The organism is Corynebacterium sp. HMSC074C04 (assembly GCF_001838295.1).
Classification (GTDB): domain Bacteria; phylum Actinomycetota; class Actinomycetes; order Mycobacteriales; family Mycobacteriaceae; genus Corynebacterium; species Corynebacterium amycolatum.
The window spans coordinates 1-48,971 of record NZ_KV836270.1 but is presented as its reverse complement, the minus strand read 5'-3'; the positions used below and the strand labels follow the sequence as shown (position 1 = coordinate 48,971).

The following is a 48,971-nucleotide window of genomic DNA, read 5'->3' as shown; positions in this document are numbered from 1 at the left end:
AGCTGGTGCATGACTGTAAATCGGCCATGCATGCGCTCTGGAACTATGGCTTCGAGCTGGCGGGGGTTATCCACGACACTTTCTTGGCCGCGTACCTGCTGCGCCCAAGTCAGCGCAGTTACAGCTTGGACAACGTCGTCCAGCGGCACCTGGGGCAGACTCTTTCGCAGGCCGACGGTCAGATGACCCTGCTCGATGGCCCGGCCGAAGACGCTTCCCATGTCGCCGCCGTTATCGACCTGGCTGAACGACTGGCGGTCGAACTCGACGAGGCCGGGCTCTACAGTGTGTACGCCGACCTGGAAGTTCCGCTTGCTCCAGTGCTTGGCCGGATGGAACGCGTCGGTATCGCTGTGGATGTCGATGCGCTCGAGGAGCTTCACAAGCAGGCGCAGGCGGCTACCGATGAGGCGGAGAGTGAGGCTCGCAACCTCGTCGATAAGCCTGAGCTGAATCTCGGATCGCCGAAGCAGTTGCAAGAAGTCCTGTTTGACCAGCTGGGAATGCCCAAGACGAAGAAGACGAAGACTGGCTATTCCACGGCGGCGAAGGAAATTGAGGGGCTGGCGAAGGTCAACCCGCATCCGTTCCTGGATTACCTGCTGAAGTTCCGCGAGTCGCAGAAGATGAAGTCGACCGTGGAAGGATTGATTAAGGCCGTCGCTGATGATGGCCGTATTCATACGACCTTTAATCAAACGGTCGCGGCGACGGGGCGCCTGTCGTCGACGGAGCCGAATCTGCAGAATATTCCGGTGCGCACGGAGTTCGGGCGACGGATTCGTGAGGCGTTCGTGGTGGGCGATGGCTATGCGCAGCTGATTACCGCGGACTACTCGCAGATTGAGATGCGTGTGATGGCGCACCTGTCGCAGGATCCGGGGCTGATTGAGGCCTACCGACAGGGCGAGGATCTGCATAACTACGTCGGCTCGAAGGTCTTCGGGGTCGGCATTGATGAGGTCACGCCCGAGCTGCGTCGTCGTGTGAAGGCGATGAGCTACGGTCTGGCTTACGGTCTGAGCGCTTTTGGTCTGGCTCAGCAGCTGGATATCCCGCAGCGCGAGGCGAAGAAGCTCATGGAGGACTACTTCGAGCGCTTCGGCGGCGTGCGCGATTACCTGCACAAGGTTGTTGAGCAGGCGCGCAAGGACGGCTTTACGGCCACGATGTTCGATCGGCGCCGCTACCTGCCGGAGCTCAACGCCGACAACCGCATCGCTCGCGATAACGCGGAACGCGCGGCATTGAACTCGCCGATTCAGGGGTCCGCTGCAGACATTATTAAGATTGCGATGCTCCGGGTCGACGATGCTTTACGACGCGGCGGGTTGCGCTCGCGTGTCCTCCTGCAGGTTCATGACGAACTGGTTGTGGAAGTTGCAGATGGGGAAGAGGCGGCAATCAAGGAGCTGTTGCATCGGGAGATGGACTCGGCGGCTGAATTGCTGGTACCGCTGGATGTTTCCATCGGTGCTGGTGTGAACTGGGATGCTGCTGCGCATTAGTGGTGCGAAGGCGGGGCGGAGGTCGCGGCCGGCGGACCTTTTGCGGACTCACCGAGGGCGTGTTGCGGACTTGAATGTCGCAGCTCAAATCGGTATTGTTCGCTAGGTATGCATTAGCATGCCGACTTTGCAGCCTCGAGTTCCGGGGGACATCGGGTTAACTAATTGCCAATGGCGAGATTCGCCGAAAGCGGATTTGGCCCGGTTGTCCAGGAGTTTCTTTGAGGGGCAAGGCCGAAATTGTCCGTTTTTCGATTTCTATCCGCTTCGGAGCACATCTTATATGTCCACTTCTAACGTCCCTCAGGTTGCCATCAACGACATTGGCACCGCTGAGGATTTCCTGGCCGCTGTCGACTCGACGATGAAGTACTTCAACGATGGTGACATCGTTGAGGGCACCGTCGTTAAGGTTGACCGCGACGAGGTTCTTCTCGACATCGGCTACAAGACTGAAGGTGTCATTCCTTCCCGCGAACTGTCCATCAAGCACGATGTCGACCCTGACGAAGTGGTCGAAGTTGGCGATGAGATCGACGCGCTGGTCCTGACCAAGGAAGACAAGGAAGGCCGCCTCATCCTGTCCAAGAAGCGCGCTCAGTACGAGCGTGCTTGGGGCACCATCGAGCAGCTCAAGGAGAACGACGAGCCGGTTACCGGTACCGTCATTGAGGTCGTCAAGGGCGGCCTGATCCTCGACATCGGCCTGCGCGGCTTCTTGCCGGCTTCCCTCGTCGAGATGCGTCGTGTCCGCGACCTCCAGCCGTACATCGGCCAGGAGATTGAGGCCAAGATCATCGAGCTCGACAAGAACCGCAACAACGTCGTTCTGTCCCGCCGTGCATGGCTCGAGCAGACCCAGTCTGAGGTCCGCTCCGAGTTCCTGCACCAGCTGCAGAAGGGCCAGGTCCGCAAGGGTGTCGTTTCCTCCATCGTCAACTTCGGCGCATTCGTCGATCTCGGCGGTGTTGACGGCCTGGTTCACGTTTCCGAGCTGTCCTGGAAGCACATCGACCACCCGTCCGAGGTTGTCCAGGTTGGCGACGAGGTCACCGTCGAGGTTCTCGAGGTCGACCTGAACCGCGAGCGCGTTTCCCTGTCCCTGAAGGCTGCTCAGGAAGATCCGTGGCGCGTCTTTGCCCGCACTCACGCAATCGGCCAGATTGTACCGGGCAAGGTCACCAAGCTGGTTCCGTTCGGTGCGTTCGTCCGCGTCGAGGAAGGCATCGAGGGTCTGGTTCACATCTCCGAGCTGGCTTCCCGCCACATCGATGTTCCGGACCAGATCGTCTCCGTCGACGAGCAGGTCATGGTCAAGGTCATCGATATCGACCTCGAGCGTCGTCGTATCTCCCTGTCCCTCAAGCAGGCTGACGAGGACTTCACCGAAGAGTTCGACCCGACCAAGTACGGCATGGGCGACTCCTACGACGAGCAGGGCAACTACATCTTCCCGGAGGGCTTCGACCCGGAGACCAACGAGTGGATGGAGGGCTTCGAGACCCAGCGCGCAGAGTGGGAGGCTCGCTACGCAGAGGCGGAGCGTCACCACCAGCTGCACGCTGCCCAGATCGAGCGTCACCGCGCTGCAGCTGCCGAGGCTGCAGAGACTGCTTCGAACTACTCCTCCGAGTCCGGCGAGGCAGCTCCGGCTGCTCCGGCCGCACCGGCTGCAGACAACGCAGGCGGCACCCTGGCTTCCGACGAGCAGCTCGCTGCTCTGCGTGAGAAGCTGGCTGGCAACTAAGCTAGACCGCTAAGGGCTTATACGTCCCTTTGAGAAATCGCCCCGGCGAGGTTTTCCTCGCTGGGGCTTTTTCGTGCCTTCTTTGCTTTACGACGGGCACCCGCTCGGCCTTTTTTCTAGTGGCGGCTTGGGGGCTTGCTGCATTTTTGGTCCTGGTGTTGGGACTTTGGGCCATGAAGGTGGCACCGCTGTTGCCTAAGGCGGGCTTGCGCTTCACCAGAAGTGGCTTGCTGCACAGTAACCGGCTGCTGGCGAAGCTCAAGCCGTCCTAATGGCCTTGGTGGCCCTTATGGCCGTGGTTGCCCTGTCGATTTGGTGGCTCTGTCTGTTCTGGCCGCCGTTGACAGCCTGTCTGCCTACCCATATGGTTGATGATATGACAACAAAGTATGAAGCTAACCAGATAGAGGACTCCTCCCATTCCACCGGCGGTGTGTACTCCCAGGAGGGCAAAGACTTTAACCGCGATACTCGCTATATCAATGACCGCATTGTTAAGAACGGTCGCGAGGTAGGCGAGGGGATTAAGACGTGGCCCGTTGAAGCCGGGCGCTACCGTCTTGTTGCGGCTCGTGCGTGCCCGTGGGCACACCGCACGCTTATCGTTCGCAGGCTGCTCGGCTTGGAAGATGCAATTTCGGTCGGAATTCCAGGGCCGGTTCACGATGCCCGCTCCTGGACATTCGACAAGGGGTCAGGTGGCCGCGACGAAATACTCGGCTACGAGCGCCTGCAGGAGGCATTCCTAAAGCGCTTCCCGGACTACCAGCGGGGCATTACCGTCCCGGCCATCGTCGAGATTGAATCGGGCGAGGTTGTGACCAACGACTTCCCCTGGATCACCTTGGATTTCATTACCGAGTGGACCGAGTTTCATCGCCACGGCGCCCCGGATCTCTACCCGGTGGAGATGCGCGAGGAAATGGATGAGCTCATGCAGTTCATCTACACCGAAATCAATAACGGTGTCTACCGCTGCGGCTTCGCGGGTTCGCAAGACTCCTACGACAAAGCTTACGACCGACTGTTCAGTGCCCTAGACAAGGTATCTGAGCGCTTAGAGACCCGCCGCTACCTCATGGGCGACCACATCACTGAGGCCGACATTCGCCTTTACACGACCCTCATCCGCTTCGATGCGGTCTACCACGGCCACTTCAAGTGCAACCGGAACAAGATCTCCGAGATGCCGGTTCTATACAACTACCTGCGTGATCTCTTCCAGACTCCGGGCTTCGGCGACACCACTGACTTTGTCGATATCAAGCGCCACTACTACGAGGTCCACCGCGACCTCAATCCTTTAGGTATTGTCCCGAAGGGCCCGGAGCTCTTCGACCTGCTCCAGCCGCACGGTCGTGAAGACCTTGGTGGCAGCCCATTTGGTAACGGTACCGCTCCGGATTCAGTCAACCCGGATCCCGTTGAAGAGGGCTACCGCATCGAGGATCTCGTCGTAAAGCACTAACGTGCCGGGGCGTGTCGACGTACCCTTAGAGACATGCTCAAAGTAGGACTAACCGGTGGCATGGGCAGTGGAAAATCTACGGTCGCCCGTAGGTTTGCCGAGCTCGGTGCCGCCATCATCGACGCTGATCAGATTGCTCGTGACGTCGTCGAACCCGGCGAACCGGCGCTGGCCGAACTCGCCGAAGCTTTCGGCGAGGGCATTTTGCTTGACGACGGCTCCCTCAACCGCGGCGAGCTTGCGAAGCGGGCCTTCGTATCCGCGGAGAAGACGGAGCTGCTGAACTCCATCACTCACCCGCGTATTGAGCAGCGCACCGAAGAGCAGTTCAACGCGGCAGGTGACGCCATCATCGTGTTCGACTCGCCGCTGCTAATTGAAATGGGGCAGTCGGAAGTGCAGGACCTCGTCGTGGTTGTGCATACCCCGGTGGAGGTCCGTCTCGACCGTCTGGTGGAAAGCCGCGGTGTAGACCGAGAGGATGCGAAGCAGCGCATCGCTAAGCAAATCAGCGACGATAAGCGTTTGCAGTTCGCCGATGTGGTGCTGGAAAACTCAGGTACCGAGGAGGATCTCGTGCGCCAGGTCGACCGGATTTGGGAGCGGATTATTCAGCCGCTGAACCAGATTCGTCAGCTACAGGCCGGGCAATAGCAGTCCGACCAGTAAACAGTTCCGCAAGCAGACTGACCAGCGGAAGCCCATCTAGGAGGAAGACCGACCGGCAAGATAATCCCGCAGCCGCGCGATCGCCTCCTCAATCACCTCGGCGCGCTTGCAGAAAGCGAATCGCACCAGGTAGCGGTATTTTTCTGACTCCGGGTCATCCACAAAGGCGGTGACGGGGATAGCTGCGACTCGGCATTCCTTGACTAGGCGGGTGCAGGTCTCCAGTGCGTCTCCATGCCCCCAGCTCGAGACATCGGCGACGACAAAATACCCTGCCTGCGGCGTGAAGACGTCGGCGCCAAGGCCCTCCAGCCCATCGGCGAGGAGCCGCATGTTGCCTTCGAGTTGGCTCGCTAGCTCATCCACCCATGGAGCACATTCTTTCAGGCCACGGGCGACCGCCGGCTGGAGGGGAGTAGCACCGACGTAGCTCAAGAACTGCTTGGCCTTGACCACGCCATCGAGCAACTCGGCCGGAGCGAGCGTCCAGCCAATCTTCCAGCCGGTGACGTTGAAGGTCTTTGCGGCGCTGGACACGACAATGGTGCGCTCACGCATGCCCGGCAGAGTGCTGATGGAAGAGTGTGACAATCCGTTGAAGTACAGGCGTTCGTAGACTTCGTCGGCAAGCACAAGCAGATTGTTTGCGATGGCGACATCGGCGATAGCCTGCAAGTCCTCGTTTGTGAGGATGGTGCCGGTGGGATTGTGCGGCGAATTGATGATGATCATGGCCGTTTCGGCGGTGACGGCATCGGCAAGTGCACTGCGGTCGAGCGACCAGAAGCGTTCGGTGTCTGAGGCCGTGGGAATGAGCGGCACCGCGGTATATGTGCAGTTAGCCAGTGCGATGGCGGCTTTGTACGAGTCGTAGTACGGCTCGATGACGATGACGTGGCTGCCGGGTTCGAGATGCCCCAAGGCGGTGGCGGCAATCGCTTCCGTGGCGCCGACGGTGACCAGGCATTCAGTGTCGGCATCGTAGACCTGTCCCGTGCGGCGGGCGCGATCGGCGACGATGGCCTCGCGGAGCACCTTCATACCGCGGCCGGGTCCGTACTGGTTATTTCCGCCAGCTATCTGATGCTGCGCCTCAGCGAGTACCTCCGCCGGCCCGTCCCAATCGGGGAAGCCCTGCCCAAGATTGATTGCATCGTACTCAGTGGCGAGGCGGGACATGGTGGCGAAAATGGTCTCGCCGAAAGGGCGCAAGCGGGAAACGGTCATGGTATTTACTGTAGGTGGAATCTCATGAGTTCGAAGCATGAAGCTGCAGGATGTGATGGTCGTCAGTCCGCGAAGCTGTGTACACCAGCTTTGGCGTGCCATCTCTGAGCGCTACAAATCGAAGCGACAATTCTAGACAAGAGCTTCAGATATTCTGTGCATTCTCTTCCTTTTAAAAAATAGTCTTTACCGCATGCAAGATTGGTCGTGGTACGCCCTTGAGGCTGCCAAATTGGTACAGCTGCGTGGCAGAGTTCCAGAAATTATCGCAGTTATACTAATGCTGCTGACTCTCGGGTTTCTCCTTTGGCTGGTTGCAAAGGGGAACAGCTCTAGAAAATCGGGACTAATTCAAGTTTGCGCGATTGTAGTGGCTGTCTCTGTGGTGAGCACCATCGGCTGGTATGTGCTTAATAAGGTGTGGCGACCGATCCCGGACTACATCGGTATTGAAGTTTTCGGACCATTCGCATCTGGCTTGTCCGGCATCGTTGCTCTAGTTGTAATTGCGTCTTCCAAGAAGCCTAGGCGCATCATTGCGGGTCTTCTCGTCTGCTCACTATCAGTACTCGGCGCCTATGCCGTTCCCAATATTCACTATGGCACGTATGCAAACTTGGCCCAGGTGCTACGCGGACCAGGCAAAGTGCAGGCTTTTGGCGAGGTAGATGGGCTCGCGCCGGTCGCGGATGTTTATCGTCCCGGTGACAGTGAGTCGGCAAAACAAACATCCTTGGAACAACGGTGGCGGCCACGCCAAGCCGAAAATATAGGTACTGATAGTAGCGTTCTCGTTCAAGCCGATATCCCTGCTACTAACTTCTCTCCGCGCCCCTCCATCGTCTACCTTCCTCCGGCATATTTTACTCGACCGCGTCCGCTGCTGCCTGTGCTTGTGCTAATGCCAGGACAGCCGGGTACGCCTAAGGATTGGTTGGTAAACGGTGACCTAAAAAACACTATGGACCGCTTTGCTGAGCAACACAATGGATTGGCGCCGATTGTGGCGATTGCTGATCAGCTTTCTTCGAGCTTCAAGAACCCGCTCTGCTCCGATACTGAAAATGGGGCGGTCGCAACCTATCTGGAACATGACGTACCGGCGTGGCTAGAGGAACACTTCCAAGTAGACACTCGACCGCAATCGTGGGCTGTTGGCGGATTGTCCAATGGAGGTACCTGCGCAATGCAGGTTCTCAGCCGTAAAGGTGGGCCGTACCGCACCGTTTTGGACATGTCGGGTGAGGAGTTTCCAAATCTGCACAACCTTGAGACGACTATCGACAAGGGATTTGGCGGTGACAAGGCCGCATTTGAGGAAAACAATCCACTTTCGATTTTTTCCTCGGGGGAGGATTTCACCGGGTATTCCGCATTTTGTTCCATTGGCGATAAGGAACCTAGAGACGTCATCGAAGGGCTCTGGAAGGTCTGCCGAGCCGGGCATAGCCAGGGAATGGACGTACAGGAGCGCACCTATTCTGGAACGCACGAATGGAAGGTGTGGGAGAAGTCGCTTGACGACGAGCTTCCCTGGCTCGCGGCGAAAATGAATCTTATTCGGACGCCGAGCCACTAAGTCGCAAGACTACTAAATATGTTTCCCAATACGCCATTAAAAGTGGGCTGTCTGTTTAGATCAACTTCGAGATAAAAGATTGGATTTCAAGGATATGACGCTACAATCGTTATTTCAGTGGCTTAAGGCGCACGGAAAAATCTTAAAGATTGTTTTCTATATTGTGATAATCTCCATTATCGTGCTTGTCGCTCGTGACCAGTTTGCCGCTATTTCAGGAAGCCAACTTCGAGAAATATTTGTTGATACGTCGATGCACGTAAATGCAATCATCATGGCATTGGGACTGATTGCGTTCAGCGCGACGGGGCTCTACGATTTGGTCGCTTCCAAATACGCCGGTGTGGAGGTGTCACCGCGCGAAGCGTTGAAAATCGGTTGGATTGCGCAGGCCTTTAATAATTTTGCCGGATTTGGCGGTCTCACCGGAGGCACAATTCGCGCAAAATACTATACCTGGGCGGGTGCGGACCGAGATAAGTCCATTGGAGTTTCGGCCAGTGTGTGGGCTGCCAACCTACTTGGATTATTCGTACTGTTGGCAATAACTTTGCCGTACGCAGTGCATTTCGATGGCTGGTTAATTATCGTCGCGATAATCTCATGTATGTATCTACCGCTGTTTTTCTTGGCGGACAGATTGAAACTTGGGGTGATCGATTTAAGAAAAACGAGGTTTGCGCAGATAGGAATGCGCGAAAAGTGGAATCTTCTCGGCGCCTCTGTTATCGATTGGGCCGCAGCTGGGCTATTTTTCTGGGCATGTGTTCGTGTCTTCACACTGTATTTCTCATTCCCAATTGCTATCTTTATTTTTGCAACCGCGACTTTGGCCGGATTGCTATCTTTCCTGCCCGCGGGTGCCGGTAGCTTCGACCTCACGGTGATTGCACTGTGCGCCAAACTTGGCCTCGACACTAATCAAGTTTTGCTTGGGCTGGTACTGTATCGCGTTTTCTATTACATCGTTCCGTGGCTGTTGGCCACGGTCGTGTGGGTCGCCGACAGCGTGAAAGAACTCGAGTCCGATTTTCCGCACCGTGTCATGGCGCGGGTGCTGGCTTTAGTAACCGTTTTTTCTAGCCTCCTGCTCTTTATCTCAGCGCTAACACCTGAAATCGCCTCTCGTATTCAAATCATCCAAGAGGTTTTGCCAAGTACTGTGCGGAAGGCATCGCACTTGACAGTGTTATTTACCGCAGTCATGTTACTTATCTTGGCGCGCGGGATTAACCAGCGAGTTAGGCGTTGTTACCAGCTGGTCTTGGTCTTGCTCGGTGTGGCAGCTGTTGCTTGTTTAGCCCGCGGAATCGACTATGAAGAGGCTATTTATCTCGCGGTCTTTGCACTAGCACTATTTGCATCGCGCAGTGCCTTTGACCGAGATCCACTCCCATTAAAGTGGAGTAGTTTCGTGCCGACGGCAGCTCTGGCGATTGCTATTCCAATCGTGCTTTCGAGTTGGCATGCGCTTCGGGTAAACAAGGTGGTCAATGTACCCGCACCATCCCATCATGCCAATACCCACTGGCCAATGATTCTTTTCTACGTAATGCTCGCCTGCGCAGTGGCAATTGCGGTATTGTTTTCTCGTTGCCGCGCTCCAGAGTTTGAGGAGCCATGCGAAGAGCAGACACGTCGTTTCGAGAAGCTGATTGCAAAATGGGGTGGAAATGCTTTCTCGCACCTATATTACCTAGGCGACAAGCAGGTCTTCTTTACCGTCGATAAGCGAAATGGTGCGGATAGAGCAGCACTGTTGTATCGCCCGCAGGGTACGACATTGATTGCACTCGGTGACCCATTTGGCGACCCGGATTCTTTCAATCAATTATTCGCGGACTTTATTGATTATGCAGACACCTTTCAGTGTTCCGTCGCATTCTATGAAGTGGGCGAAGAGCATTTGGCGCGGTGCGTCAATGAGGGGATGAGCCTGGTCAAATTAGGTGAAGATGCGACGGTTGATATTTCTGGCTTCACGAGAGTCGGTAGTAAGGGCAAGACCTTCCGGCGCATGCACAACAAGTTGGAAAGCTCCGCTTGTACTTTTGAAATTGTCGAAGCACCGTACAGTCCAGACCTCATTACGGAATTGCGAGATGCATCGCAGGCGTGGCTCGGAAAGCGCACAGAAATGAGTTTTTCTCTCGGCTTCTTCGACGAGAATTATCTATCTCGTGCACCGATTGCCATAGTCCGATCGGCAGACTCAGATCGTATTGAAGGGTTCGCATCGCTAATGCCGCAGGGGTTAAGCGTTGCGTCGGTGGATTTGATGCGCATTCGCCCCGATGCGCCAGATGGCGTGATGGATGGCATTTTCGTGAATCTGATGGAGTGGGCAAAGAACCATGGATATACCGAGTTCAATTTTGGCATGGCACCAATGTCAAACACAGGTGCCCGACCGCATTCTAGGCTCAGCGAAAAAACGATCTATTTGGTGTACAACTACGGCGGACGGATTTATAACTTCCGCGGGCTGCGCAATTACAAGGAGAAGTTCAAGCCTGTATGGAAGTCTCGGTACTTGACCTACACCGATGTGAAATCGTTGCCTGCCATTACCGCAAGTCTGTCGAAACTGATCAATCGGCCAGGGCAGTATTCAGCAATTGCGCTGTCAACGAGTGAAGACGAAATGCCTGCTCCCGAAATGGCAATCAACGCTAATTGATATAAATCCGTGCGTCGTTTCCGCCGCTGCACGCCACGACACCATCGCCCTGCGTGCCGCAGCTGACATCGTAGGTCTGGCCGGTCGCAGGGCTCGTTGCCTGAATATTCGGCTTCAAATTATCGCGAATGTTATCAGTGGTGGCGTTGAGACCGTCGGTCTGCTGATGGAAGACCTCGGTGGCAAACTCACAGCTGGTATTCGGCCCGGCAACGACCAGATTCGTGCGGTAACCATCGCCATACACGCAAACAGTCATCTCCTCGCCCCCGGTAAACGTGGTCCCCGGCGACGAGTTGCTGTAGATGATGTCCCTCATCGCCTGGCCGATGTCTGCATTTTCGCTTGACGACGAAGACGTGGTTTCCGTATCCCCATTGGTTTGTCCACCATTTTGTGATGGGGCCGGCTCGGAAGAATTTGCATCGTCGGAGGTGTCGTCGGAGTTTCCGGCAGCGCCACCGTTATTGCTGCCGCCAGCATCAGAGTTTGAGCCGGTTGGGTTCGGCCTATTCTCTGAGTTTGCGTTTGATGCGTTGCCGTCAGTCTGAGTCATGGTGGCGGTGTCAGCTGCCGATTGGCTAGTTACTGCGCCGTCGTTTTGAGAGCAGGCGGTGAAGGTCAATGCGGTTGTGGCGAGGATACCGGCGATGAGTGCACGTCGTGAAGCAAAGGTGTGGTGGGTGTTCGTAGGCGTCACGCAGTGGGCAGTAGGGAGTTTTCGCACTATGAAAGTAATAACGATTCGATGAAAATCAGGGCGGTATTTCGACCTGTTTTCTAGAGCCAACCATTGTCGCGAGCAGTTTTCGCGGCCTCGACGCGGTTTGAGGTATTCGTCTTCGTGATAATTGACGACACCTGATTGCGCACCGTGCCCTTGGCAATGAAGAGCTGGCCGGCGATTGTGCCCGTATCAGCGCCTTGGAGAATCAGTCGAGCGATCTCGACTTCGCGGTCGGTCAGGGGAGAGTCGGCCGTGAAAAGTGAGGCCTCGGCCAAGGCCGGATCGATGACTCGGAGGTCGGAGTGGACGCGTCGAATAGCTTCTGCGAGCTGCTCAGGAGGCGTGTCCTTTGCCAGGAATCCGCTGGCACCGGCCTGAAGTGCGCGTTTGAGGTAGCCGGGGCGAGCAAAAGTAGTGACGACGAGGCAGCGGCAGTGGTCAGAAATTTTCGCGATGGTGTCAATGCCGTTGAGGCGCGGCATTTCGATGTCAATAAGCGCGACATCGACGTCCTGCTCGATGACTTTTTGCGTTGTTTCAATGCCGTCGGCGGCTTCAGCCACGATGTCCAAGTCCGGTTCGGTTTCCAGTAGAGCCTTTAAAGCCCCTCGAACTAGGTGCTGATCATCAGCTATGAGAACGCGAATCATCTATTCTCCCGCGCATATTCGGTGACGGTTGTGTCAGTGAGGTGGTTTTTGGAGCTTGTGGTGGATGAACGGCCCGCGTGGTGGGAGCGGTGCGAGCGCTGCAAGCGTGACTGCGTCATCGTGGCCACAAGGCGAGTGCCGCGACCTGGTGCGGACTCGATAATGAGGTCACCGCCAGCATCCTGGACACGCTGCTTCAGCCCAGCCAATCCACCAGCGGCGACAGTTTGGCCTTCGCCCGTGGTAGCCGCGGAGGAATCGCAGCCTAGGTCGGAAATGTCGAAGCCGATGCCATCGTCGATGATTTCCACGCTGGATGGTGTGAGTTCGATTGAGACATTCTCCGCCTCAGAATGCCGAATGATATTGGTGGTGGCCTCGCGAATCACCCAGGAGAAGAGTTTCGCATTGGTGGTTACACCGCTGGAATCGTCGGGAAGCGAAGCCTCAATGTGTGCGGTGTGGAATGCCCGCGCGGCGGCGGCGAGCTCGCCTGCGAGATCCGGCTGGCGCATGCGTGTGACTGTTGAGCGGACTTCGGCAAGCGATGTGCGCGACAGAGCGGTGATGGCCTCGAGTTCGGCAGCGGCGGCATCGGGGTTGGTGTGGACCAAACGCCGCGCGACTTCAGATTTGAGCGAGATGACCGTCAGCGAATGGCCCAGCACGTCGTGGACATCGCGGGCGATGGAGTCGCGCTGCTGGCTGAGCTCAATTTCCTGGTTGAGCTGGGCTCGTTCCTGGGAGAACCTGCTGAGTTGAACAACGCAGCAGACAACGACGGCCCAAAACAGGGCATCGATGGGTAAGATGAGACCGCTTTCCGGAGCCAAGAAATGACTAATGGTAACGATTGTTGCGCCGAGCACGCCAATGCTGAGGATGGCGGGGATGATGGGCAGCATCCAACTGAGCAATGCTGCGACAAATGGCAGGAATGCGCTGGCGCCGTTTCCCACAAGCGGGATGGAGAGCAGGCCGAACGCTGCGACTATGCACAGGGCAAGTATGTTGCGAGCTCGTTGCAACCAGCCGCGAGGATAGTAGTGAAGTGAGCCCCAGATGAAGATGTACACCAGCGCAAAGCTGACAATCAGCGCAGTTATCTGAGCGACCTTTTCGGCGCCGAAACCGAAGAAGACGAAGGGTAAAACCACAATCCAGATGCCAGCCGACAGTGCGGAGTAGACATGGAATCCCTGGAAGGGATGGCTGAAGCTGCGTCGCAAAGTGGTTGTCATAGATGCCTAGGCGGTCTCGGTCGGTGGCAGAGGGAAGTTGGTCTAGTTAGTCACAGGTTAGATGGAGGCGATGGCTATCGCTTGGGTTTGCTATCTAGCCGTGTTTCGCCGCGCTATTTACAGCCGCGACTTCTCGCGCTTGTTCAGATATATGCAGAAGCCGATTAGCAGGATGCTCCACACTGCAACATTGACAATGGGCACCCACAGTGGCTCGGTGTAGAGTCCTGCACCAGTATCCGTGCTGGGAGTAAGACCTGCGGTCAGCGGATACCTCGACAGAGTCACAGAACCGAACAGTGGCGTGAAGCGGCTGATTGCCAGCAACGTGCCCTGCATCGGGATAAAGAGGTTACCGAGGTAAGACAGCACGACAATCGAGCCCGACGCGATACTGAGCGCTGACGGCTTCGGCAGCAGCAGTGCCCAGGCATAGCCGTAGAAACCAAACGGCAGACAGGTTACAACACAGAGAATGAAGCTGACAATCCAGGCCCGTGGCTCCATCTCGGCGCCGATGACGAGGCCGAGAAGATACATTGCCGCAATCGGCAACACTGCGGCGAAGAGCACCAGAATTGCCTGGCTTAGTACAATACGCGACGTCGACATTGGTGTCAGCGCAAGCTGGCGACCCCATCCCGTGGTTTGCTCCATAATCGTTTGTCCGGCGCTGGCCACCGCTGCTGTGACGCCGCCGTAAATAGCCATGCCAATCATCACGTAGGCGGTGACATTGCCGTGAGGGAAGGCATCGCCGCCGCGGTCGAGCGAGGCACCGAACACCAGAAAGAACAAGATGGGCAGGCCGATGGAGAAGAACAGGTTCGACCAGTCGGACAGATAGCGTTTGATCTGAATGGCGATGTATGTCGACAGGCCGTGGGATTCAGTTAGCTTTGTTGCGCTGGTACCAGCAGTCGCGCCGGGTATGTCGGACGAAGTTTCAGTCGCGGTGTACGTCATGGCAATCCTTTCCAGTTATTTCCTTTAGTTCCCAGCAGCCACGGCGACATCGGGCGTGGCATCAGCTGCAACATCTGCGTCACGCTGCATAGAAATGAAAATGTCATCAAGCTTCGCGCGCTGGACCGTGAAGTCGGTCGCATCCGTCTCCGTTACCAAGTGACGAAGCAGTGAGTCCGAATCCCGTGTCCGCAGCCGCACGCGCCTACTGGTCCCGGCCGGTTCCCCAGCAGCGCTACTCAACCAGGTGACCTCATCGACCTCAGTGCGCTCTGAAAGCTCCGGTGCCGCACCCGGAAAATTAGCCTCAACCAGCACTGATTTACTCAGCGCAAGCATGCTCGGCGTATCCAAGTCCGCCATGATACGCCCCTTGTGCAGCATGATGATTCGTTTCGAAAAATCCTCCGCCTCATCCATGTAATGCGTGGTGAACAACACCGTCGTGCCACGCTCCGCCCGGGCATGAATATCCGCCCAAAAATTGCGCCGCGCACTCGGATCCATCCCCGCTGTCGGCTCATCCAACACAATCAACTCCGGATCACCGAGCAGGGCCAACGCAAACTTCAATCGCTGCTGCTCACCGCCCGAGCACTTACCGACTTTCCGCTTCAGCAAGGGTTCCAGCCGCGCTTGCTTTACGACGTCCGCCAACGCCACATGCTCCGAATAGCCACTGGCAATCATCTTGAGTGTGTCCTCGACCGTTACGTCGGGAAGCAAACCGCCCGTCTGCAAGATAGCGCCGACCTGCTGAGCATTGACCGCGTTCCTGGATGATTGGCCGTTGACTTCGATGCGGCCGGCGGTGGGTGTGGTCAGGCCGAGGATGAGATCGATAAGTGTGGTTTTGCCTGCGCCGTTTTCACCGAGGATGGCGACGACCTCACCGCGGCGGACGGTGGCGCTGACATCATCGAGTGCGGTTACCTGGCCTTTGCTGAATTGCTTGGTGATATTGGAGAACTCGAGAATTACGTCCGGATTCATAGTTCCAAGTTCAGCGCGGATTAGAGGTATGGACGTATAGGTGGTGTCACGAATTGCCCATGACAGGTGTCATTGCTTGTTGGCGTAGCCAACCGTTGGATTCCACTCCCAGACTTTCTGGCAGGCAGGCCATCCTGGTTTATAGTCCACGCGGGGACGGCGCTTTTGTACCCATCGGATTGCCTGCTCGATTTCGTCGAGGACGCTGTCGAGATTCCAATTGATGCATGAGTCTGTGAACCGCAGGACTATCCAGCCGTGCAGCGTGCCGGAGTTGGTCTTCCAACGATCTGAGATGAATGAGTCCTCGTTCGCGTGGTACTTCTCGGAGTCGACTTCGATGGCTATTTTCCACTGGTCAAGTAGGATATCGAAGCAGTAGGGGCCGATGAAGTGGTTCATTCGGATCCGGTACCCGCGCTTAATCAATGGGCGAGCCAGCTTGCGCTCGAGTTCGCTGCATGCGCCGATCGGCGTGGTGGCGATGGTTTCACGCAGCCATGCGGGGACTTTCCGCATCCGGCTGAGGTCGTGGTTGAGTCGCTTCTCGCCGTCCCGGCCGGCGTAGTGTGTTTCCAGGATTCTGCGTGCATAGTCTTTTGAAGCTCGTGCTGCCCAGAGTGCTTCGACAACTGGAAGGCCATTGATGCTGGTGCAGGCCGGCAGGCGGCTATGCCTAATAGAGAAGGTTTCGGCCTGAACTGATCCCGCGCCTTCCGTCTGGATAGGAAATGTCAGGGGAAGTCTCAAGTGGATTTGAGCTGCGCTTTTACCGCTTAGAGCAATCTTTTTGTAATGCCCTGTGATTGCTCGGGCGACTGAGGCGGGAGAGTGGTCGTCAATGTAGAGGCCACGTACTAATTTAGTTAGTCTGCCTTGTTGTAGGAGGGCTCTGGTCTTTTTCTCTCCGATGCCGAGTGCACGTAACTCGGCCGTGGTGAAACTTCCCATGGTCGGGACTCTAAGCCTTTTTGATTCAGGGGCTTTTCTTTGAGAGAGGCTCCGCGTCCAATCTGTGGACAACTTTCAAGGTGTGGATAATCCAGGCCGCCCGCAGCCGCGCAGCCGCAGCCTCAACCTCAACCTCGTACCCGCGGACCATCGATAAGACGGCTTGCGCTTCACCAGGAGCCAGTCGCTGCGTACCAAGGGCCAGCTGGTGAAGCGGAACCCCGCCTGCGGTGCCTGCGGTGCCTGTGCTGGCCCCAAATCCCCACAGCCACCCCAAAGCCCAGGGAAGCGAGCATAACCAGCCCATGTAAAGCAGCCTTCGCTACGCTGGGAACTATGGCATTTGCAGCAGAGCAACCCGTCCTCGCGCACTCGGAGTTCCGTCCCGTCGGTGAAGTCGAGCGCGCGGAGGGAACCTTCGAGGTCATCAGCGAGTTCGAGCCCTCGGGCGACCAGCCGCAGGCAATCGCGGAACTGTCGGAACGCCTGGACAGAGGCGAGCGCGAGGTCGTCCTGATGGGTGCCACGGGTACCGGTAAATCAGCCACTGCGGCGTGGCTGATCGAAAAGGTGCAACGGCCAACCCTCGTCATGGCGCCGAACAAGACTCTGGCGGCTCAGCTGGCCAATGAGCTCCGCAGCCTGCTGCCAAACAACGCGGTCGAGTACTTCGTTTCCTACTACGACTACTACCAACCAGAGGCCTACATCGCGCAGACCGATACCTATATTGAAAAGGATTCCTCCATCAACGAGGATGTGGAGCGCCTGCGCCACTCGGCTACTTCAGCGCTGTTGTCGCGTCGCGACGTAGTCGTCGTCAGCTCTGTTTCTTGCATCTATGGCCTGGGTACCCCGCAGTCTTACCTCGACCGTTCGGTGTGGCTGAAGGAGGGCGAGGAAGTCGATCGCGACCAGTTCCTGCGCCTTTTGGTGGACATTCAGTATGCCCGCAATGATATCGCCTTTACCCGCGGCACCTTCCGAGTAAAAGGCGACGTGGTCGACATCATCCCGGCCTACGAAGAAAAGGCCGTGCGAGTGGAGTTCTTCGGCGACGAGATTGATTCGCTGTACTACCTCAATCCAGTCACAGGCGACGTCATCGACCAAGCCCCTGAGCTGCGCATTTTCCCTGCTACGCACTACGTCGCCGGCCCGGAGCGCATGGAACGTGCCGTCGCGGACATCAAGGCCGAGCTCGCCGAACGCCTGGCAGACCTAGAAAACCGCGGCAAGCTGCTGGAAGCACAGCGTCTGCGCATGCGCACGGAGTACGACCTCGAAATGATCGAGCAAGTCGGCTTCTGCTCCGGTATTGAGAACTACTCGCGCCACATCGATGGTCGCGCGCCGGGCTCGGCCCCCGCGACGCTCATCGACTATTTCCCGGAGGACTTCCTCACTATCATCGATGAGTCGCACGTCACTGTGCCGCAGATTGGCGGCATGTTCGAGGGCGATGCCTCCCGTAAGCGCAACCTCGTCGACTTTGGTTTCCGCCTCCCGTCGGCGCTGGATAACCGGCCGCTGACGTTCGATGAATTCGATGCCCGAGTGGGCCAGGTCGTGTTCATGTCCGCAACGCCGGGTGACTATGAGCTCGAGAAGGCCGGTGGTGAGTATGTGGAGCAGGTCATTCGTCCGACTGGGCTGGTGGATCCCAAGATCGTCGTTAAGCCGACTGAGGGACAGATTGATGATCTGATTGGCGAGATCCGAAAGCGCACCGAGCGTGACGAACGCGTCCTCGTGACCACCCTGACGAAGAAGATGGCGGAGGACCTGACCGACTACCTGCTCGAAACTGGCGTGCAAGTGCGGTATATGCACTCGGATGTGGATACGCTCAAGCGCGTTGAGCTGCTGCGACAGTTGCGTCTCGGTGAGTACGACGTGCTGGTCGGCATTAACCTGCTGCGCGAGGGCCTCGACTTGCCCGAGGTTTCGCTGGTGGCAATCCTCGACGCTGACAAGGAGGGGTTCTTGCGTTCGGAGCGTTCGTTGATTCAGACGATTGGTCGTGCCGCGCGAAACGTTTCCGGCGAGGTGCACATGTACGCCGACAAGATTACCGATTCCATGCAGTTCGCCATCGATGAGACGGAGCGGCGCCGCGAAAAGCAGATCGCGTACAACACCGAGCATGGTATCGATCCGCAGCCGCTGCGCAAGAAGATTGCGGACATTCTGGATCAGGTTTACGACAACGCTGACACTGATTACGAAGGCAAGACCGGTGCGCCCGCCGATGCGCTGCTCTCGCGTGCCGACGGCTCGGGCGCGGCCGATGGTGCCAGCGGTAAGCAGATGCCGCGGGCTGAGCTCGAGGCTCTTATTGCAGATTTGTCGGAGCAGATGGCCGCGGCTGCGCGTGAGTTGAAGTTCGAGCTCGCGGGGCGCTTGCGCGATGAGATTTTCGACCTCAAGAAGGAACTTAAGGGGATGATTGAGGCCGGTGTCGAGTAGTTTTTTGCTACTGTTGTGGGAAGTAAAACAGTGTATTCGCGAAAGTGCCTCTGGCCAGTGGGTTCGGGGCAACGACGGCGTTACGCACGATGAACTGTTTTAATGCAACTTCCACAGTGAGGGATAGTTTTCATGAGTGATTACAAGACCATTGTTGTCGGCACGGATGGTTCTAAGTCGTCGCTGCTCGCAGTAGAGCGCGCTGCCTCGATTGCTGCCGCTTTCGATGCCACCCTGGTTATCGGCTGCGCTTACTACGAGACTGCAGAGGATGCGTCCAAGACCCTGCGCCAGGATTCGGTCCAGGTCCTCGGTGATGACCCGGCTCAGAAGAACCTGGCTGCTGCTAAGGAGGCCGCAGAGGCCGTCGGCGCGACCAAGGTTGAGACTGAAGTTCGCTCGGGCTCCCCGGTTGAGGCTCTGATGTCGCTGGTCACTGACCGTCGCGCGGACCTGCTGGTGGTTGGTAACCGTGGTATTAACTCGCTGACTGGTCGTCTGCTGGGCTCCGTGCCGGCGGATGTTGCTCGTCAGTCGGACTGTGATGTCATGATTGTTCACACTGTGAGCTAATAAAACCGTGAGCTTACAAAACGGTGAGCTAACAATTTAGCTTTCGTTTTAAACCGGCGCCTCTGAGTTGAGGTGCCGGTTTTTCTATTGCCGTCCGGTGATAACTCCTTCTTCAACTACAAAAGGCCAGCTAATTCCATTTCTAGTTAAGACCTGGTTGCGAAGGGATTCAGGAAGAACTTCGGTACGGCTGCCATAGCCCATGAGGTACTCGTCAAAAGCGGGCAGTCGAAGCGTCAGTGAAAGCGCGGCTTCAAGCTCGGCCTCAGTTACGTTCTGCTGCCATGCCGGCATGAAGTACTCATTTTGCGTGAGGGGTTCGCCGGTGAATTCTGTGTCAGTTGGCGCGTGCGAAGAGGCGGAGGAATCGAGGGAGAAAGGAACTATTAAGTGGTCGATAAGCTTAAGGGCCTTTTTCGCTTGAGTTTTCGTCAGTCCCAGCCACCACGCGAAGTCAGCTACACAGATAGGTCCGCGGGAATCAACATAGCGCCAGGCAATGTCGGCCAGCGTGGATTCAGCTGAGTGTCCTGTGCTGGAGCCCTCTGTGGTTTTTTCTGAGAGGCCGCCTTTGAAAGTTACGTCGGTAAGCAGGACGAAGGTATCTTGGGCTCCTTTTCGTGGCCCTTGGATGACAGCGCCTTCGCCGCCGAATGTGCGCAGTAGGTGAGGGCCTCTTTGTTCCGTGGGGTCTATTCCATGATCTGCGAAAACCTCATAGGCTTCGGTCCGAGTCAGCGGGTCGGACAGACCACGTGAGCGCAATTCGGAATGAAATGCTGCCCGTGCGGTCTGCACATCATCTTGAGAAAGTCCGAGTGTCGTACGGCGTCTTGCTGCCGCCTTTTCGATGCGCGGATTCGTCAACCTCATAATTGCTTCCGCGTCTTGTGCTGAAACAAAGTGCAGGGTGCCTCGTTGAGACCAACAGCGAACGATGTCGAAAGAAGAAATGGCTGCTAAAACATCGTCGGAGGTGCTGCCACTGCGTAGGGCGATGGCATTAACACCGTTCGAATAATTCTGCCCTTGTAGAGCAACCATGCCATGCGTTGCTGATAATGCAGGCGACTTGAGATTTGTATTCCAATCGCTGCGTGCTTGACTTGCAGCTAACCTCTGGGCAATGAGACGGCGTGCGCGAAGTTCAGCTAACTGAGGTAGATAGTTTTGGGACATTATGTCTCACTCATTCTGTACGGCACTATCCTCGTCATTCTAACCATTGCAGCTCCGGCAAAACGCTCGACTGCTGAGGCGCCACAACAATTAGTCCCTGGGTCGCACGAGTCAGTGCAACATACAGGTCCTGTAGCCCCTGCGGAGATTGCGCCACAATCTGGTCAGGCGCGACGACGATGACCTCGTCGAATTCCAGGCCCTTTGAGGTCGTGATGTCGTAGACCGCGCAGTTGGTGAGTTTGTTGGGGCGAGTAGCAGGTGCGTCATTGGCGCTAGTCGCGTCGGCAGCATTAGAGCCACCAGCCCCGCCATCTTCACCATCTCCACCAGTTCGGCCAGCGAGAAAATCCCGCACCTCCGCGCGCGTGGCGTCGAGCAACTCTGCCGGGGCGATGACCGCGACCAGGCGATCCGGTTGTGCAACCCGCTCCACATGTGCCAACGCCTCCGTCACGGTGCGAGCCTGAACAGGCTTGCGGCCGGTCGCGCGAATCGACTGCGGCGCCTCCAGCTCCGAATCAATCTCAGCCAGGACGCTGGCGGCAACCTCCATCACCTCAGCAGGGGGGCGGTAGTTGACGGTCAGCTCGTGGAGATGCCACCTCGAGCCGATGATCGGTTCCAGCACATCGTCCCAGGTCGCGGCACCTGCGGGTGAGCCCGTCTGGGCCACGTCGCCGACGAGGGTCATCCAACCATTGGGGCTGCGGCGGCGCAGCATGCGCCAGGCCATCGCGGAGAGTTCCTGAGCCTCGTCGACGATGACATGGCCGTAGGCCCACAGGCGATCCGCCGCCGCCCGCTCGGCGGTGGATCGCAGGTCGCGCTCACGGTGGCGTTCGGCCAGTGCCTCGGCATCGATGACGTCGTACGCAGATAGAATCTCGGCCTCGAAGCCGTCGTCAAGGTCCTGGGACGCAGAGCTGGACAGGGTATCCAACGCGCCCTGCGCCTCCTCGACGCGGGCCTGCCAATTCTCGTCATCGGTCTCCGCTTCACCAACCGGACCGAGGAGCTCCGCCAGCTCGTCGAGAAGCGGGGCGTCGGAAGGCATCCAGTCGGTGCCTTCCGGCCGGTAGAGAGCCTCGCGCGTCAGCTCGTCGTAATCGCTGGCGGCGTAGTCGATGGCCTCGCGGGAACTCAGCAGTTCCGACAGCACCTGCTCGGGTGTGAGTGCGGGCCACAGCTCGTCGAGGATGTCAGCGACTGCTCCGGATTCGTCAATTTCGTCGCGCAGGTCGGCAACGTCGGTCACGGACAGCAGGTTTTCGCCGCCCAGCGGGTCGGCGCCAATGACCTCGGCCATCTGTGCGGCCAGGAGTTCCACCACGTGATCCCGGAAAATCGGACGTGCCAGATTGTGTGGTTTACGAGTCCGCCGCGCACGCGTTCGCGCGGCTTTCACCATCTCTGGCGTGATGGTCAGGATGATGTTGTCGTTATGGACTTCAAGCGACTCCGCGGGGAGCTCCTGGTAGGCCCGCACGGCTTCGCGCAGGATAGTGAGCATCTCAATCGAGCCCTTAACTTCCTGCGCAACCAAGGGTTCGGGGTTGTGCCCGTCGATAAGCGCGTCGGAAGCGCGCACGCCGGGGTAGAGATCGGCGATGGTGGTCAGCACCACGCCTGTTTCGCCGAGGCTCGGCAGCACGCGCGAGATATAGTCGAGGAAGGTCGTGTTCGGGCCGATGATGAGGACACCGGTTTTCGCCAGCTGATCGCGGTAGGTGTAGAGAAGCCACGCGACACGATGCAGCGCCACCGCCGTCTTGCCCGTGCCGGGACCGCCCTGGACGACCAGGGTGCCGCGGGTGGAGTCGCGGATGATGAGGTCCTGCTCGCGCTGAATGGTCTCCACAATGCCGCGCATATGGCCGGTGCGCGCTTGATTCATGCCCTCGCGCAGCACCGATTCGCCACCGACCCCAGCCTCGACTTCGGTCTCGTGTGCGCTGTCGGCTTCCTCGCCGGAGAGCCATTCGTCGTCAATGCTACGGACCTTCCGGCCGTGCGTGCGCAGGTGTCGACGCAGGCTGACTCCCTCGGAATGCGCGGTCGTGGCCAGGTAAAACGGGCGCGCACCATCGGCACGCCAATCCATGATGACCGTGCGGTAGTCGTCGTTTTCATCGGACAGGCCGATTCGCCCGATGTATCGCTTATCGACGGTCGCCCCCGGCCCTTCCTCTGCCAAAGGATTGTCGGGGTCTGGGTCATCGATATCGATTCGACCAAAGACCAGGCCAATCTCGGCTGAGCGGTAGCGGTCCAGGTTAGCCTGTAGTCGGTGGTATTCCACCTCGCGTTCAACGCGGGCTTGCGGGTCTGGGTCGTCGATGAGCATGACCTGTCGCAGGTACTCCTGGTCGCGCTCGCGTGCCCGGTCGAGGAAGCTGAACGCACGATCGACGTAGGCCTGTTCTGCAGCGAGGGTGCTCTCTTCTTCTCGCTGTGGTGCTGAACTTGCCTGGTCCGGCAGACCTGCCTGGCCAGTGCGGCCAATGCGGCCTGTCTGGTCCTGCCCGGGCTCGGATGCGAGCGACGCCAACCTGGTCTCCTCAACAGTTCGTTAAAACTAGTGCTAATTGATGTGCTGAATGAATATAAAAATATGAAAACGCCCCCGCACGCGTAGTGGCGTGGGGAGCGTTTAAGTATACCGCCTGAACTACTGCAGCAAACTTACTGCAGGCGCTTCTGCGCCTTCTTTGCAGACTTCTTGGCCTCCTTGGAAGCCTTGGCTGCGCGCTTGCGCAGTTCCTTGCGCTGCTTGCGAGTGTCCTTCTTGAGATCCTTGCCCAGGTCCTCGGCGTAGTCGCGAGCGTCCTCAGCGAGCTCGCTAGCCTTGGCAATCCAGTCGTCCTTGTTGTCCTCGACGTAGCTCTTAGCGGTGTCGAAGGCGCCGGTGAGCTGCTCGCGCCAGCTGTCCTTGTTGTCCTCGACGTATTCACGAGCCCCATCGGTGGCCTCAGAAGCGCGGTCGCGGAGCAGGCCGGCCTTTTCGCGGACGTTCTCGCCGGCGGAAGCGAAAGCTGCGCTGACTTCCTCAGTGCGCTGCTCGGTTTCAGACTTGGTCGGCAGGGCAGCCTGAACCTTCTTGTTCAGCTGCTTGCCAGCCTTCTCAGCGCGCCAAGCGACACCCGGCTTGCCGTCGGTGTCAGCGGTAGCCAGGAAGAGGCCACCCAGCAGACCGATGTCGGTCAGGAATCCAGTGCGGCGAGCCGCCTTCTCCTTCGAGTCCTGGGTCTCCCAGAATGCGTGGCGAGCCAGCATCGTCGGAATTTGTGCAGCGACCAGAGCCGTGGCGGACAGGCGTGGGGCCTTACCCAGAGCGTAGAGGGAACCGGCGGCAACCTTGGTACCAGCGACGGCCTGAACAACCAGCTTCTCGCTATTTGGCACGTACTTGTTGTACTGGTTCGGGGTTACGGAGCGGACGCGGGCAATCAGGTCGCGTGCGCCCTCTTCATGATCCTTCTGGTTCATCAGCGTGTCGACACCGTCGGCAACGAAAACCGAGGCCAGCATTGGTCGGGCAAACTTGCGAATCATCTAAATTCCATCTCCTTTGTCGTCCAGGTGAAACCGTGTTTTTGGCCATCTGGTCGCTGTAATTCACTATTAATCCTACGCAGCCTGGCCTATTTATGTCGTGGGAATGACAAGTTTTTCAGACGCTGCGACTGCATCCAGCAGTACCAACCACGCTCATCCAGTGCTACCAACCACGCTCGCGCCAGTTATCCACCTCGGGGCTCTCGACGCCAACTGTGGTGTCCTTACCGTGGCCGGGGTGAATCACCGAGTCGGCAGGGTAGACGTGGAAGACACGGCTCTCGACATCGTCGATAAGCTGCGAAAAATCCTCGGACGAGTACGTTTTGCCGACGCCGCCGGGGAAGATACTGTCACCGACGAAGAGGTGGTGTGACGGGGTGTCGTCGGAAAGCGCGCCGGTTACCTTGGCGGACAGGTCGAGACAGAGGCCGCCTTTGGTGTGCCCGCGCAAGATGAACGTGGGAAGCGTGATGCCCTCGCCGAAAGTAATGGTCTCGCCGCCGTCGAGTTGCTGGTCGGCGGGTTCGGGAATGGCTGCAGCGTCGAGGCATGACGTGATGTGGCGGGCCGGGAATGCCTGCAGGAGCTCGCCGAGCGCCTGGACGTGATCGCCGTGGGAGTGCGTGGTGACAATCGTGCGGACCCGCGCGCCGACGTGCTCAACCAGGCGGACTAAGTGGTCGGCGTCGGTGGCGGCATCGATGAGTAGGGAATTGTCGGGCTCGCGGGAGTCGACCAAAAGGTAGACGTTGTTTTCCATCGGTCCGACGGAGGTTTTATAAATAGTGACATTGCCGTAGTCAATGCGCTCAACGCCGCGCGTGCTCGGCGCGTTGGAGTAGGGGCTAATTGTAATGACGTCGTTCATGCGCCCCAGGGTAATGAGGTGTCTGTCGGTGCGCTAGGAACGCGACTTAACTGCGAGTCTCTGAACACATGTGCGAAAAATTGGTTATGGACTGTAGACTGGTCGGCAGTGAATCGTCGACGAATTGAGGTTTCCCACTGTGGCTGAACGTCTAGTGGTCAGAGGCGCCCGCGAGCATAACCTGCAGGGTGTTGACATCGATTTGCCCAGAGACAAGATGGTGGTTTTCACCGGTCTGTCGGGGTCGGGTAAATCGTCACTGGCATTTGACACAATTTTCGCCGAGGGCCAGCGCCGTTACGTGGAGTCGCTGAGCTCCTATGCGCGCATGTTCCTGGGGCAGATGGAAAAACCCGATGTAGAGATGATTGAGGGGCTCTCGCCGGCGGTGTCAATCGACCAGAAGTCGACGAACCGCAACCCGCGCTCGACCGTCGGAACCATCACAGAAGTGTATGACTACCTGCGTCTGCTCTACGCACGCACCGGTACTCCGCACTGTCCGACCTGTGGGGAAGTAATCTCCTCACAGACTCCACAGCAGATTGTCGATCAGGTCATGGAGATGCCGGAGGGCACCAAATTCCAGGTCCTCGCACCCGTCGTGCGTACGCGCAAGGGTGAGTTCGTCGACCTGTTTGAACGCCTCGCATCCGAGGGCTACGCGCGTGTCATCGTCGACGGCGAAATGCATCGCCTGACGGATCCGCCGAAGCTGAAGAAGCAGGTCAAGCATGACATTGACGTGGTTATTGACCGCCTCCAGGTGAAGGAGTCACAGCAGCGCAGGCTCACCGATTCCGTCGAAACGGCGCTTCTGCTTGCCGACGGCGTCGTGGTCATCGACGCAGTCGGGCTAGAGGCAGATGACCCGCGTCGAACCCAGCGTTTCTCGGAGAAAATGGCCTGCCCGAATGGGCACCGCATCGCTATCGATGAGCTGGAACCACGGTCGTTTTCGTTTAACTCGCCGTATGGTGCCTGCCCGGAGTGCGACGGCATCGGCACCAAGCTGGAGGTGGACACGGACCTGGTCATTCCAGATCCGTCGCTGCCGACGATTGAGGCGATTGCGCCGTGGCGGCAGACGCTGAACAAGAAGTACTTTGAAAAGCTGGTCGAGGGGCTCGCCACCGAGATGAGCTTCGACCCGACCACGCCTTTCGAGGATCTCACAGCGCCGCAGCGTAAGGCCCTGCTGCATGGTTCCAGCCACAAGGTCACGGTGCGTTACCGCAATAGGTACGGCCGTACTCGCCAGTACACCGCGCCGTTTGAAGGCGTGATGCCGTACCTGCACCGCAAGCTGTCGCAGGCAGAGAGTGACTCTCAGAAGGATCGCTTCCAGGGGTACATGCGTGAAGTGCCGTGTCCTGCGTGTAATGGCACGCGTCTGCGGCCAGAAATTCTTTCGGTGACGCTGGATTCGGCGGAGTTCGGGCAGAAGAATATTGCCGAGCTCACAGAGCTGTCGGTCCACGATGGCTCGGCATTCCTGAATTCGCTGACTTTGGGCAAGCGCGAGGAAATGATTGCCGGTCGCGTTCTGCGTGAGGTGCAGGCTCGTCTGAAGTTCCTGCTGGATGTGGGGCTGGACTATCTGTCCCTGTCGCGTTCGGCGGGCACGCTGTCCGGTGGCGAAGCGCAGCGAATTCGTCTGGCCACCCAGATTGGTTCGGGGCTCGCCGGCGTGCTTTATGTCTTGGATGAGCCGTCGATTGGTCTTCACCAGCGCGATAACAATCGTCTAATCAAGACTCTGAAGAACCTGCGCGACCTGGGCAATACCCTGATTGTGGTCGAGCATGATGAGGACACGATTCGCGAGGCCGATTGGCTGGTCGACATTGGGCCAAAGGCCGGTGAATACGGCGGCCAGATCGTCTACCAGGGTGACCCGTCGGGCATTGTTGACTGCGAGGAATCACTGACAGGTGCGTATCTCTCGGGTCGTCGGGTATTGGCAGTGCCGGAGAGCCGGCGTGCGATTGATAAGTCGCGCATGGTGACGGTCAAGGGCGCTCGCGAGAACAACCTGAAGAAGATTGACGTGAAGTTTCCCCTCGGTGTGCTGACCTGTGTGACGGGGGTTTCCGGATCAGGCAAGTCGACCTTGGTCAACGAAATTCTGGCCAAGGTGATGAGCAACGAGCTCAACGGAGCTCGTCAGGTGCCGGGTCGACACAGCCGCGTGGAGGGGCTGGATCACCTGGACAAGCTGGTGCAGGTTGATCAGTCGCCGATTGGCCGCACCCCGCGCTCCAACCCCGCGACGTACACCGGCGTGTTCGACAAGATTCGTAACCTCTTCGCCGAGACGCAAGAGGCCAAGGTCCGCGGCTACAAGCCCGGTCGCTTCAGCTTCAACGTCAAGGGCGGTCGCTGTGAGGCGTGTAAGGGCGACGGCACCATCAAAATCGAAATGAACTTCCTGCCGGATGTCTACGTGCCCTGCGAGGTCTGCCATGGCGCGCGCTACAATCGCGAAACGCTGGAAGTTCGCTACAAGGGCAAGACCATCGCCGAGGTGCTCGACATGCCCATCTCCGAGGCAGCGGAGTTCTTTGAGCCGATTCAGTCGATTGCGCGTTATCTCAATACGCTTGTCGACGTCGGCCTGGGCTATGTCCGTCTCGGACAGGCGGCAACCACGCTCTCGGGTGGTGAGGCTCAGCGCGTGAAGCTGGCCAGTGAGCTGCAGAAACGCTCTAATGGTCGCACCGTTTACATCTTGGATGAGCCGACCACGGGTCTGCATTTTGAGGACATCCGCAAGCTCATGCTGGTATTGCAGGGTCTGGTGGACAAGGGCAATACCGTCATTGTCATTGAGCACAATTTGGATGTCATCAAGTCTGCGGATTGGATCATTGACATGGGACCGGAGGGCGGATCCGGCGGTGGCACCGTGGTTGTAGAAGGCACGCCGGAGGACGTCGCGAACTGTTCCAGCTCCCACACCGGGCAGTACCTGAAGCCGCTGCTTAAGTAGCTTAGGTAGTCGGCTCGTTTCCGTCGGAAATTCCTGGACCGTCGGTGCGGGTGACGCCTTCCAGTCTGTCAGCAACGGGGTCGGCATCGGCAGCATTGGCATCGGCGGCAGCGGCAGCGCCGACAGCGGTGGCAGCGTCAGAATCGCTGGCGGTGCCGTCACGGTCCGATGCCGCTGGTTCCTCGGCATTCTTCTGCTTTGCTCCGGAGACCGCCATGGCTAGCAGAATTAGACCACAGCCGAGGAACGCCAAGGCGCGGATAACGCCATCGAGTGTTGCCATGTCGTAGAAGATCAGCTTGACGATAGACAGCGCCGCAATGGTCAAACCCGCTGCCAGTCGCGCCGGAATGTGGTGGAACCTCTTCGATAGCACCAGCATGCCAGCTATCGTGGCCCAGAAAATACTCAGCAACATGTGTGCAGCGTTGAAGCTCACGCCAATAGTTGTGAGCAGCACGATAAATGGCATACCCAGCGCAGCCAGGCCAATCAGTGCAAAAGCTGGCGGCAGCTGCGACCTTGCCGCCGTCACGGCCAGGCCGACGTCGGCGCACAGCAGGAACAACAGCGAAAGCATTTCTGCCCACGTTGCCGAGTAGTCAGCCGCAGCACCGGCATTCAACGCTGCGGGCAGGATGTAGAGGTGTACTACCGTTGCGCCGAGCAGCCAGGTCAGCGCCGCAATCTTTGTATAGGGTGCGACGGCATCCCGCGTTGGCTCAGGAGCTTGTAGTCGGGTGCCAAGCGCGCTGTGCTTCGGTGCTGTGGCCAGCGCCCAGACAAAGAGCGCGGCACCGATGGAGATTGGGATGAGACCCCAGGCGTGGGTTCCAGTACCGGCTCCTGCGTCCCCTTCTGGGCCCGCTACCGCGAGTGCAAGCCAGGGCAGAATTGCCGTGGCCAAGGCCATTGGGGCGAGATAGCTGAAGATGGCACGGTTCCAAAGGAATATCGCAGCAATTGCGATGAACAGCACGAATCCGCCGTAGAACAGCAACCAGAGGCTGGAGGTGTACTGTGCGGCGTTGACCGTTGGGACTGCAGCTATAACCGGAGTCGAGAAGGCAACTACTGACGTGATGGTGACCAGATCGTCTTCCCAAGTGCTGGTCTCCGAAGGCTCGTCGTCAAGCTCGGGAGTGAGTTGGCGAGCCAACGCCAGCGGGCCGAACTGGGCAAACACGAAAAGGGCAATGGTGAGTGCGGCGATTGCAGGCATCACCAGTGCATTGTTGGTCGTAATCGCGCCGATGAGAACGTTTGCGCCGAGCAGGAATGCGACTACGTACTTCCGGAAAGGGATGTTCAAGAAGCAGACGATAGCGGCGATAACCATCAGTTGAAGGGTGATTTGCGCGAGCGAAGAGCTCAGCGGGCGGGCGTGGAAGTTGAGGCCGATCGTCGCCCACAGCATTAATCCGGTGTTGATTGTGATGGCCCACGCGGCGGTTGCGCTCGACTTTGTCCACCGCGCGCCGTATAGGCCGACGGCGGCGAAAGGCAGCATGATGACCAGCGTCGCCGCCACCGGAATCCAGTCGAGGAGGTAGGACATCGACATCGTTGTCAGGTGTGCAGCGGCTAGCGATGTCGCAATCAATGCCGTTACGCCAGCAGGCGGTGCTTGACGACGGTGCGCTCGCACAGCCGCGACCGCGAGCACGGCGGCCAACAAGTAAGCCAGGACCACACGCCCGGCCGGTCCAATCAGGCCGGATTGGATTGCGACCGCGACGAAGAACGCGATACCGGCAGCGGTGATGAGACCGCCAAAGATTGCAATGATTCTGATGATTGCCTTCTCGTTGCGCCACCAGGGTTCGCGGGGCTCGCGAGGTTCACGCGGTGCCTCTGGCAGTTTCGGCGGCGGGGCGGAGCCGGTTGGGGAAGACTGCGGTGAGGGAGAAGACTGCGGCGACTTCGAATCCCGCCGCCACTGGTGGGCAGAGGGGAAGCCGAACATCGGCTGCGCACCTGCGTCGCTCTGTGGCAGGGGAGCTGGTTGATTCCGCCAGTCCGCTTGTGTTGGCGGTGGCTGCGGATTGTGTTGATGTGCCCCTTGGGGCGCAGCATGGGGCGGCGCTTGAGGTGTCCGCTCAGGCGCCGATTTAGGTACCGCTTGAGGTACCGGCGCAAATTCCGTTCCCGTAGTTTGAGGCGCGCTCGGTACAGTCGGCGCTTGCCCGCTTGCCTGCGAAAGGCGCACCTGCCAAGTTCGGGTGAGTTGAGCCAGCCGAAGCGAGCTGGCCTCCAAATCTGCCAGAGCATGGGAAAGCTCTGAGACGGAGTCGCCGGTCAGGACAAAATCTCTGGTCGGGGGCTTGTCGTATCGGGCGGAATGCTGATTAGGGTTGGTGTTCTCGGTTTTAGGGCCAAAGCCGTTGGAGCCAGTATTCATGGTGACGACTTTAATCGTGTTTGACCTAAAAACTATGGAGAGAATCTACCAATCTGATTACAATTCCGATTGCACTTTTTAACGCTCGGTAGTGCGCCGGGGGAGCTGATGGCGAATAACCTGGCGTAAGAGTCGGTTTTGGTATGCGAGAACGCTTGTGTTAGCATCTCGTGTACGACCGCCAGAATGTGATGCTTCTTGCTGCCTTCGGGGAGCATTTAGTTGCATTCGGCAGCGAAGAGGATTTAAGTCCCACCCTAGGTGCGCCAAAGAATTACGGTAGCGCCGGGGTCCACCCTAATCGGTGATGTCACATCGCACGATTGGAAGGCGTCCTTATACAGTGTGTAGTAATCCGCTGTAGACGCGTGGCTTTTCTTCCTTTCCCGCTTGCTATCGCGGTTTGAAACGAAGATTGTTCAGGTTCAACCTAGGAGGCCACATCAGCGCTGAAGCTCGTATTAACGAGGATATTCGAGTACCGGAAGTCCGCCTTGTAGGACCGAATGGTGAGCAGGTGGGCGTTGTCCGCACCGGTGACGCACTCAAGCTCGCTTACGAAGCAGACCTTGACCTGGTTGAGGTTGCTCCGCGAGCAAAGCCGCCGGTCGCCAAGATTATGGACTACGGCAAGTTCAAGTACGAACAAGCCCAGAAGGCACGCGAGGCTCGAAAGAACCAGCAGCAGACTGTGGTCAAGGAGCAGAAGTTCCGTCCGAAGATTGATGACCACGACTACGAAACCAAGAAGAACAACGTTGTTCGTTTCTTGGAGAAGGGTTCGAAGGTCAAGGTCACGATTATGTTCCGTGGCCGTGAACAGTCTCGTCCAGAACTGGGATTCCGCCTGTTGGAGCGTCTGGCCGCCGATGTCGAAGAGTACGGCACCGTCGAGTCTCGCCCGAAGCAGGACGGTCGCAACATGACTATGGTCCTGGGGCCGGTTCGGAATAAGGGTAAGAAGTAACCGACCTGACCAGAAATGGTTGTAAACGAGATCTTTGCGCCATGAGCGTCAAAGATCGGTAGGGGAGAGTTTTAACATGAAGCAGAAGACCCACAAGGGCACCGCAAAGCGCATCAAGGTTACCGGTTCCGGCAAGCTGCGCCGCGAGCAGGCTAACCGCCGCCACCTCCTGGAGGGCAAGCCGTCCACTCGTACCCGTCGCCTGAAGGGCACCACGGACGTTGCTAAGTCGGACGTCAAGCGCGTCAAGCGTCTGCTGGGCAAGGCTTAATTTTTCAAGTCTCGTCCCAGGGCAATCGCCCTCTTAATTTCACTAGTTCTTAAAGACAACGAAAAGGAAGTATCACCGTGGCACGTGTGAAGCGGTCTGTTAACGCTAAGAAGAAGCGTCGCGAAGTTCTCGATTCCGCAAAGGGCTACCGTGGTCAGCGCTCTCGCCTGTACCGCAAGGCCAAGGAGCAGATGCTCCACTCCAAGACTTACGAGTTCCGCGATCGCCGCCACCGTAAGGGTCAGTTCCGTCGTCTGTGGATTCAGCGCATCAACGCTGCTGCCCGCGCTAACGATATCACCTACAACCGCTTCGTCCAGGGCCTGAACCTGGCTGGCGTTGAGGTTGACCGTAAGAACCTGGCTGAGCTGGCTGTCAACGACCCGCAGGCATTCGCTGCTCTGGTCAAGGTCGCTAAGGACGCTCTGCCGGAGGATGTCAACGCTCCTGTTGCTAAGTAAAGCAGCTACGAGGTAACTCGTACGTAGCGTCGGCAAGCGCCTGCGACTGGCAGTGCGGTCTCGCCAACATCTTTGAAAAACCACCGTCGATTGGGTTAACGAATAACCTTGGCGGTGGTTTTTCGTATCCGTACTGGCAGTTATGAATCCCGAGCCGCATCACTAGGATTAATCACTATGAACTCTGCGCTGTACTTCAACGACGAGCCGTTTACTCCTCGCACTCCGCGCGTCTCGGCGGCTATTCAGCTCCACCGTGCGGCCAAGCGGAAGAAGGCTGGGCGCTTCCTCGTCGAGGGCTTCAATTCCGTCGATGCGGCTATCCGCGCAGAGGCTGTCGTGGAAATCTTCGTCACGGCAGCCGCCACCGAGCAGTTCTGCGAGCTGCTCACGGGGTATCTCGAACCTGGGACGCAGCGCAAGTCTGTTTCGCTTATCGACGACTCCGCCGCCCGCTCATTAAGCGAAACCGTCACCACTACCGGGCTTTTCGCCGTCTGCGACACAGGTGCGGTGTCCACTTCGTTGGAGGAGGCCATTGAGGTTGGAAAGCAGTCCGGTTGTCTGGTGATTCCGGTGGAGTGCAATGACCCGGGCAATGTTGGCACGATTGTGCGCATGACTGATGCCCTCGGTGCTGGTGCGGTGATCCTTGCTGGCGATTCGGTTGACCCTTTGAACTCGAAGGCCGTGCGTTCCTCTGCGGGGTCTGTTTTCCATACACCGGTCGCACGCGAGCGCGATATCGATGTCGTTGTGGAGAGAGTCAGGGAAGCGGGTTTTACCACCCTCGCTACGGCGATGGATGGCGCTCTCACGCTCGGTGTTGATGCGCTTCCCGACGGTCCCGTCGCCTGGCTTTTCGGCAACGAAGCACATGGCCTGTCGGAGGAGATTACGGCCTCGGCGGGGGCGAGTGTGGCCATCCCGATTAAGGGCGAGGCAGAGTCGTTGAACCTCGCCACCGCAGCGGCTATGTGCCTGTGGGAGACAGTTCGGGGTAACTAGGAAACCTCGATGGTGAGGTGCGTGCACGTGTGCAGTTATCCTCGACTATGATTGTTCCATCACAAGAACTGATAGTCCTATATAGAAGTGGTTGACACGTGAGCGATTCGCCAAATCCTATCGATCTTTCCGAGGACGCCCTCCAGGCGGCTGCGCAGAAGGCCACGGATGCCTTTGACGCTGCCGGCAACCTGGATGAGCTTTCTGCCGCCCGTCGTGAGCACTTGGGGGATGAAGGTTACATTCCGCAGGCTCGCCGCGCGCTGGGCTCCATTCCGAAGGCTGAGCGCAAGGATGCTGGTCGTCGCGTGAATGTTGTTCGCGGAGCCGTCGAGAAGCACTATGCAGAGCGTCTTGCGGTGCTGGAGGAAGAGGAAAACGCGCGCCGTCTGGTCGCGGAGCGCATCGACGTGTCGGTGGACACCACGCGAGGCCAGCGTGGCGGTATGCACCCAATTACTATCCTGTCCGAGCAGATCGGTGACATCTTCGTGGGCATGGGTTGGGAAGTTGCCGAGGGCCCGGAGGTCGAAGCCGAGTACTTCAACTTTGACGCGCTGAACTTCCTGCCGGATCACCCGGCTCGTACCCTGCAGGATACTTTCCACATTGCGCCGGAAGGATCCAAGCAGGTGCTGCGTACGCACACCTCTCCGGTTCAGGTTCGTACTCTGCAGTCGCGTGACCTGCCAATTTACGTTATCTGCCCGGGGCGTACCTTCCGTACCGATGAGCTCGACGCCACCCACACCCCGGTCTTCCACCAGGTCGAGGGGCTCGCTGTGGACAAGGGTCTGACCATGGGCCACTTGCGCGGAACGCTGGACCATATGGCAAAGGCGCTGTTCGGACCGGAGACCAAGACCCGTATGCGCACCAACTACTTCCCGTTCACCGAGCCGTCGGCTGAGGTTGATGTCTGGTTCCCGAACAAGAAGGGCGGCGCCGGCTGGATTGAGTGGGGCGGCTGCGGCATGGTGAACCCGAACGTGCTGCGGGCCTCCGGCATTGACCCGGAGGTGTACTCGGGCTTCGCGTTCGGCATGGGTCTGGAGCGCACCCTGCAGTTCCGCAACGGTCTGACCGATATGCGCGACATGGTCGAAGGCGATGTTCGCTTCACGCAGCCGTTCGGTATCCGCGGCTAATTCACTGACCTACAGATAGGAGTTTTACTTACATGTTCATTCCACAGTCGTGGGTCACTGAAATCGTTCGCGGCCCAGAGAACACCATCAACCCGGACTGGTCCGTCACCCCGGACGAGCTGGATGAGGGCTTTGTCCGCGTTGGTTTTGAAACCGAGGGGCACGAGCCGCTGGAGAAGATCGAGGGTCCGCTGGTTTTCGGTCGTGTCGACCACATTGAGGAGCTCGAGGGCTTCAAGAAGCCAATTCGCTTCTGTCAGGTCAACGTCGGCGATGCCAATGGCACCGGCGAACTGCAGGAGATTATCTGTGGTGCCCGCAACTTCGAAGAGGGCTCGATTGTCGTCGTCGCACTGCCGGGCTGCGTGCTGCCGGGCGGTTTCGAGATTTCCGCAAGGAAGACCTACGGCAAGGTTTCCAACGGCATGCTCTGCTCCGAAGCTGAGCTGGGCATGACCGATTCCTCCGCCGGTATTCTCACGCTCCCGTCGGCCCCGGCTGAGCTGGGTTCGTGCGCCAAGGAGTTCATTGGGCTCGATGATGAAAAGTTCGAGGTCAACATCACTCCGGACCGCGGTTATGCGCTGTCGGCCCGCGGTCTTGGCCGCGAGATCTGCTCCGCATTCAACCTCGACTTCGCCGATCCAGCCAAGGTCAAGGAGCTACCGGTCGATGGTGAGATCCTGAACGTCACCATCGACGAGGACACCGACACCCGCCGCTTTGGTCTGCGCCGCGTCACCGGCATCAATCCGAACGCCGAGACCCCATGGTGGATGCGCCGCCGTCTGCTGCTGGCTGGTCAGCGTCCGGTCAACGTGGCCACGGACGTCACCAACTACGTGATGCTGCTGCTCGGTCAGCCGATGCACGCCTTCGATGGCTCCAAGATCGCTGGTGGCCTGCACATCCGCAACGCTAAGGCCGGCGAGACTCTGACGACTCTCGACCACGTGGACCGCAAGCTCGACCCGGCGGACGTCGTCATCTGCGACGACAACGGTATTCAGTCACTGGCCGGCATCATGGGCGGACTTACCTCCGAGATTGCCGACGACACCACCGATGTGGTCTTCGAGGCCGCCAACTGGTCGCCGCTGCACGTCTTCCGCAGCGGTCGCCGCCACAAGCTGAGCTCCGAGGCTTCACGACGTTTCGAGCGCGGCGTGGACACCGCCCTTGTCGAGCCGGCTCTGGACTTGGCCTGCCAGCTGCTCGCTGACATCGCCGGCGGCACTATCGACACTGGTCGCACCCTGCTCGGCGAGGTTGCCACCATTCCGACTATTGACTTTGCCGTCAACCGCGCCAGCGAAGTTGCGGGCGTTGATTACCCGCGTGAAACCGTCATTGGTCGCCTGCGCGAGGTCGGTTGCGAGGTCGTTGACAACGGTGACCGCCTGGCTGTCACTCCGCCAACCTGGCGCTCGGACCTGACCATGTCCGCTGACCTGGTTGAGGAAATCTTGCGACTGGAGGGTCTGGAAGACATTCCGGTTATCCTTCCAATCGCTCCGGCCGGCCGCGGTCTGACCGAGCGTCAGCTGCGCCGCCGCTTCGTCGGTCACGCGTTGGCCCACAATGGCTACCTGGAGATTCTGCCGACACCGTTCATTGCCAACGATGTATTCGACGTCTGGGGCCTGGACGCTGATGACCCGCGTCGTAATACCGTCAAGGTCATCAACCCGTTGGAGTCCGACCACGCTCAGCTGGGCACGACTCTGCTGCCGTCCATGCTGGAGTCGCTGAAGCGCAATGTTGCTCGCGGCCAAGTCGACCTGTCGCTCTATGGTGTGGAGCAGGTATCCATCGAGCGCGGTAACGGTGTCTCGCCGATGCCGTCGACTGCTGGCTTGCCGAGCGAGGCCGAGCGCGCTGAGCTTCTGGACTCGCTGCCGGAGCAGCCGCTGCACGTCGCCACTGTCGCCTGTGGGCGTATCCGCCTGGATAGCCCTTGGGGTGACGAGGACGCGTACACCGTCGCCGATGCCATCGAAGCCGCGCGCATTGTTGCCCGCGCTGCCAACGTCGAGCTGGAGATCCGTAACGCCGAGGTGCTGCCGTGGCACCCGGGCCGCTGCGCTGAGCTGCTTGTCGACGGTCACGTCGTCGGCCACGCCGGTGAGCTGCACCCGAAGGTGTGCAAGGATGCTGGTCTGCCGGAGCGCACCTGCGCTATGGAGATCAATCTCGATGCACTGCCAGTGACGGAGCACCTGCCGGCGCCGGTACTCAGCCCGTTCCCAGCCGTCCACCAGGACGTCGCGCTTGTTGTCAGCGATGAGGTCTCTGCCGCAGAGGTGGAGAAGACTCTGGTGGAAGGCGCCGGTGAGCTCCTCGAATCCATCCGTGTCTTCGATGTTTACCGTTCCGAGCAGATGGGCGAAGGCGTTCGCTCACTGGCGTACTCCCTGCGTTTCCGCGCACCGGACCGTACGCTGAAGGAAGAGGAAGCTTCCGCAGCTCGCGAGGCGGCCATTGAGCTGGCCACTACCCGTCACGGCGCTCAGCTGCGCGGCTAAAAGGGGAAGCCCCAGGCAGAGATACCCATGATTGGCATCTTGCGTCACCGCGACAACAGGCTGAATAGCGCAGAGGCACGAGAGCAGCGTGTCGGAGTGCGCGCTGTGAGCAGTGCGAAGCCTGCGGCGACTGTGGCAGCAGCTGCTGTCACGGCAGGTCTATTGCTCACCGGCGCGCCGAGTGCGGCTGCGCTGGTCGGCGGGGAGGCTGCTGCGCCTAGTGTGGCGGCGGACTCCGTGGTGTCGGTCATGGTCCGGACCAGTCCCCATACCGGAAACTTTTGCACGGGAACTGCAATCGCCCCGCAGTGGGTAATGACCGCAGCTCACTGCGTCCGTGATGTCCAGGTACAGGTTGGGGAAGTCGAGGTCGGTTTCGGCCCGGATGCCCGGCGTGTACCGATTGATCGCTGGGAGATTGCGCCCACCGGTGACGTAGCGCTTATTCACCTAGCGGGCGATGCAGCTCTTCCGGAGTATCCCGCAATGGAACGTCGTCAAGCGTTTTCAGAGCAAGAAACGGCAGGCACGGTCTATGGGCGATCGCTGCTCGGTGATGTTGCGGATGGCTCGCTGCCGATGGCGACCGTCACCGCGTCGATGTGCCCGGTGAAGTATCAACAGTGCGTGCGGGAAGACTCAGTGTTGGCGCACATGGAGCGCCCCGCGGCGTTGCAGGTGGGCGATTCGGGCGGACCGCTCTTTATCGACGGCCAGCTGGCTGCGGTGTTCTCGGGTGCAGTGGCTTTTGATGGCAGCGTCGCCCCGGAGGAGTCGGGTTACTATCTCTACACCACGACGTCATCGGTGGCGCAGTGGGCAGATGGTGTGATGAGCCAGGAGTCAAACGGCGTAGTTGAATAGTCCGGCGTTGAGTAGTCCGGTGTTGAATAGTCCGGCGTGCTGGTTGAACGAAGTGTATGTACCGACGACGGCGTTATATTCATAAATCACTCACGTCACATTGGTAGAATTCCAGCACTTTGACAACGAATTCTATGAATATCTTGCAATACAGTGAATAAAAGTGTTGAATGTTTGACATGAGTATTTCCGTTGCCATTGCCGGTGCGACCGGTTACGCAGGAGGAGAGATTCTCCGCATCCTGTTGTCGCACCCGGCGTATCTTTCCGGCGAACTAACCATCGGCGCACTGACGGGAGCATCCAACGCGGGTGCTCGTGTGGGCGACATTATGCCTCATGTGGCACATTTGGCTGACCGCCGTATTGAGCCGACTAATGGTGACACACTCGCTGGACATGACGTGGTGTTCCTCGGGCTGCCCCACGGTCATTCGGCTGCGATTGCAGAGCAGTTGGGGGATGACACGGTAATTATTGACTGCGGCGCGGATTTCCGCCTGCAGGATGCCGCTGAGTGGGAGCACTACTACGGCTCGGAGCACGCCGGTACCTGGGCTTACGGTATTCCAGAGCTGCCGGGCAACAGGGAAGTAGTGGCTGCTTCGAAGCGCATTGCTGTGCCGGGTTGTTTCCCCACTGGGGGTACAATTACGGCGCTGCCGGCAGTTGCAAAGAACCTGGTTGAGCCGGACCTGTCCGTTGTTTCCATCACCGGTACCTCCGGTGCGGGCAAGAAGGCGGCTGTGCCCCTGCTCGGGTCCGAGGTTATGGGCAATCTCCGCGCCTACAACACTGCGGGCAAGCACCGCCACACCGCAGAGTTCCTGCAGAACCTCAAGCCGTACGCAGAGGATCTCACCGTCAGCTTCACGCCCGTACTCGCCCCGACGTCGCGCGGCATTCTCACCACTATTACCGCCCCGTTTGTCGACGGGGTTACGGAGGCAGCCGCACGGGAAGCCTACCTCGAGTTCTACAAGGATGAGCCGTTTGTGCAGGTGTTGGCCGAAGGGCTACTGCCGCAGACACAGTCGGTAATTGGCTCTAACTTGGTTCAGATTCAGGTCGAGGTAGATGAACGCGCCAAGCGCCTGGTGCTGACCTCGGCGATTGACAATCTGACAAAGGGCACCGGTGGTGCCGCAGTTCAGTGCATGAATTTGGTTACTGGACAGAATGAAACTGCAGGACTTCCACTGGTAGGAGTTGCCCCATGATGAAGGAAGAAAAAGAAGGTCTCGTCAACGTCGCTGGTGACGAAGGCGGCGTATGTGCACCTCAGGGGTTCGCGGCCAGCGGTGTCATTGCAGGCATCAAGGTCAGCGGAAACCCGGACATGGCGCTCATCGTAAACCAGGGGCCGGAGAAGACCGCGGCGGCTGTCTTTACCACCAACCGTGTCCAGGCTGCGCCGGTGACGGTATCCAAGAAGCACATCGCTGACGGCAAGCTGTCGGCAGTGGTGCTGAACTCCGGCAATGCCAACGCCTGCAATGGTCAGCCGGGTATTGCCGACGCCCTCGAAGTCTGCCAAAAGGTCGCAGATGGGCTCGGCGTCGACGTTACCGAGATTGGCGCCTGTTCCACCGGCTTGATTGGTGACCGGTTGCCGATGGACATTGTGCTGGCAGGTGTGCCGAAGCTGATTGAGAAACTGGGCGGCGATACCGCCGCAGGTACGGCTGCAGCAGAGGCCATCTTGACCACTGACTTGGTGGCAAAGCAGGCCGTTGCGCATGGTGACGGATTCACTGTCGGTGCTATGGGCAAGGGCGTTGGCATGATTAGCCCGTCGATGGCCACGATGCTCGGTGTGATTACAACGGATGCGTCGGTAAGCGCAGAAATGGCGCACGAGGCTATTGCCAAGGCGAGCGAGGTTACGTTTAACCGCCTAGATATTGATGGCTCCACCTCCACCAATGACACCGTCATCATTTTGGCCAACGGTGCCTCTGGCGTGAAGCCCTCGCAGGAGGAGCTCGATCAGGCAGTGCTCAGCGTGTGTGATTCCATCGCACGCCAGATGCAGTCGGACGCCGAAGGCGTGACCAAACGTGTGTCCGTGACCGTGCGTGGCACCGGTGGCGCTGAAGATGCCCTGGTAGCTGCTCGCATTATCGGCCGCGACAACCTCTTCAAGTGTGCGATGTTCGGTTCGGACCCGAACTGGGGTCGTGTGTTGGCGGCTGTCGGTACCGCGCCGGTGGATATGGATCCCGAGCACATCACGGTTTCCTTCAATGGTCACGTAGTCTGTCGCGATACCGGTGGCACGCCTGATGCTCGTGAAGTGGATCTCTCCGGCAAGGACATCGCCGTTGAGGTTGACCTCGGTACTGGTAATCCGGAAGAGGCCACGATTCGTACGACGGACCTTTCCCACGATTACGTTCACATCAACTCGGCATATTCGTCGTAACGGTTTTGAGGAGACTCTGCAATGGTTCACCAGTTGACCGAAGGGCTGTCCTTCGAACAGCGGGCACATGTGCTGGCGGAAGCCCTGCCGTGGCTGCAGCACCACCGTGACAAGATTGTGGTGGTCAAGTACGGCGGTAACGCGATGACCGACCTGAAACTGAAGAAGGCCTTCGCGCAGGACATGGTTTTCCTGCGCACCGTGGGGGTGAAGCCGGTGGTTGTCCATGGCGGTGGCCCCCAGATTTCGTCGATGCTCAAGCGCCTGGGGCTGGAGGGAGAGTTCCGAGGCGGTTTCCGTGTCACGACTCCGGAGGTCATGGAAATTGTCCGCATGGTTCTCTTCGGGCAGGTCGGCCGCGAACTAGTGAACCTCATTAACGCCTACGGGCCGTATGCGGTAGGTACCTCTGGTGAGGACGGTGGCCTGTTCACCGGTACTCGACGCACGGTAAACGTCGGTGGCAAGGAGACAGATATCGGGCTGGTTGGCAATATCACCGAGGTGCACTCGGAAACGCTATTGGACCTGATTGATGCCGGCCGTATTCCGGTGGTCTCCACGATTGCGCCGTCCGCTGACGGCAAAGAGGTCTACAACATCAACGCCGACACGGCAGCAGGTGCACTGGCATCGGCAATTAACGCGAACCGTCTGGTGATTCTGACTAATGTCGAGGGTCTCTACACGGATTGGCCGAACCGCGATTCGCTGGTGTCCAAGATTTCCACTTCGCACCTGCGAGAAATCCTTCCGACGCTGGACTCGGGCATGATTCCGAAGATGGAGTCCTGCCTGAATGCAGTGGATCAGGGAGTGCCAGCGGCTCACGTTATCGATGGCCGCCAGCCACACTCGGTGCTGCTGGAGCTGATGACTTCCGGCGGTATCGGCACAATGGTAGAGCCCGGATAAGGCAGAAAAGACGGACAAGAATTTACCTACACACACGTTAGGCAGGTCGAAAGACGACATGAGCGACTTCAAGCAGCAGTGGCAACACACGATGATGAACAATTACGGCACGCCGCGCATTGAGCTTGTGCAGGGTAAGGGCGCTATTGTCACGGATTCCGAGGGCAAGGAATACCTGGACCTGCTCGCCGGTATTGCAGTCAACGCGTTGGGTCACGCGCATCCGGCGATCGTGGAAGCCGTGTCCAAGCAGATTTCCACGATGGGGCACGTGTCCAACATCTTCGCCTCTGAGCCACCACTGGCACTGGGCGAGAAGCTCATTGAGCTCACTGGTTGGGACACTGATGACACCCGGGTTATGTTCTGCAATTCCGGTACCGAGGCCAATGAGGCTGCATTCAAGCTGGCGCGTTTGACGGGGCGCAACCGTATTATCGCGACCCATCACGGATTCCACGGCCGCACCATGGGAGCACTTGCCATGACCGGTCAGCCGGACAAGCGCACGCCGTTTGAGCCGATGCCGGGTGGAGTCGAGTTCGTGCCCTACGGTGACATCGATTTCCTCACCAAGACCATCGAATCCGATCCGTTGGGTGTCGCAGCGGTGATTCTGGAACCAATTCAGGGTGAGACCGGTGTGGTCGCACCGCCAGAGGGATACCTCGCCGAGGTCCGCGAACTGACCAAGCGCTTCGACGTCCTCATGATCGTCGACGAAGTGCAGACCGGCATTGGCCGTACCGGACAGTGGTTTGCCCACCAGCATGACGGCATCGTCCCGGATGTCATGACCCTGGCCAAGGGCCTCGGCGGCGGCCTGCCGCTGGGTGCTGTCATCGCCAACGGTCGCGCAGCGGAACTGTTCACTCCCGGTGCACACGGCACCACTTTTGGTGGCAACCCGGTCTGTGCCGCTGCCGGCCTGGCCGTCATCGAGACGCTGGAAGAAGAAAAGCTGCTCGATCGAGTCACCGAGAAGGGCAAAGTCCTGGCTCGCAAGCTTGCGTCGTTAAACCATGTTGATCACGTGCGCGGTCGCGGCTTCATGCTTGGGCTGGTGCTGTGCGAGAACCTGGCGAAGGAAGCAGTTAACGCCGGTTATGAGCGCGGTGTCATTCTGAACGCGCCGCAGGCGAATGTGCTGCGAATTGTGCCGCCGCTGAACCTCAGTGATGAGGAAATCAACCGCGCCGTCGAGTTGATTGATGCCTGCCTGAACGACGCCGCCGAGGCTGTCGCCAACAATGGAAGGAATTAGGAACTGATGCTCCGTCATTTTCTCGCCGATGATGACCTGACTCCACAGGAGCAGGCTGAGGTGCTGCAGTTGGCTGCAGAGCTGAAGGCAGCGCCGTACTCCCGCCGGCCGTTTGAGGGGCCGCAGTCGGTTGCGGTGCTGTTCGACAAGACCTCGACTCGTACTCGTTTCTCCTTCGACGCCGGTATTGCGGCTCTGGGTGGCAACGCAATTGTGGTTGAAACCGGAAACTCGCAGATGGGCAAGGGCGAGACCTACCAGGACACTGCTGCTGTGCTCAGCCGTTTCGTCTCGGCAATCGTCTGGCGTACCTACGCACAGTCAGGGCTGGAGGCCATGTCTGAAACCGCGACGGTGCCGATTGTCAACGCACTTTCCGACGAGTTCCACCCGTGCCAGATTCTCGCTGACCTGCAGACCATCATCGAGCACAAGTGCCCGGAAGAAAGCCAGGCGGGACTGCGTGGCAAGAAGGCTGTCTACTTCGGCGATGGTGCCAACAACATGGCCAACTCCTACCTAGTAGGCTTCGCCACCGCAGGGCTGGACGTCACCATCTGTGCGCCGGAGAACTTCCAGCCGGAGCAGGTCTACGTCGACCGCGCCAAGAAGGTCGCGGAGCAGACCGGTGCGGCCGTGGCCGTGACCGCAGACGTCGATGAGGCCATTGCCGGTGCCGACGTTGTCATCACCGATACCTGGGTCAGCATGGGGCAGGAGAACGACGGCCTGGATCGTCGCACTCCGTTTCTGCCGTACCAGGTCAACGCTGAGCTGATGGCGAAGGCAAATGAGGATGCCATCTTCCTGCACTGCCTGCCGGCATACCGCGGCAACGAAGTTACTGCCGAGGTCATCGATGGCCCGCAGTCGGTAGTCTTTGACGAGGCGGAAAACCGCATGCACGCTCAGAAGGCGTTGCTGACCTGGCTGGTGGAGAGGCAGTAAGGTCATGACCGCAGCACAACCAGGTTCTCGCACAGCTCGGCAGACGCGCATCGCTGACCTGTTGGCGCAGCATCACGTGTCCAGTCAGGTTCAGCTCGTCGAGCTGCTTGCCGACGAAGGCATTGAGATTGCGCAGGCGACGTTGTCTAGAGACCTCGATGAGCTGGGCGCCCGAAAGATTCGCGATGGAGTCAACGGTTCGCGTTATTCCATCGTCGAAGATGCACTCGCTGTCTCCAGCGGGGCGGTGGCCAGGATGCGGCGCGTTTTAGACGAGCTGCTGGTCTCCATTGATCATTCGGGCACCATCGCGGTTGTGCGTACACCACCGGGAGCCGCACAGTATCTAGCCAGTGTGATTGACCGTGCGGGACTCAAAGAAATCGTTGGCACAATTGCGGGAGATGACACCGTAATGTGCCTGGCTAGAGAACCACTTTCCGGCGCTGACCTAGCCCAGCGTCTAGCCGCCGGAACGAACCAGTAAACTATTTCACGAAATGCTTTAAAGCACCGATTAAAGGAGCGCTTACCCTATGACCAACCGGGTTATTCTTGCTTACTCTGGTGGCCTCGATACCACCGTTGCTATTCCGTACCTCAAGGAAATGACCGACGGCGAGGTCGTCGCAGTTTCTATCGATGTCGGACAGGGCGGCGAGGACATGGAGTCCGTGCGTCAGCGCGCTCTGGACGCCGGCGCTGTCGAAGCTGTCGTTGTCGACGCTAAGGACGAGTTCGCCGAGGAGTACTGCCTGCCGACCATTAAGGCAAATGGTCTCTACATGAAGCAGTACCCGCTGGTTTCTGCACTGTCTCGCCCGCTGATTGTTAAGCACATGGCGAAGGCGGCAGAGGAGTTCGGTGGCACCCACGTTGCTCACGGTTGCACCGGTAAGGGCAATGACCAGGTCCGTTTCGAGGTCGGTTTCGCCAACACCGCACCGGATCTGAAGATCATCGCTCCGGCTCGTGACTTCGCGTGGACCCGCGATAAGGCCATCGCCTTCGCTGAGGAAAAGGGTCTGCCGATTGAGCAGTCCAAGTCGTCGCCGTTCTCCATTGACCAGAACCTGTTCGGTCGCGCCATTGAGACCGGCTACCTGGAGGACCTGTGGAACGCACCGACCAAGGATGTCTACGCGTACACCGAGGATCCGACCCTGAACTTCAACTCTCCGGATGAGGTCATCATCTCCTTCGAGGATGGTAAGCCGACTGCCATCGACGGCAAGAAGGTTTCCGTGCTCGAGGCCATCGAAGAGATGAACCGCCGCGCTGGTGCTCAGGGCATCGGTCGTCTGGACATGGTTGAAGACCGACTGGTCGGCATTAAGTCCCGCGAGATCTACGAGGCTCCGGGCGCAATTGCCATCATGGCCGCACACGCAGCGCTCGAGGACGTCACCGTTGAGCGTGAGCTGGCTCGTTACAAGCGCCAGGTCGAAGGCGAGTGGGCCAACCTGGTCTACGACGGCCTGTGGTTCTCGCCGCTGAAGCGCGCGCTGGATGCCTTCATCGAGGAGTCCCAGAAGGGCGTTTCCGGTGATATCCGCATGGTCATGCACGCTGGTCACTGCAACGTCAACGGTCGCCGTTCGAACACCTCGCTGTACGACTTCAACCTGGCTACCTACGACGAGGGCGACACCTTCGACCAGACCCTGGCTCGCGGTTTTGTCGAGCTGCACGGCCTGTCCTCGAAGATGGCCGCAAAGCGCGACTTCAACCTGTAAAGATTCTCCAGAGCGACTAGAGCGAAAGGCCTATTGGAAAAGACAATGGTCGAAAAGCACGGTACCAACGAAGGCTCCCTGTGGGGCGGCCGCTTTGCGGGTGGCCCGTCCGAGGCGATGGCTGCATTGAGCAAGTCCACCCATTTCGACTGGGTGCTCGCGCCTTACGACGTTCTTGCGTCCAAGGCCCACGCCCGAGTGCTGCATGCTCGCGGGCTGCTCAGTGATGCCGACTTTGACACCATGATTGCAGGCCTTGATCAGCTCGGCCGCGACGTTGCCTCCGGCGAGTTTGGTCCAGAGGCGACGGATGAGGACGTCCACGGGGCTATGGAGCGCGGTCTGATTGACCGCGTCGGCCCGGAGGTCGGCGGTCGCCTGCGCGCTGGACGTTCCCGCAATGACCAGGTGGCAACCTTGTTCCGCATGTGGCTGCGCGATGCCGTGCGCGGTATCGCACTGGATGTCACGGACCTGGTCGGCGCCCTGGTTGCTCAGTCCAAGGCACATCCGGATGCCATCATGCCGGGCAAGACTCACTCTCAGGCGGCTCAGCCGGTGCTGCTGGCGCACCAGTTGCTGGCACATGCGCATCCGCTGCTGCGTGATCTCGACCGTATCCGCGATCTCGACCGTCGTTTGGCTGTATCCCCGTACGGCTCTGGTGCGCTGGCAGGATCCTCGCTGCATTTGGATCCGGAGGCCATCGCTGAGGAGCTCGGCTTCGACTCTGCCACGAACAACTCCATTGACGGCACCTCTTCGCGTGATTTCGCCTCTGAGGCGGCATTCGTCTTCGCCCAGATTGCCGTGGATATGTCGCGTCTGGCAGAGGAAATCATCTACTGGGCCACCCCTGAGTACGGCTACGTCACTCTGGCTGATGCCTGGTCGACTGGTTCCTCCATCATGCCGCAGAAGAAGAACCCGGACGTGGCAGAGCTGACTCGCGGTAAGACCGGTCGTCTGATTGGTAATCTTGCAGGGCTCATGGCCACGCTGAAGGCTCAGCCGCTGGCTTACAACCGTGACCTCCAGGAGGACAAGGAGCCTTTGGTGGACTCGGTCGAGCAGCTGACCCTGCTGCTGCCGGCATTGACCGGTCTGGTGGCAACGCTGACCTTCCACGAGGATCGTCTGCGCGAGCTCGCTCCGGCAGGCTACACCCTGGCCACTGACCTGGCTGAATGGCTGGTCCGCGAAGGCGTACCTTTCCGTGACGCTCACGAGGCATCCGGCCAGTGCGTCCGCATTGCAGAGTCCAAGGGCGGTATCGGTCTGGACGAGCTTTCCGACGAGGACCTCTCCGGCGTCCACCCGGCACTGACTCCGAAGGTCCGCGAAGTGCTTACTATCGACGGCGCTGTCGCTTCCCGCGACACCCGTGGTGGCACCGCGGGTGTCCGTGTTGCAGAGCAACTCGCTCGTGTCGACGAGAAGAACACTGAGCTAAAACAGTGGGCTGAAAAGCCGGTTCGCAGTTAAGTGTTCGGACGGCCATCGTGACACCCTGGCAATTCAGTTCGGTAAGGTAGTGGACTATGAGCCTTGATCCGAAACTCCTTGATATCCTCGCTTGCCCGCGTGACAAGGGGCCGCTTGAATACCTCGAAGACGAGCAGGTGCTGGTCAACCCCCGTCTGAAAATCGCCTACCGCATCGACGACGGCATTCCGGTCATGCTTTCTGACGAAGCTATCACCTGGGACAAATAATTGCTTTTCCCGCTTCCCGACGGCTACAGCGTCCTCGACCGCACTATGCTGTCGGGAGCTCCTATCGAAGCTGCGCGGACGCTGCTCGGGTGCGTAATTGTCATCCCCGCTGAGGATGTCACCGCCACCATCACCGAGGTTGAAGCCTACGGAGGTCCAGCTGCCCAGCGCTATCCCGATCCGGCAGCGCACTGCTTTATGGGGCCGACCGACCGCAACCGCGCCATGTTTGGCCCGGCGGGGCATTGGTATATCTACCGCTCCTATGGCATCCACTTTTGTGCCAACATCACTAGCGCAACGGATGGCACGGGCGGGGGAGTGCTAGTCCGCTCCGTACGCATTGAGCAAGGCATAGATGCGGTGCGCCGTCGCCGCGGTGAAAAGCCAGCGGTTGCGGGTCTTGGACGTGGTCCGGGCAATGTTGGTCAGGCGCTTGGCCTTGACCTAAGCGACTATGGGGCAGATGCGCTGGATCCGTCGTCACGCGTGTTTGTGGCGCAGCCGGAGACCGCCGATTTAGTTAGCGACATCCACGCAGGCCCGCGCGTGGGCGTTCGCCGAGCTGCGAATAGGCCGTGGCGGCTGTGGCTGCCGGACGATTCAGTCTCAGCCTATCGGCGCCACAAGAAGGCGGTTGAGGAGTTCTAGGTCACCCTCGCGGTGAACGTCGGCAAGCGAAACGTTACGATGGAGGACGTGACTGAACAGAACATTATCGACGAACTACAGTGGCGTGGCCTGATTAATCAGTCCACCGATGTTGACGCGCTGCGCGAGGCGTGCGAAAACCCCATTACTCTGTATTGCGGTTTTGATCCAACGGGCGATTCGCTGCACGCGGGCCACCTGGTTCCGATGATTATGTTGCGTCGTTTCCAGCTGGCCGGTCACCACCCAATTGCACTGGCAGGCGGTGCTACGGGCTTCATCGGCGATCCGCGTGATGTCGGTGAACGTTCGATGCTCAGCCAGGACGCCATTGAGCATAACCTGGAGGCCATCAAGGGTCAGCTGCGTCGTTTCATTGACTTTGAGGGCGATGCTCCGGCGACGATGGTCAATAATGCGGACTGGACTATGAATATGTCCGTCATTGACTTCCTTCGCGATGTGGGCAAGAACTTCTCCCTCAACACCATGCTCGACCGCGACACCGTCAAGCGCCGCCTCGAGTCCGACGGCATCTCTTACACCGAGTTTTCCTACATGCTGCTGCAGTCCAACGACTATGTGCAGCTGCGCCGCAACTACGATTGTGTGCTGCAGATTGGCGGCGGCGATCAGTGGGGCAACATCGTCTCTGGTGTCGATTTGAACAGGCGTATCGACGGCGCCAAGGTGCACGGCCTGACCGTGCCGCTGGTGACTGATGCGCAGGGGCAGAAGTTCGGTAAGTCCACCGGTGGCGGCAAGTTGTGGCTGGATGCTGAGAAGACCTCGCCGTACTCCTGGTACCAGTACTTCCTCAACGCTGGTGACTCGGTTGTTATTGACTACCTGCGTTGGTTCACCTTCCTGACTCAGGAGGAAATTGCGGAGTACGAGGTCGCTGTTGCGGAGCGTCCGTTCAAGCGTGAAGCGCAGCGCCGCCTTGCTCAGGAGATGACCAATCTGGTTCACGGCGAAGAGGCCACCAAGGCAGTGGAGCTAGCAGCGCAGGCGCTGTTTGGACGCGCTGAGCTGACTGAGCTGGACGAGGCCACTCTGGTAGGTGCTGTCTCTGAGACCGAGGTTGCGGAGATTGCCGAGGGTGAACCGCGAACGGTCGTTGACCTCCTGGTTGCTGCGGGTCTTGCTAAGTCGAAGGGCGAAGCACGCCGCACCATTAAGGAAGGTGGCGCCTACGCCAATAACCAGCGCATCGAGGACGAAGCGTGGGAACCAGCTGCCGAGGACCTGCTGCATGGCAAGTGGATTGTGCTGCGCCGCGGTAAGAAGAACTTCGCAGGTGTGAAGTTCGTGTAGGCGCTGGTTGGTCTCCGTGTAGGTGCGTTGTTGGCCTCTAGATCAATTGGCGTTTATGCGGCTTGATTCTTTTTAGGTAGCTGGGCTAAGGCTCCGGGCAAGCTAGGAGAATGATGATTTCAGAATCATTGACTCCTGGTCAGTCCGGAGCTTTGGTTGTTTTAGGGGAGCGTAGAAACCGGAGCCAAGGTGGTAGTGATGAGCGAAAGCTATCGGCTTTCGTTAAGGGGAGGGGGGCTTCCGGTCCTTGGTGAATCGCTCTACTGCACAGGCAAAACGCTAGTACGCATCAATCTACCTGGGGTTT

39 protein-coding genes are annotated in these 48,971 nt (G+C 58.8%); 27 read left to right on the top strand and 12 right to left on the bottom strand.

Features of this window, described 5'->3' with window-relative positions; translation table 11 throughout:
- The 4 genes from polA to coaE form a co-directional block, all read left to right on the top strand.
- The coding region (gene polA / locus HMPREF3011_RS01445) for a DNA polymerase I (RefSeq protein ID WP_070841019.1) at positions 1-1,508 on the top strand (1,508 nt) is incomplete at its 5' end.
- Positions 1,509-1,791: 283 nt separating this feature from the next.
- The gene (gene rpsA, locus HMPREF3011_RS01440) at positions 1,792-3,255 is read left to right on the top strand and encodes a 30S ribosomal protein S1 (RefSeq protein WP_070841018.1); all 1,464 of its coding nucleotides are present in this window, start codon (positions 1,792-1,794) and stop codon (positions 3,253-3,255) included.
- 376 nt (positions 3,256-3,631) lie between these two features.
- Positions 3,632-4,723 carry a glutathione S-transferase family protein gene (locus HMPREF3011_RS01430; protein ID WP_224786630.1) on the top strand — a complete coding sequence of 364 codons (1,092 nt, stop codon included), beginning with the start codon at positions 3,632-3,634 and terminating at the stop codon, positions 4,721-4,723.
- Positions 4,724-4,756: 33 nt separating this feature from the next.
- Positions 4,757-5,377 carry a dephospho-CoA kinase gene (gene coaE / locus HMPREF3011_RS01425; protein ID WP_038625675.1) on the top strand — a complete coding sequence of 207 codons (621 nt, stop codon included), beginning with the start codon at positions 4,757-4,759 and terminating at the stop codon, positions 5,375-5,377.
- A 51-nt stretch (positions 5,378-5,428) separates the two neighbouring features.
- Here coaE and HMPREF3011_RS01420 read toward each other — a convergent pair whose 3' ends face one another.
- On the bottom strand, positions 5,429-6,619 hold the full coding sequence (locus tag HMPREF3011_RS01420) for an aminotransferase class I/II-fold pyridoxal phosphate-dependent enzyme (protein ID WP_038625674.1): 1,191 nt from the start codon (positions 6,617-6,619) through the stop codon (positions 5,429-5,431).
- Positions 6,620-6,812: 193 nt separating this feature from the next.
- Here HMPREF3011_RS01420 and HMPREF3011_RS01415 point away from each other — a divergent pair, with 193 nt between their 5' ends.
- Positions 6,813-8,198, top strand: a complete 1,386-nt coding sequence (locus HMPREF3011_RS01415; RefSeq protein WP_038625672.1) for an alpha/beta hydrolase — start codon at positions 6,813-6,815, stop codon at positions 8,196-8,198.
- 94 nt (positions 8,199-8,292) lie between these two features.
- A complete protein-coding gene (mprF, locus tag HMPREF3011_RS01410; protein ID WP_070841016.1) occupies positions 8,293-10,878 on the top strand; it encodes a bifunctional lysylphosphatidylglycerol flippase/synthetase MprF in 2,586 nt (861 codons plus the stop codon).
- On the opposite strand, the gene HMPREF3011_RS01405 is transcribed toward mprF, so the two are convergent.
- The 6 genes from HMPREF3011_RS01405 to HMPREF3011_RS01380 form a co-directional block, all read right to left on the bottom strand.
- Complete coding sequence (locus tag HMPREF3011_RS01405) at positions 10,871-11,578, bottom strand: hypothetical protein (RefSeq protein ID WP_070841015.1); 708 nt, start codon at positions 11,576-11,578, stop codon at positions 10,871-10,873. The two genes, mprF and HMPREF3011_RS01405, sit on opposite strands and share 8 nt — an antisense overlap.
- 80 nt (positions 11,579-11,658) lie before the next feature.
- Entirely contained in the window at positions 11,659-12,255 is a 597-nt protein-coding gene (locus tag HMPREF3011_RS01400; protein WP_070841014.1) for a response regulator transcription factor, read from the bottom strand.
- Positions 12,252-13,496, bottom strand: coding sequence for a sensor histidine kinase (locus HMPREF3011_RS01395; protein WP_016422916.1), 1,245 nt, complete (start codon positions 13,494-13,496; stop codon positions 12,252-12,254). The genes HMPREF3011_RS01400 and HMPREF3011_RS01395 overlap by 4 nt, the downstream gene beginning before the upstream one ends.
- Before the next feature lie 117 nt (positions 13,497-13,613).
- Positions 13,614-14,462, bottom strand: a complete 849-nt coding sequence (locus HMPREF3011_RS01390; RefSeq protein WP_005511993.1) for an ABC transporter permease — start codon at positions 14,460-14,462, stop codon at positions 13,614-13,616.
- A gap of 24 nt (positions 14,463-14,486) precedes the next feature.
- Positions 14,487-15,455: an ABC transporter ATP-binding protein gene (locus HMPREF3011_RS01385; protein WP_005511996.1), complete on the bottom strand. Its 969-nt coding sequence runs from the start codon at positions 15,453-15,455 to the stop codon at positions 14,487-14,489.
- 69 nt (positions 15,456-15,524) lie between these two features.
- Positions 15,525-16,406 carry a type IV toxin-antitoxin system AbiEi family antitoxin domain-containing protein gene (locus tag HMPREF3011_RS01380; protein ID WP_038625665.1) on the bottom strand — a complete coding sequence of 294 codons (882 nt, stop codon included), beginning with the start codon at positions 16,404-16,406 and terminating at the stop codon, positions 15,525-15,527.
- A 336-nt stretch (positions 16,407-16,742) separates the two neighbouring features.
- On the opposite strand from HMPREF3011_RS01380, the gene uvrB reads away from it, so the two are divergent.
- Both uvrB and HMPREF3011_RS01365 read left to right on the top strand, forming a co-directional pair.
- Positions 16,743-18,875, top strand: coding sequence for an excinuclease ABC subunit UvrB (gene uvrB / locus HMPREF3011_RS01370; RefSeq protein WP_070841013.1), 2,133 nt, complete (start codon positions 16,743-16,745; stop codon positions 18,873-18,875).
- Between the two features lie 132 nt (positions 18,876-19,007).
- Positions 19,008-19,448 carry a universal stress protein gene (locus HMPREF3011_RS01365; protein ID WP_005511992.1) on the top strand — a complete coding sequence of 147 codons (441 nt, stop codon included), beginning with the start codon at positions 19,008-19,010 and terminating at the stop codon, positions 19,446-19,448.
- An 84-nt stretch (positions 19,449-19,532) separates the two neighbouring features.
- On the opposite strand, the gene HMPREF3011_RS01360 is transcribed toward HMPREF3011_RS01365, so the two are convergent.
- The 4 genes from HMPREF3011_RS01360 to HMPREF3011_RS01345 form a co-directional block, all read right to left on the bottom strand.
- Positions 19,533-20,627: a DNA glycosylase AlkZ-like family protein gene (locus HMPREF3011_RS01360; protein WP_038625658.1), complete on the bottom strand. Its 1,095-nt coding sequence runs from the start codon at positions 20,625-20,627 to the stop codon at positions 19,533-19,535.
- 34 nt (positions 20,628-20,661) lie between these two features.
- A complete protein-coding gene (locus tag HMPREF3011_RS01355; protein ID WP_070841012.1) occupies positions 20,662-23,178 on the bottom strand; it encodes a HelD family protein in 2,517 nt (838 codons plus the stop codon).
- A 134-nt stretch (positions 23,179-23,312) separates the two neighbouring features.
- A complete protein-coding gene (locus tag HMPREF3011_RS01350; RefSeq protein ID WP_049180969.1) occupies positions 23,313-24,182 on the bottom strand; it encodes a DoxX family protein in 870 nt (289 codons plus the stop codon).
- Positions 24,183-24,348: 166 nt separating this feature from the next.
- Positions 24,349-25,056, bottom strand: a complete 708-nt coding sequence (locus tag HMPREF3011_RS01345; RefSeq protein ID WP_070841011.1) for an MBL fold metallo-hydrolase — start codon at positions 25,054-25,056, stop codon at positions 24,349-24,351.
- A gap of 139 nt (positions 25,057-25,195) precedes the next feature.
- On the opposite strand from HMPREF3011_RS01345, the gene uvrA reads away from it, so the two are divergent.
- Complete coding sequence (uvrA, locus tag HMPREF3011_RS01340; RefSeq protein ID WP_049180971.1) at positions 25,196-28,048, top strand: excinuclease ABC subunit UvrA; 2,853 nt, start codon at positions 25,196-25,198, stop codon at positions 28,046-28,048.
- 1 nt (position 28,049) lies between these two features.
- Here the strand turns inward: uvrA and HMPREF3011_RS01335 are convergent, their stop codons facing one another.
- Positions 28,050-30,014: a DUF2339 domain-containing protein gene (locus HMPREF3011_RS01335; RefSeq protein WP_246821380.1), complete on the bottom strand. Its 1,965-nt coding sequence runs from the start codon at positions 30,012-30,014 to the stop codon at positions 28,050-28,052.
- A gap of 850 nt (positions 30,015-30,864) precedes the next feature.
- Between HMPREF3011_RS01335 and infC the strand changes: the two genes are divergently transcribed.
- The 18 genes from infC (at position 30,865) to tyrS (ending at position 48,664) form a co-directional block, all read left to right on the top strand.
- Positions 30,865-31,416, top strand: a complete 552-nt coding sequence (gene infC, locus HMPREF3011_RS01330; RefSeq protein WP_005511730.1) for a translation initiation factor IF-3 — start codon at positions 30,865-30,867, stop codon at positions 31,414-31,416.
- A gap of 76 nt (positions 31,417-31,492) precedes the next feature.
- The gene (rpmI, locus tag HMPREF3011_RS01325; protein WP_005511726.1) at positions 31,493-31,687 is read left to right on the top strand and encodes a 50S ribosomal protein L35; all 195 of its coding nucleotides are present in this window, start codon (positions 31,493-31,495) and stop codon (positions 31,685-31,687) included.
- A 77-nt stretch (positions 31,688-31,764) separates the two neighbouring features.
- Entirely contained in the window at positions 31,765-32,148 is a 384-nt protein-coding gene (rplT, locus tag HMPREF3011_RS01320) for a 50S ribosomal protein L20 (protein ID WP_070628928.1), read from the top strand.
- 177 nt (positions 32,149-32,325) lie between these two features.
- The gene (locus HMPREF3011_RS01315; protein ID WP_070841009.1) at positions 32,326-33,156 is read left to right on the top strand and encodes a TrmH family RNA methyltransferase; all 831 of its coding nucleotides are present in this window, start codon (positions 32,326-32,328) and stop codon (positions 33,154-33,156) included.
- A 98-nt stretch (positions 33,157-33,254) separates the two neighbouring features.
- A complete protein-coding gene (gene pheS, locus HMPREF3011_RS01310) occupies positions 33,255-34,304 on the top strand; it encodes a phenylalanine--tRNA ligase subunit alpha (protein ID WP_070429629.1) in 1,050 nt (349 codons plus the stop codon).
- Between the two features lie 32 nt (positions 34,305-34,336).
- Positions 34,337-36,829: a phenylalanine--tRNA ligase subunit beta gene (gene pheT / locus HMPREF3011_RS01305; protein WP_070841008.1), complete on the top strand. Its 2,493-nt coding sequence runs from the start codon at positions 34,337-34,339 to the stop codon at positions 36,827-36,829.
- Positions 36,830-36,856: 27 nt separating this feature from the next.
- Positions 36,857-37,693, top strand: a complete 837-nt coding sequence (locus tag HMPREF3011_RS01300; protein ID WP_070628931.1) for a trypsin-like serine protease — start codon at positions 36,857-36,859, stop codon at positions 37,691-37,693.
- A gap of 179 nt (positions 37,694-37,872) precedes the next feature.
- The gene (argC, locus tag HMPREF3011_RS01295) at positions 37,873-38,913 is read left to right on the top strand and encodes an N-acetyl-gamma-glutamyl-phosphate reductase (RefSeq protein ID WP_210401630.1); all 1,041 of its coding nucleotides are present in this window, start codon (positions 37,873-37,875) and stop codon (positions 38,911-38,913) included.
- The gene (argJ, locus tag HMPREF3011_RS01290) at positions 38,910-40,118 is read left to right on the top strand and encodes a bifunctional glutamate N-acetyltransferase/amino-acid acetyltransferase ArgJ (protein ID WP_038625628.1); all 1,209 of its coding nucleotides are present in this window, start codon (positions 38,910-38,912) and stop codon (positions 40,116-40,118) included. Before argC ends, argJ begins: the two co-directional genes overlap by 4 nt.
- 21 nt (positions 40,119-40,139) lie before the next feature.
- A complete protein-coding gene (argB, locus tag HMPREF3011_RS01285) occupies positions 40,140-41,033 on the top strand; it encodes an acetylglutamate kinase (protein ID WP_005511727.1) in 894 nt (297 codons plus the stop codon).
- Between the two features lie 58 nt (positions 41,034-41,091).
- On the top strand, positions 41,092-42,297 hold the full coding sequence (locus HMPREF3011_RS11255) for an acetylornithine transaminase (RefSeq protein WP_070628933.1): 1,206 nt from the start codon (positions 41,092-41,094) through the stop codon (positions 42,295-42,297).
- A gap of 6 nt (positions 42,298-42,303) precedes the next feature.
- Positions 42,304-43,245, top strand: coding sequence for an ornithine carbamoyltransferase (gene argF / locus HMPREF3011_RS11250; RefSeq protein WP_070841006.1), 942 nt, complete (start codon positions 42,304-42,306; stop codon positions 43,243-43,245).
- A gap of 4 nt (positions 43,246-43,249) precedes the next feature.
- The gene (locus tag HMPREF3011_RS01270; protein ID WP_038625622.1) at positions 43,250-43,732 is read left to right on the top strand and encodes an arginine repressor; all 483 of its coding nucleotides are present in this window, start codon (positions 43,250-43,252) and stop codon (positions 43,730-43,732) included.
- A gap of 49 nt (positions 43,733-43,781) precedes the next feature.
- A complete protein-coding gene (locus tag HMPREF3011_RS01265) occupies positions 43,782-44,981 on the top strand; it encodes an argininosuccinate synthase (RefSeq protein ID WP_038625621.1) in 1,200 nt (399 codons plus the stop codon).
- A 45-nt stretch (positions 44,982-45,026) separates the two neighbouring features.
- The gene (gene argH, locus HMPREF3011_RS01260; RefSeq protein ID WP_070841005.1) at positions 45,027-46,466 is read left to right on the top strand and encodes an argininosuccinate lyase; all 1,440 of its coding nucleotides are present in this window, start codon (positions 45,027-45,029) and stop codon (positions 46,464-46,466) included.
- A 56-nt stretch (positions 46,467-46,522) separates the two neighbouring features.
- Complete coding sequence (locus tag HMPREF3011_RS01255; protein ID WP_038625618.1) at positions 46,523-46,696, top strand: Trm112 family protein; 174 nt, start codon at positions 46,523-46,525, stop codon at positions 46,694-46,696.
- On the top strand, positions 46,697-47,347 hold the full coding sequence (locus HMPREF3011_RS01250) for a DNA-3-methyladenine glycosylase (RefSeq protein ID WP_083327045.1): 651 nt from the start codon (positions 46,697-46,699) through the stop codon (positions 47,345-47,347).
- A 39-nt stretch (positions 47,348-47,386) separates the two neighbouring features.
- Positions 47,387-48,664, top strand: a complete 1,278-nt coding sequence (gene tyrS / locus HMPREF3011_RS01245; RefSeq protein ID WP_070841165.1) for a tyrosine--tRNA ligase — start codon at positions 47,387-47,389, stop codon at positions 48,662-48,664.
- Positions 48,665-48,971: the final 307 nt, after the last annotated feature.

What these genes read in the sequence shown, in the direction of transcription:
- rpsA (WP_070841018.1), top strand. Translation starts at nt 1,792, where the DNA reads ATGTCCACTTCTAACGTCCCTCAGGTTGCCATCAACGACATTGGCACC.
- HMPREF3011_RS01430 (WP_224786630.1), top strand. Translation starts at nt 3,632, where the DNA reads ATGACAACAAAGTATGAAGCTAACCAGATAGAGGACTCCTCCCATTCC.
- coaE (WP_038625675.1), top strand. Translation starts at nt 4,757, where the DNA reads ATGCTCAAAGTAGGACTAACCGGTGGCATGGGCAGTGGAAAATCTACG.
- HMPREF3011_RS01420 (WP_038625674.1), bottom strand. Translation starts at nt 6,619, where the DNA reads ATGACCGTTTCCCGCTTGCGCCCTTTCGGCGAGACCATTTTCGCCACC.
- HMPREF3011_RS01415 (WP_038625672.1), top strand. Translation starts at nt 6,813, where the DNA reads ATGCAAGATTGGTCGTGGTACGCCCTTGAGGCTGCCAAATTGGTACAG.
- mprF (WP_070841016.1), top strand. Translation starts at nt 8,293, where the DNA reads ATGACGCTACAATCGTTATTTCAGTGGCTTAAGGCGCACGGAAAAATC.
- HMPREF3011_RS01400 (WP_070841014.1), bottom strand. Translation starts at nt 12,255, where the DNA reads ATGATTCGCGTTCTCATAGCTGATGATCAGCACCTAGTTCGAGGGGCT.
- HMPREF3011_RS01395 (WP_016422916.1), bottom strand. Translation starts at nt 13,496, where the DNA reads ATGACAACCACTTTGCGACGCAGCTTCAGCCATCCCTTCCAGGGATTC.
- HMPREF3011_RS01390 (WP_005511993.1), bottom strand. Translation starts at nt 14,462, where the DNA reads ATGACGTACACCGCGACTGAAACTTCGTCCGACATACCCGGCGCGACT.
- HMPREF3011_RS01385 (WP_005511996.1), bottom strand. Translation starts at nt 15,455, where the DNA reads ATGAATCCGGACGTAATTCTCGAGTTCTCCAATATCACCAAGCAATTC.
- HMPREF3011_RS01380 (WP_038625665.1), bottom strand. Translation starts at nt 16,406, where the DNA reads ATGGGAAGTTTCACCACGGCCGAGTTACGTGCACTCGGCATCGGAGAG.
- uvrB (WP_070841013.1), top strand. Translation starts at nt 16,743, where the DNA reads ATGGCATTTGCAGCAGAGCAACCCGTCCTCGCGCACTCGGAGTTCCGT.
- HMPREF3011_RS01365 (WP_005511992.1), top strand. Translation starts at nt 19,008, where the DNA reads ATGAGTGATTACAAGACCATTGTTGTCGGCACGGATGGTTCTAAGTCG.
- HMPREF3011_RS01360 (WP_038625658.1), bottom strand. Translation starts at nt 20,627, where the DNA reads ATGTCCCAAAACTATCTACCTCAGTTAGCTGAACTTCGCGCACGCCGT.
- HMPREF3011_RS01350 (WP_049180969.1), bottom strand. Translation starts at nt 24,182, where the DNA reads ATGATTCGCAAGTTTGCCCGACCAATGCTGGCCTCGGTTTTCGTTGCC.
- HMPREF3011_RS01345 (WP_070841011.1), bottom strand. Translation starts at nt 25,056, where the DNA reads ATGAACGACGTCATTACAATTAGCCCCTACTCCAACGCGCCGAGCACG.
- HMPREF3011_RS01335 (WP_246821380.1), bottom strand. Translation starts at nt 30,014, where the DNA reads ATGTTCGGCTTCCCCTCTGCCCACCAGTGGCGGCGGGATTCGAAGTCG.
- rpmI (WP_005511726.1), top strand. Translation starts at nt 31,493, where the DNA reads ATGAAGCAGAAGACCCACAAGGGCACCGCAAAGCGCATCAAGGTTACC.
- HMPREF3011_RS01315 (WP_070841009.1), top strand. Translation starts at nt 32,326, where the DNA reads ATGAACTCTGCGCTGTACTTCAACGACGAGCCGTTTACTCCTCGCACT.
- pheT (WP_070841008.1), top strand. Translation starts at nt 34,337, where the DNA reads ATGTTCATTCCACAGTCGTGGGTCACTGAAATCGTTCGCGGCCCAGAG.
- HMPREF3011_RS01300 (WP_070628931.1), top strand. Translation starts at nt 36,857, where the DNA reads ATGATTGGCATCTTGCGTCACCGCGACAACAGGCTGAATAGCGCAGAG.
- argC (WP_210401630.1), top strand. Translation starts at nt 37,873, where the DNA reads ATGAGTATTTCCGTTGCCATTGCCGGTGCGACCGGTTACGCAGGAGGA.
- argJ (WP_038625628.1), top strand. Translation starts at nt 38,910, where the DNA reads ATGATGAAGGAAGAAAAAGAAGGTCTCGTCAACGTCGCTGGTGACGAA.
- argB (WP_005511727.1), top strand. Translation starts at nt 40,140, where the DNA reads ATGGTTCACCAGTTGACCGAAGGGCTGTCCTTCGAACAGCGGGCACAT.
- HMPREF3011_RS11255 (WP_070628933.1), top strand. Translation starts at nt 41,092, where the DNA reads ATGAGCGACTTCAAGCAGCAGTGGCAACACACGATGATGAACAATTAC.
- argF (WP_070841006.1), top strand. Translation starts at nt 42,304, where the DNA reads ATGCTCCGTCATTTTCTCGCCGATGATGACCTGACTCCACAGGAGCAG.
- HMPREF3011_RS01270 (WP_038625622.1), top strand. Translation starts at nt 43,250, where the DNA reads ATGACCGCAGCACAACCAGGTTCTCGCACAGCTCGGCAGACGCGCATC.
- HMPREF3011_RS01265 (WP_038625621.1), top strand. Translation starts at nt 43,782, where the DNA reads ATGACCAACCGGGTTATTCTTGCTTACTCTGGTGGCCTCGATACCACC.
- argH (WP_070841005.1), top strand. Translation starts at nt 45,027, where the DNA reads ATGGTCGAAAAGCACGGTACCAACGAAGGCTCCCTGTGGGGCGGCCGC.
- HMPREF3011_RS01255 (WP_038625618.1), top strand. Translation starts at nt 46,523, where the DNA reads ATGAGCCTTGATCCGAAACTCCTTGATATCCTCGCTTGCCCGCGTGAC.
- tyrS (WP_070841165.1), top strand. Translation starts at nt 47,387, where the DNA reads ATGGAGGACGTGACTGAACAGAACATTATCGACGAACTACAGTGGCGT.